Raw genomic sequence first — 55,509 nt, forward strand, 5'->3', positions numbered from 1 at the left:
CGGCAGGATCAGCCGCACGGGACGCAGAGGGTAATCCGCAGCGAGCGCGGTGCCGCCGCCCGCCAGTAAGAAAGTGGTGGCCAGCGCGAACGCGGCCAGGGTCTTGATCATGCTTGTTTCCTTGGAATCAATCGCTGGCAAGCGCGCTCAGCACGCGCTCGAATGTGATGGGCAATTCGCGGATGCGCACGCCCAACGCGTGCGCCACGGCGTTTCCGATGGCCGCTGCGGTGGGGCCCTGGGCGGCCTCACCCGCACCGACAGAAGGTTCGGACGGTCTTTCCACCAGGGCCACTTCGACGCGCGGTGCATCGGAGAAGCCAAGAATGGAGTAGTCCCCCCAGCTGCGGGTGGTCACCTCGGTGCGCGAGAAACGGACGGCCTCCTTGAGCGTCCAGCTGCAGCTTTGGACCACGCCGCCCTCGATCTGGTTGCGTACGCCGTCAGGGTTGACGACGAGGCCCACATCCACGGCCGCAGACACATCGAGCACCTGGATGGTCTCCGCCGCCCGGATGCGCAGCGCGACCGCGCACCACGCCCCGGTGTTTTTGTATCGGGCGTAGGCAAAGCCGTGCCCCACGCCCTCCTCGCGCTCGCCGCTCCACCAGGGCGCCGCACCGACGGCACGTCGGATCACCTCGTGGGCACGCGGATCGTTCAGGTGGTTCAAGCGCAGCGCGATCGGATCCTGGCCGGTGTCCGCTGCAATTTCGTCCAGGAAAGATTCGAGCGCGAAGATGTTGGTGTAGCCACCCAGCGCGCGGATGGCCGAGGTGCGCAGAGGCATCTCCAATAGCCGGTGCGCCGTGACGTTCACACGTCCGATGTCGTACAGCGGCACGGCGTTTCGGTCTGCACCGCCGCCGACGGATGCGGGCGGGTCCAGCGACACGGGCGCTGCGAAGCCATCTTCGAGCGCCGAGGCGGCCAGGAAGGACAGCGTGCCTGGTGCGGCACGGCCTGGACGCGCGGTGTAGCCGTTGGACCATATCGTTTGATCGAGCGCGAGCAGCGCGCCAGCGGGCGACACCACGGCTCGCAGTTCCACCAGGTGGGCCGGACCGAAGGGGCCGCAGCCGAGTTCATCGGCACGCGTCCAGAGGACGCGAACGGGTCGACCGCGCGCGGCGCGGGCGAGCAGGACGGCATCGAAGGCCACGTCGTCCGCGGGATTGTGGCCGTAGCAACCTGAGCCCTCTGCGTGGTGCACGACGATCCTTGGCAGCGCACGGCCGGCGAACTCGCGCTGCACGAACACCGCGAGTTCGGCCCTGACGTTGAAGATGCCCTGGCTGTGGGTCCACACCTCCAGGCAGTCATCGGTCCAGTGGGCGAGTGCGCAAGACGGGCCGATGGACGCGTGCGCGAGGAAGGGTCGGAGGTAGCCCGCTTCGAAGACCCGGGCGCCAGCGCGTCCGTCCAGGGCGTCATGGACGGGACCCAACTTCGCGACCGTGCGCGCCTCCGAAGGCGTTTGGCGAAGAAAGCCCGGCAGTGCGGCAGCATCGGGAAGCGATGCTGGCAGTTCCCACTGCGCGAGCACAGCGAGCCTGGCTGCCGCCCGGACCGCCGTCTCCTCGCGTTCGGCCAGAACTGCCAGGAAAGAGCCGTCGCGCACGAGCATCACGCCGGGCCAAGCGGAACGAAAAGATTCCTCGTCGACCGAGCGCAGGCGGGCGGCGGGATTGGGCACGCGCACCACGCGTCCGTGCAGCATCTGCGGGAGGACAAGGTCATGGATGAAGGCTGGCTGTCCGAACACCTTGCGCGCGAGGTCTGTGCGCGGCACCGAGCGGCCCACCAGCGTGAGCTGTGCGTGTTGCTTAGGAGTGGCGTCGGCAGACACGGCCTGTTCCAGCAGCGGGTGCATATCGAGCTCCCAGTAGCTGCTGTGATGGACGGAGGCGGTGCTGTGCACGCGCCCTTCCTGGACACGCACGGACTGTGCCTCCTCTCCGAAGCGCTCGCAAAACGCTGCCACCGCCAACGCGCGCAAGGTCGCGCAGGCTTGGCGGACCGCAGCGCCCGAATGCTGGACCGAGTAACTGCCGGAAGTCACGCCCTCGTCCGGGCTGTCGTCGGTGCTGACGGAAGCCATGTGCACTTGATCGATGCGCAGGTCCAATTCGTCTGCGGCGATCTGCTGAAGCGCTGTGGTGATGCCTTGGCCGATCTCGACCTTCCCGACCTTCAGCGTGACCAAGCCCTCCCGGTCGAAGGACAGCCACTGCTTCAGCTGCGGGTTGGCAGGAAGGCTGCCCGACGAGAAGCCTCTCGCCAGCGCGTTCATGCAACCGCCTCGCGCTGCGCCTGCAAGTCATCCTGCGCACGCATCACGGCCTGGACGATGCGCCCATGCGTGCCGCATCGGCACAGATGGCGGTCCAGCGCTGCGCGCACCTGCACCTCGGATGAGGGCCGTGGCTGCGCAATGAGCGCCGCCGCCGTCATGAGAATGCCGCTCAAGCAGTAGCCGCACTGTCCCGCTTGCAGCTCGAGGAAGGCTCGCTGAAGCACGTGGGGACGATCCGGCGATCCAAGACCTTGCAGCGTGGTCACGCGGGTCCCGTCCAAGGCCACTAGCGGTAGGTCGCAGGTCGTCGTCGGCTTGCCGTCGACCAGAACCGTACAGGCACCGCAGTGTCCCTCTGCACAGCCCAGGCGCACGTCGTGTAGCCTCAGATCGTTGCGAAGTGCATAGACCGCCTTAGCGCCCGGCTCGTCTGGCAGCTCATGTGCCTGCCCGTTCACGTGCAACTGCATGGCGCCGCGCTCAGAACGCCACGAGGTCGGCGCCCTTGAGCGCCAGCATGCTGCGAGCTTCCTCCGGCGTGGCGATGCTCAGCGACAAGCCTTCCAAGATGCCTCGGATGCGCCGTACATGGTCCGCGTTGCTTCGCGCCAGTTGCCCCGGGCCGTCCCAAAGGGAGTCTTCCAGGCCCACGCGCACGTTGCCGCCCATGGACAAGGCCATTGTGGCGACGGGCATCTGGGCGCGCCCGGCACCGAGTACGGACCACACGTAGTCGTCGCCGAAGAGCCGGTCCGCCGTGCGCTTCATGTGTGAGACGTCCTCCGAATGGGCGCCGATTCCCCCCAGCAGCCCGAACACCGACTGGATCAGCAGCGGACCCTTGAGGAGGCCTCGATCCTGGAAATGCGCGGCGGTATAGAGGTGGCCGATGTCGTAGCACTCGATCTCGAATCGAGTGCCGTGGTCGGCGCAGGACTCCAGGATGTACTGGATGTCGCGGAACGTGTTCTTGAACACCGTGCCGGCGGAGTTCTCGAGGTAAGGCCGTTCCCAGTCGTGCCGAAATTCCTTGAAGCGCCCCAGCATCGGGTATAGGCCGAAGTTCATCGAGCCCATGTTGAGCGACGCGAGTTCGGGCTTGAGCTGAAGGGCCGGTTGAAGCCGTTCTTCGACCGTCATGCTGGTCGACCCGCCGGTGGTCAGGTTGACGACGACGTCGCAGGCGCTTCGGATGGAGGGCAGAAACTCCCGGAACAGCGTGGGATCTTGAGCCGGCAGGCCCGATTCGGGATGGCGGGCGTGCAAATGCACGATGCTTGCTCCGGCTTGCGCGGCAGCGATGGATTCCTTGGCGATCTGCCCGGGAGTCACAGGCAAGTGCGGCGACATGCTGGGCGTGTGGATCGAGCCCGTCACGGCACAGGTGACGATGACTTTGCGAGCGTTGGCAATCATGGATTGTTCCGAAGATCTGGGAATGAAGATGGCTGAAAGCGGTTGCCGCGCGGACACGACGGCAGCCGATGGCGGCCGATAGCCGCCGCGACCGGCCCGTATGTTCAGTGGGTGATGGCGAGCGGCTGGGGGCGCGTCAAGCGCCAAGCCAGGCCGTGTCGCAAAGGCCTGATGCCGGGCGCCGACCACCTGCAACGGCGCCATGCCCGGTGGCGAGGCGTCGATCAGGGTCTCGCGGCCGCGGTTTTAGGCCGAGCCAGTCTGCAGGCACTTTGCCAACGCGCGCAGCACGGTTGCATTCCGGCGTGAGTTCCATGGCATCTGTCTCCTTTGCCAGCAATTATTCAAGCGCTGGGTTTCAAAGACAATGCGACAGAATCAAAATTCATTCTGTCGATTTCTCTACAGATTTCGCAAAGTCGACGAAGCTCCGCACCGTCGCGGGCGTATGGCGCTGTTTGTGGTAGTAGATGTTCCAGCGCGACCGAGGGGGAGACCACTCATCCAACAGAATGACGAGCGAGCCAGCGGTGATGAAAGGCGCGGCCAGCTGCTCGGCGACCAGCGCTATGCCAACACCTTGTAGCGAAGCAGACAGCGCGAGATTGCGCTCCGACACGACCAGCGGACCCTCGACGGCGACCGAGTGGCTGCGGCGGCCTTTGCGGAACTCCCATCGGCTCGCGCCACCGCTGCCATGCGGGCGCCAGTTGATACACCGGTGCATCAGCAGGTCCGTGGGTTTGTCGGGTGCGCCGCATGCCGCGACATAACCCGGCGTAGCGACGGCAACGTAGCGCATGGGCAGACCGACGGGGATCGCGACGACGTCGTTGTCCAACTCTTCCGTGAGTCGCATGCCTAGGTCGAAGCCCCGCTCCACGATGTTCACGGGCGCATCGTCCACGGTGATGTCGAGCACGATGTCCGGGTACGTCTGTTGAAACCTGCCGAACATTGGCTCTAGAAAGACCCGCGCGGCCAGCCGCGGCGCGTGAAGACGCAGCGTACCTTTAGGCGAGCCGCCCATGCTGCCGGCATTGGCCATGGCTGTGTCGATCTCGACGAAGGCCGGCTTAATGCGTGCCAGCAATCGCGCACCCGCGTCGGTGGCGGACAGGCTGCGCGTGGTGCGGTTGAGCAGGCGCGCGTTCACACGCTTCTCGAGCATTCGTATGACTTGGCTGAGCGCAGAAGGACTCAGGCGCAACTGCTGGGCGGCGCGGTGAAAGCTGCCCTGCTCGAGGACGGCGACAAATGCGCACAGTTCGAAGTATTCGTTTCCACGCATGCGATGGGTGCGATATGGCAATCAACCAACTCTACACATCGTGGACTGCGGCTGGTCAAGCCGGCGCTCGACACCGTGCACATCAGCTGGCCAAACGCATCTCGGCCGATCTGGATGATCTTGCCGTCACCGTGGCGTTGCAGCGCCTCCGCCAGCAGCGTATTGAGGCGATCGGATGCCCATGGCGCTGGCTCCAACGCCGCACCCATACCGCTGCATCGCGCCGCAGTTTGCACGCAACGTAACGCGGTACGCCAAGTAACGCGATGCGTCGCTCGCCTTCGATCATGCCCCGCCTTCAGCGAGCGGCTCATGAGGGGCACAGCCAATTCGAACGCAAGAATCGGAGTTGCGTCCAGAAGGGTCATGGGCAAAGTGTTGACCCAGCGCAAGCCGATCCGGGCACGCAACAGAACGACATTGAGGAAAACATGAGCATGAGCTTTGCTTCGCCACAACGCGCCGTACGCAGTGAAAGACACAGGACATCGCCAGTTCTGACTCGGCGATTGTTGGAGAAGGCCAACATAGAGGCATTGGTTGCGATAGATTCCCCGGACCTGAAGCTTCTTTCGGAAGCCGATCGGATGGCATCGCTCCGGGAGACGATGTCGGTTCGACCACCGGGTGATGTGTGGGTTTTTGGCTATGGATCGCTGATCTGGAATTCAGCAATCGCTTCGGCTGAGCGGCGGGTCGCCAGGGTCGACGGTTGGCACAGATCCTTTTGCCTTTCGATCACCGCGCTGCGGGCTACGGTTGATCGTCCTGGCCTGATGTTGGCTTTAGACCGCGGCGGCGCATGTCACGGCGCAGCCTATCGGCTCGCGGAAGAGGATGTTCAAGAAGAGCTGCGTTTGCTATGGCAAAGAGAAATGGTGTGCGGCGCATATGTGCCGCGTTGGGTCGAACTGAAGGATGAAGAAGGCGACGCCTTCGGTTGGGCGATCGCGTTCACCATTGATTCCGATCATCCGCACTACGTAGGCGATATCGACGAACCCACTACGGTGTTCAGACTGGCGACGGCTGCTGGCGGCCTGGGAAGCTCGGCTGACTACCTTTTCCGAACATGCGAAAGTTTGCATGTCAACGGTATCTACGACTCCAAGGTTGAGCGTCTCACGTCCCTGGTGATGGCTTCACGTGAAGTTGAACGCCTTGCGGCTCCGGCTTAGTGGCATGGCTACGCAGCGCGCTCATCCGCCGATCTGCTCTCCAGGTACTACGCAAAGGGCTCCAGCACTGATCTTGCTCAAGTTTTTTAGTTCCACCGACGCTGCAAACCCACCTGCGCACAAAGGCAAGATCGGGCCAGGCCGTTCCTCGCTCGTCATCGCTCGGAGTACTACCGCCGCTTCGAATTGCGGAAAAGTCTTCGATCGATGGGTTTTCGCATATTCATCACTGCAGGATTACGACGAGTTGCAGGCTCCTAGCCACGGCGCGCGTTCGAAAGCCGCGACGTGCTCCACGGTAAGCATGTACAGCTTTCAAGGATCCAGTTCAATTCTTGCGTCCTGAATTACCTTGCCCCAGCGCTCGCTTTCGGAGCGCATGAAGGCTTCCATCTCGGGTCCGGTCGACTGCAGCGGCTCGATGCCCGCCTCCTCGATCTTCTTGCGAACCGAAGCATCGGACACGGCCGCGAAGTAGGCCTCCCGCAGTCGAGCCACGGTGGCGGCCGGCGTCGCGCGTGGTGCGACCAGGCCTTGCCAGTAGAAGACCTCGAAGCCAGGGTACGTGTTCGCGATCGGCGCCACGGTCGGCAATGCCGCAATGGGCTTCAGTGAGGTGACGCCCAACGCCCTCAGTTTTCCGGATGCCAGATGACCCCGCGCGCTCGCATAGTCCATGAAAGCCATGCCGATCTGTCCACCCAGGAGATCGGGCAGCGCCGCGCCCGTGCCCTTGTACGGAACGTGCACGAGTTGGACGCCGGCCGTCCTCTCGAACATCGCGGCAGTGAGGTGCAAGGCATTGCCGTTGCCCGAACTCGCATAGCTGATGGTGCCGGGCGCCTTCTTTGCCGCGGCCACGAGTTCGCCCACCGTGGCGTACGGCAGCACGTTGGGATTGACGACGAGCAGGAACGGAAAGCGACCCGTGAGCGAGACCGGCGCAAAGTCGCGAGACGCGTCGTAGCTCAGCTTCTTGTAAAGGCTCGCGTTGGTCGCGAAGGTCGACAGGTCGCCCATCAGAAGCCGGCTGCCGTCCGGCTTGGCGCGCGCGACATCGAGCGCGGCAATCGACGTGGTGGCGCCAGGCTTGTTCTCTGCGATCACCGGTTGCCCGAGTTTCTCGCCCATCTTCTCGGTGATGGTCCGCGTGAAGAAGTCCACCGCCCCGCCGACCTGATAGGGGATCACGATGGTCACCGCACCCGTGGGTGCCGCCGGCTGCGCCAGCAACGCGGGCGACAAGCCGATCGAAAGCAGGCCGGCGCCCCATTTGATGGCGCTCCGTCGTTGGATAGTCATGCTGTTGTCTCCTGTTGAATCGAAAGAAAATCTAACCGCGCCTGCGGCCTCAAAGCATCGCGAGAACGCCGCCATCGATGACCAGATTGGCGCCGTTCACGAAAGCGCCCGCGTCGGACGCCAGGTAGACGGCCGCCGGGGCGATGTCGGCCGGCGTGCCCCAGCGCTGCAAGGGCACGCGTTCACGGATGAATTTCTCGTACGCAGGGTCGTCCTGGAGGGCGCGCGTCAATTCGGTCTGCGTCATCCCCGGGGAGATGGTGTTGCACGTCACGCCGCTCGGACCCAGTTCGAAGGCGAGCGCGCGCGTCAGGGCCGTGAGGGCTCCCTTGGCCGCGACGTAGGGTGTCGAAGGCACCTTGACGCTCTGCGTGGCGATCGACCCGATCATGATGATCCGCCCGTGCTTGCGTGCCACCATGTGTGGCGCAACGGCGCGCGTGAGGTGATACGCGCCGTCGAGATGAACGCTGAGCATTCGCCGCCATTCGGCGTAGCTGAGCTCGAGGAAGCCCTTGCGATTCTGCAGACCGGCGTTGTTGACCAGCACGTCGACCGCTCCGACCGTCTCCACCGCCTGTTGAACGGCGGCCACCACCGCCTCCTCGCAACTGACGTCGAAAGCCGCCAACGAGTGCGACAGGCCCCGGGCACTCAGGTCGCGAGATCGTTCCGCCAGGGCGGCCGCGTCGATGTCGTTGAGGATGACGTGGGCGCCCGCGCGCGCCAGCGCTTCGGCGATTCCCCAGCCGATGCCCCGGGCCGCTCCCGAGATGAGCGCGGTCTTGCCGTCGAGGCGGAACGTGCTGCCCGACGCCCTCTCATCGGACGGCGCAGCCGGCGTCTCCGGATGCGCGCGATCAAAAGTCACGGCTGCTCCCGTGGTACTTGGTCACGATGTGCTGGTAGATGCCGATCTCGACGTGAACCGGTGGCGGAAGCTGTTCAGCCAGTTCCAAAGCAACGCCGCCCAGCGCCGAAGCATCGATCGCTTCCAGGAAGATGACCCAGTCGCACCGTTCGTCGCGTGACGCACGGATGTCCTTCTCGGTATTGGGAAGAGACGAGACCGAGGCATCCTCCTCGAAGACGGTCGCGCCGACCAGGTTTGGTCGTAGCGCGAGTCGCTTTGCAGAGAGGTCTCGGATCGCGCGCCCACATGCTTCGCGCTCCGCTGCGCCCGCATTGATGCGCAGCGTCGCGACGAAGCCGCCATCGTCGCCATGACGTTCGACGACCGTATGGATGGTTCTGACCGTGTCGGAGAAGCGACCGACGATGGCCTGAGTGCGCGCTAGCGGGTTGTTCACCGAGTGCAGGTACTCCTCCTGCCCGAAGACGGCGGCGCTTCGCGCTTCGTAGGTCACGAAGTAGCGTCGAGTTCCTTCGAGCATTCGGAAGCGTCGAGCTCTCAGCACGCCCTGAATGCAGGAGCGCTCGAAGAGATGCTGCCGGTTGTACCAGTCGTTGAACTCGCCCTCGGCCGAGGGATCGATGTTGTTCCAGATCAGCATCGCCCCTTCAGTGGCCGCCAGCATCGTTTTCTCCTTGGATTCGTTCTTCGCAGCGGGGCATGCGCACGGACGCGTCCGAAGGCGCGTGGCGATCCACCCAATTCCATTGGGCTTCATCGAAGCCGTCGACACCCATGGCTTGCGAGACCCGGTGCACGATCTGCCAACTGCCGTCGGGCGACCGGACCAGCGAGTCCACGTATCTCAGGTAAGCAGTCTGCTTCTGCATGTCCCATGTCTGATGCCACGCCGTCACGTAGGTGAGGGCGCGAGCCACGGAGCCGTCGACGCGAATGCTGCTTTGCCCCAAGTGGTGCGCCGTGCGACGAAAGCGGGCCTGCCGCTCTTTCATGCCGGCAACGATGCGGGCACGACCCCGGATCGGTCCTCCCCTGCCGGGGCCTTGGTCCATGACACCGTCCTCGGCGAAGATCTGGCCGACCGCGTCGATGTCGTATTCGTCGAGGCGTTGGCAGTAGGCCGCAAGGACTTCGGCAATCGCCTGGCGGTCCGTGGTGACTCGAAGTTGTGCGTCCATGGTCAATCCAGCGACACGCCCAGTTGCCGGATGACGCCTGACCACACCTGCGTTTCCGACGCGATTCGCTCGCTCATCTGCTTCGGCGTGCTCGTCATGGGTGCGAGGGCCGCGCCCGTGAGCCACGTCAGCATCTGCGGCGTGCGCATTTCCTTGTCGAGCGCGTCGTTCAGGCGCTCGACGATCGGCTGGGGAATCCCCTTGGGCCCGACCAGGCCGATCCACAGCGGAGGGATGTCGAGCGCGACGCCAGCCTCCCGCAGCGTCGGCACATCGGGCAGAAGCGGGCTGCGCGCATTGCTGGCCAGCGCCAGCATCCGCATCTTGCCGGTCTTGATGTGCTGCTCGGAAAGTCCGACATCCATCATGGCCGAATCCACCTGGCCTCCCAGCATCGCCGCCGCCACCGGCGCCTGCCCCGTGAAGGGAACGTGCAGGGTGTCGATCTCGAGCTTAGCCTTCAACAGTTCCATGCTGAGCGTCAACGCCTGCCCCGGGCCCGTGGAGCCGTAGGTCAGGCGGCCGGGGTTCTTCTTGGCGAAGTCGACGTATTCCCGGACGGTGCCGATCTTCGTCTCGCTGCTGACCGCGAGGCCGTAGATGATCTCCGCTGCAATGCCGATGTGCGTGAAGCCGGTCTTCGGGTCGTAAGGGAGCGGCCGCTTGTAGAGGGACGGAAGGATCGAGTAAGGCGCGCTCAGCGTCACGTACAAGGTGTAGCCGTCCGGGCTGGCGTTCGCCACGTACTGCGAAGCGATGACCGTGTTGCCACCGGCCTTGTTCTCCACGAGCACCGACGCGCCGAGTCTCGTGCCCAGGCCCGGCGCGAGCTTGCGCGCCAGCGCATCGACGGAGCCGCCCGGGTTGAAGGGCACGACGAGCCGGATCGGCTTGCTCGGAAAGCTGTCGCCGTGGGCCGGCGCAGCGAGCGCGCCCAGCAAGGCGCAGAGGGTCAGGAGTATTCGTCGCTTCATGTTGTCTCCTCGTTGGCGGGCATTTGTCAGTAGATGCGTTTTTCGTCGGAGAAGGTCAGGAACGCTGCGTCCCGATCGATGGCCGCGGGCCAGTCGGCCAGGAGTGCGTCGTGCAGCGTCATGCGATCCCGGGCCAGCGCCGACCTCATCTCCACGACGACATCGAAGTGTTCGGCCGGCCGGTTCACGTCGTCGAAGGCCGTCGTTGCCAGGCCGCGCGTCGCGCCTTCGAGCACGACGTGGTGCGTGAGCGACGTGAGCGCGCCCGCGGGCCCTTGCGCGAGCAGCCGCCGCATCCAATCTCGGAGCATTGCCTCGCCGGCCACCGGCCCGAGGTCGGGATGCCACCGGCCGAAGATCATCAGCTTGCACCCGTCGCGGGTCGGACCCACGTGATGGGTCGACTTCGTGAACAGGACCACGGACGCGGCGACGTCGAGAAACAATGCCTCGTCGGGCCGCACCTGCTCGAGGTAACGTGAATCCTCCTGGAAGCCGGCCGTCACCCTGCTGTCCGGGCGCTGGCGCATCTGCGCCGCGCCGTCGAAGTGCCGCCGGTCGGCCGACCCGGCTGGATGCGAAAAATGGTTCTGCACGTAGTCGGCGTTGTATTCGGCATGACCGGCGCGCTGCAGCACCCGCGCATGCGTGCCGTGCCAGTGCTCGGCAAAGCGCGCCCAGCTCAGGTCGCTCCGACGCTTGAGCAGGGAGAATTTCGTGATCTCGTCCACGTCGTTCGCCTTCATGTCATGCGGCGAGACGCGCCGCTTCGATGGTCGGCAAGCTCATCGCGGAGGGTGGCTCCGGCACGACAGCCTTGGCTCGCGCGGCCGCATGCATCGCAGCCCTGAAGCCGAACGTGAGCGCCGGCCCGAGCGTCGTGCCCGGTCCCGGGTAGGTCCCGGCCATCACGGACGCCATGTCGTTTCCCACTGCGTACAGGCCGTCGACAGGCTTTTCCTGCGCGTCGAGCACGCGTGCATCGGCATCCGTCCTGAGACCGGCCGAGGTGGCGATCTCCGCCGGCCACACCTCCAGCGCGACGAAGGGCCCTTTCTCGATGGGCGCGAGGCACGGGTTGGCCGCCTCCGGATCGCCGTTGAATCGATTGAGTTCGGTATCGCCCTTTCCGAAGTCGAAGTCCTTGCCCTCGCGCGCCAGCCGGTTGTACCGCTCGACAGTCGCACGAAGGGCTTGCCCGTCGATGCCCAGCTGGGTCGCGAGCGCCTCGATGCTCGGCGCGACGACGATGTATCCGGAATCACTGAAGCGCTGCAGGCGCCGCGTGCCCGGGTGGATGTGGCCGAGCCCGTACTTCCGGATGAAGTCTGCCTCGCAGAGCAGGTAGGCCGGGATTGTCTTCGTCCTGGTGTGCGAGGCATACATCCCCTGCACGAAGTCGTGATACGAACTGGCTTCATTCACGAATCGCTCGCCCTTGCCGTTGACCGCGATCAGCCCCGGCTTCGCCCTGTCGAGCAGCAGGTGGGGAAAGAGGCCGCTCGTTCCGTCGGCGCGCCGCGTCACGGACACAGGCACCCAGAAGCCTCCCGGCGCATTCGCTCTTGCATCGACCTGACCGCCGTTGCGCATGCCGAGTTCGAGGCCGCCACCGGTGTTGCCCGGGCTGGCCATGGTGTGCATCGGTGTCGGGTTCGGCATCAGCGCCTGCCGCAAGCCGGCGTGGTGCCCGTAGCCGCCCGTGGCCACGACCACACCGTGACGTGCTTCGATTCTTCGCAGCTCTCCGGCCACCCTGACCACCACACCCGCCACCGTGTCGTCGCGCCGGATGAGATCCTGCACTTCGCCTTCGAACAGCACCGGAACCCCGTTCTGCCGGAGGCTGTGGAACAGCCGTGCGACCAGCGCGTTGCCCATCACCAGACGGGTCCCACGCGAATACGTCAGCCGGTCTTTGAGGTAGCGCAGCAGCAGCCCCCCGGCATGGAGAAAGTTGCCCATGCTCCGGAACCTGTGGATCAAGCGTGGCACGTCTTCCTTGCCCGCCATCATCCCGCCGAAGATCAGGAACTCGGGGATGGGCGGCCGCACGCGCCAGAAGTCCGGCCCCAGACGCCGCCCGTCGAAGCGTTCGGGATAGAGCGTCCGCCCATGGACGGCCGCGCCATCCATGTGGTGGTAGTCGGGGTGCTTTCCGCTGGGGTTGAAGCGGACCTCGCTCTTCTGCCGCAAGTAGTCGACCATGACAGGGCCCGTGGCGAGATAGGCGGTACGCAGCCCGCCACGGTCCCCGTCGCCAATCAGCTGGTCGAGGTAACGCGCGGCGTTCTTCGGGTCGTCGTACCAGCCGGCGTCTGCGCTCTGCCGGTTTCCGGGGATCCAGATCGTTCCTGCAGACGTCGCTGCCGTCCCCCCGACCTGGTCCGTGCGTTCGATGACGAGCGGCTTCAACCCTTCCAGCGCGGCCACCAGCGCCGTCGCCATGCCGCCAGCGCCGGCTCCCAGGATGATCAGGTCGAAGGGCGCGCCGGAAAGAGCTATTTCCACGGCTGCGCCGTTGTGGCCGGTCTCGGGCTCTGGAGCGATCTTTGGCATCTTCAAATCACATCATGCGATGAATCATGATTCGCATATTATGCGAAATACGTTTTCTCATCGATCGTGGTGGTTACCCTGATGCCCGAAACAGCGATCAGCGCGGCCGCGCGCGCCGCCACGCCTTGAAGTGGAGCGAACGCGCGATGCGACAATTCCACGCGGCAACAAGAACACGCGACATGTTGGACAGCAGCTTTGCAAAAGGACTGAGCGTCCTGGACGTCTTCAAGGAAGGGCGCATCAGCGTCCACCTCGATGAGGTGGTCGACATGCTGGGCACCTCCAAGGCCACGGCATACCGATACCTGGCCACGCTGTGCGAGGCCGGATTGCTCGCGGCGGCGCGCGGCGGCGTGTACATGCTCGGCCCGCGCATCATCGAGCTCGACCGGGCCATCCGCATCAGCGATCCGCTCCTGCGGGCCGGCAGCAAGGTCATGCGGGAGCTCAGCGACCGGCTCGAGATCAACATGCTCCTGGCCAGCTACTACCGCGACAGCATCATGTGCGTCGACATCGCATGGCCCGACCCCGCCATTCCCTCGCATCACGAGCGAGGCTTGCCCATGTCCCTGTTCCAGGGCGCGATGGCAAAGATCATCCTGGCGCACTTGTCGCAGTACCAGCTGCGCACGCTCGCGCTCCATCACCTCAACGAAATTCGCGAAGGCGGCATGGGCCAGAACTGGACGGAGTTTCGCGCGCACATGGCTGCGCTCGCGCGGCAGGGCTACTCGGTCACGTATTCGGAACTCTTTGAAGGGGCAGTCGGTGTCTCGGCGCCGATCCTGGACCCGGACCAGAAGATCCTGGGCAGCATCACGTTCGCATTGACCGATGAAAGATGGCGCGCTTCCAAGCAGGAGGACCTCTGCGCCGAGATCATGGAAGCGGCTGCGCGGGTCAACGCGTTGATCGCGATGGAGGCCGATGACAGCGTCGGCGATGCCGTGCCATCGCCCGCTCCTCCAATGGTCACATCAAGGCAAAGTCCGCCAGCTTCTGCACGCAAGACGCGGCGGACTCGCACCTGAAAGCTTTTTCAGCCATCGCGGTCCGTACGCGAGGCTCCCGGCGTGCCGGGCGCAAACTTCGCTATTCCGCGGAGGGGTGCTTCAGCGCGCAGATCACCTGGTCGGACAGCCGCTGGGAGCGCTTGCGCGACGTGTACAGCTGCGGGTAGCCAATCACCAGATGAACGAAGGTGATGTCCCGGTCCGGGTCGACCCAGAAGAGCTGGCCACCGAAGCCCGAGCCGCCGAAGGTGCGCGGTGAACTGAGCGTTCCCATGCTCGCCAGGAAAACGCCCGTGCCGCGGAGATAGAACGACAGGCCGATGTTGGCGGGAAACGGCGTTTCCGCCTGCGACTCGACGGCGGCCTTGTAGAGGCCGCTGACCTTGTCGCCGGTCTGGATCGTCATGGCCGCATCGACGATGGCCGGCGACAGGACCTGACGGCCTTCGACGACGCCGCCGCAGCGGAACATCTCCGCGAACCTGAAGATGTCATGGGCAGTGGACGACGCACCACCGGCCAGAAACTCGGTCGTTGCCGAGATTTCGGAGATCTGCTCGATGTCGCGCTGCGGGATGGTGCCTTCGGAATCCAACAGCATGTTGATGGGCGCGAGGCGCTTCGCAAGATCGCCGCGTCCCGCGAGCGTCAATGCGGTGTCGGCCATTCCGGTGGGTGCGAAGACCTCGTCGGCCAAGATGCGCGTCAACGAGCGCTGCCCACCGTCGGCGCGGCGTATGACCTCCCCGAGGATTGCATGCGCCGCGCCGGCATGGTAGTTGACGACGCCTGCCGGCGCGATGTCGGGATGCATCGCGCAGATCTTGGCGACGTAGCGTTCGTTGCCGTCTCGCCAGTCTTCCACGGGGTGCTGCATCGGCAGTCCTGCCTGGTGGCTCAGGGCGTCCCGAATCGTGACCGCGCCTTTGCCGTGCTGCGCGAACTCGGGGACGACCTCGGCGATCCGCGTGGTGAGGCTCAGCTGTCCCCGGTCGATGAAGCGAAAGACCGCCGCCGCTGTCAATTGCTTGGTCAGCGACATCACGGGGATGACGTCGTCGGTGCGCAAGGCGCGATCTTCCTTTCGGTTGGCAAAGCCGATGGCACGGTGCAGGATGATTCTTCCTCGCCGTGCGAGCAGCAGCACGGAGCCATCCGAGATTCCGCCGTCGATCTCGCGCTGCACCGACGCAAGCATCGATTCCAGCTTGTCGTCGTCGAACCCCATTTCCTTCGGTGTCGCTTCCAGTCTGCTCATTCGTCGTCCTTTGGATTAAGCCATGCTCGCCACGATGCTGCATGTCGACTCGACTCTAGGTGTTCACCACGCTCGCGCCCATGTCGTCTTCGCGATGCTCACATCCGTGATGGGTTATCGCTCGCATGGCGCACGCGCATCACTCCGGTCCCACGCACCGCGACCGGATCGAGGCGGCGCACTGCCGGAACAATTGACGCAGCCAGATGTGCGTGCGGTCGCGGTGCCAACGCGCATGCCAGATGAGGCGCACGTCGAACGCAGGTGTGGAGAACGGCAAGGGCAGCACTTGGCAGCGCCTGCTCACGACGCCATCCAGCGCCATGCGCTGGGGCACGATGGCCAGCAGATCCGAGCTGGCCACGAGCGCAGCGGACGTCGACAGGTTGGCCACGCGCGCGACGACGTTCCTCGACACGCCCCGCAGCGCGAGCGCGTCGTCCACCAGCGCCTCGATCGCCGGAAACGGCACTGGATCCGCCCCCCAGACGACGTGGCCCTGCTCGATGAACTGTTCGAACGAGAGGCGGCCCTGGATCTGCGGGTGCGCCCGGCTGGCCAGGCACACGATGCGCTGCGGATAGAGCAGCATCTGGTGCAGATCGTCGGTCTTGCTTTGCGTGAACCCCATCGAGAACTCGAGCTGGCCGTCACGCAGGAATTCGGGGGCTCGCCGGATGTCTCCTGACATGACCGTGAAGCGGAGATTCCGGGCGCTTTGCCGCACCGTTGCCAGCAGCTCCGGCATCACGACGGACGCCACGCCCTCGGTCGCCATGATCCGAAAGTGGCCGCTGGCCAAGGCGGGGTCGAACGAGCCATCCTCGGTTCCGTGATCCAGCAACTCCAGCGCGACGCGGGCTTTCTCCGCCAGGTGCAGCGCGCGCGCGGTGGGCCGCATGCCCGACGTCGTGCGGACCAGGATCGGGTCCTTGAACACCTTGCGCAACCTCGCCAGCGCCGTGCTCATGGCAGGCTGCGAAATGCCCATCCGGTCGGCGGCCCGGGTGACGTGCTCCTCGGACACCAACATCACCAGGTAAGACAGCAGCTGCAGGTTGATCCGGCTCGCCTCGTTCGCAGTGCCAAGCGGCGGCGCGGCTTGCTGGCTGCCCTTCATGTCATGTATCGGCCGCCATCGACGTGGATCGTCTGGCCCGTCAGGTACTCGGTGTCGAGGATCATGCGCAGCGCAGGCCACAGTTCCGCGGCGCGTCCGAGGCGCCCGAACGGCAGGCTGCCGGTGTCGGCTGGCGCCATGCCCCGGACCATGTCGCTCTCGACCATCGCCGGTGCGATGGCATTCGCCGTGATCCGATGAGCGCGCAGATATGTCGCGTAGTAGTGCATCAAGCCCTCCATCCCCGCCTTCGACGCGGCATAGGCTGCCGACAGGCGCCCGCCGGAGCGCGCAGCGCCCGACGAGACGAAGACGAGACGGCCACCGTCGGCCTTCATGTGCGGCCATGCGGCCTGCGACACGAGGAAGGCGCTGGTCAAGTTCGACCGCAGGACATGTTCGAAGGTCGCTTCGTCCAGCGCATCCAGATCGACGACCGAGCCGATGCCTGCGTTGTTGACGACACAGTCCAGCCCGCCGAATTGCGCGACCATGGCGTCGACCATGTCCTGTACCTGGCGCGCGTCCGTCACGTCGGCCTGGAGCGCGATGACCTTGCCGCCGCCGAGGCTTAGCTGCGCAGCCAGCGCTTCCGCCGCTGCCGTATCGAAGCGGTAATTGATGGCCACATCATGCCCCTGTCGCGCAGCCTCGATCGCCAGCGCGCGACCGAGCCCACGGCCTGCGCCGGTGATCAAGATCCTCTTCGGTTCGGTCGCCAGCGGACTCATTCCAGTTCGATCCGGCTCTCGGCCGCGATGCGCTTGAAGGTCGCGATGTCGGCCTGGGTCCGCTGCGTGACTTGGTCGGGTGGCAGATATTGCGGGCGCAAGCCGATGTCGGCGGTGCGCGCAGCAACCGCCGGGTCCTGTGCGACCAGCTTCACCGCACTCTCGAGCTTGCGCCGCACGGCCGGCGGCGTGCCCGCTGGCGCATACACGGCATGCCACCAGGTGCTGACATAGCCCGCAATGCCGAGTTCCTCGACCGTCGGGACGTTGGAAAACCGGGGATCGCGCTCCTTGCCCGTGGTCGCGAAGGCGCGCAACTGCCCGGACTCGACGAATGGCTTGATCTCCGTTTGAAGGGTGCAGTCGACGACACGTCCGAGCACGGCCTGGATGCCGGGCGCGTTGCCGCGGAAAGGCACATGGTGGATCTTGATGCCGGCCATGGTCGCCAGCAACTCGGTGCTGAAATGGTTTCCGCCTCCGTTGCCGGAGTTGGCGAACGTCAACTGGCCCGGCTTGCTCTTGGCGTAGGCGACCATGCTCTTGAAATCGTTGAAAGGCACCTGCGCATTGCAGACCACCGCCGTCGCGAACCAGAAGGTCTGGCCCAGGGCCTCGAAATCCTTGAGGGGGTCGTAGCTCACGTTCTGCCCGATCGCCGGATAAAGCGCCTGGGTGATGGACGTGCCGTAGAGCAAGGTATAGCCGTCCGGCGTGGCGCGCGCGACCTCGGCGGCTCCGATGCGCCCTCCGGCGCCGACCTTGTTCTCGACGACGACGGGCTTGCCGACCGTTTCCGCCAGCTTCTGGGCGAAGGCGCGTGCGGCGGTGTCGGCACTGCTGCCGGCCGACGCCGGCACCACCATGCGGATCGGCCGGGCGGGGTAGTCGTCGGTGCCTGCCGCGCTGGCGCTCCCGCTCCATGAAGCCAATGCAGCCGATGCAGCCAGCGCAGCCAGGCTCAAGAACAGTGAGCCTGCGCGCCGGCGCATGTGGATGGGTGCGCGGCGCCCCAGGCTTCGTGCAGGGTGTCTCGTGTCGTGATGCATAAGGAGTTTGAGGTCTGTGGCTCGCACCGTTGCGAGCCTTGTCGATTCTTCCGGCCGGCTCACCAGACGACCATCCCCCGCGGCTGATGTCCACATGCTGCAACCTTGATGAAGACTTGGAGATGTGGTCAACGACATGCGTTGCGGGACACGCGGTCTGTGTGCGCGCCCGTCAGCGCACGCGCTCGAACTCGATCGCGATGCGTGTGCCATCGGGCCGACGGAACTCCTCGAACATCCGGTTGCCCTCGACCCGCAGACGAAGCTCGGCCGTGGTCCGCACGTTGCCGATCCAATTCGGGAACGTCGCCCCCTCGACCACGTTGCCCGAGAAGTCGCCTTGCCTGTCCACGGTGTAGCGCCCGAACATGCCGATGCTGCCGCTCATCGCGCGACGGTTCTCCTCGTCGGTCCCCTGGCCCCGGACGCCGGACGCGAATCGCGGCACGTTGCCGTCGGTCAGCACTTCAACGTAGTGCATGTCGGTGGTAAACACCAGCATGCCTTGCGGACGGGTGCCATAGGCCGGTTTCGCCGCGCCGTCGGGATCGACGACGGCGCGCACCATGCGCCAGGTTCCGGCCACCTTGTTCGGAGCGGCCTGAGGCGACTGCGCCGTCGCGCAGGCTCCGAGCGTCCCCAAGACGAGGCCGGCGAGCGTCATCTCGGCAAGCAGCCGACCGATGCCGGACGAGAACCCGGCGATGTGCCATTTATGTTTCATGCGATTGCTGAAGTGGAGTGTTGGATAGCCGCCAGCGTAGGCCGCATGCCGCCGTTCATTGACGAGGCCGCATCGAACGTTCTGGTGAAAATGCCCCATCAATCCGAACCCGTCCGCCGCTGCAGAGAGACATGCACATGCCCCGTCCATCCTTCAACGACTTGAATGCCTTCGTGCTGGTGGCGACCCGCCGCAGCTTTCGGCGGGCCGCCGACGAACTCGGCATGGCGCCGTCGTCCCTGAGCCACGCCATGAGGTCGCTGGAGAGCAACCTCGGCGTGCGCCTGTTGAACCGCACGACGCGCAGCGTCGCCCTCACCGAGGCCGGCGATCGCCTTCTCGCGCGCCTGTCGCCGATGCTGGAGGACGTCGAGGCCGCGCTGGCGGAGGCCTCCGCGACGCGGGATGTGCCGGCCGGAACGGTGCGCATCAACGCGCCCGAGACGGCGGCCCTGATGCTGACGCGCCATGTGATTCCCTGTGTGCTGGATCGCTTTCCGGAAGTCAACGTGGACCTCGTCACCGAGGGCCGGTTCGTGGACATCGTCGAAGCCGGCTTCGATGCCGGCGTGCGGCTGGGCGAGACGGTGCCGCAAGACATGGTTGCGGTGCGGTTCGGAGAGGGCATGCAATTCCTCACGGTCGCGTCCCCGACTTACCTGAAGCGGGTGCGACGTCCGAAGGCACCGGAAGACTTGCTGAGCCAGGCCTGCATCCGCCATCGCATGCCGAGCGGCAAGCTGTACCGCTGGGAGTTCGAGCGCAGCGGTGAGAAGACCGCGCTCGACGTTCCTGGCCGGCTCACCTTCAACAGCATCGCCTTGATGGTGGAAGCAGCCCTCGAGCACCGTGGGATCGCCTACGTGCCAAAAGCCGCCGTCGCGCCGTTCCTGCAAAGTGGGCGCCTGGTGCCCGTCCTGGAGGATTGGTGCCCGCCCGGGCCGGGGTTGTTTCTCTACTACCCGGGACATCGGCAGATTCCGTCGGCGCTGCAGGCATTCATCCAGGTCTTGCGCGCGCGGCTTCCTTGAGGCCGGGCAGTCAGGCGGCCGTCGACACCGGTGCAGTCCGATGCTCACGCGGCGATGCGCCGAAGCGGCGCGAGTACTCGCGCGAGAACTGGGTCGAACTCTCATAACCCACCGAGAACGCAACCGACGAGACACTGTGCTGCGGGTCCAACAGCAGCTCGCGCGCACGCATGAGCCTCAGCTCTTTCTGGTATCCAAGGGGCGTCATGCCGGTGACGGCCTTGAAGTGTGCGTGAAACGACGATGCGCCGAGCCCGGCGATGTCGGCAAGCGAAGCGATGGAACAGTCGCGCTCCCCACCCTGCCGCATGAAGGCGATGGCTCTTCCGATGCGGCTGGCCCGGCTGTCGCCCGACAGAAGCGTGCGCAAGACCGCACCTTGCGGTGAGATCAGAAACCTCAGATGGATCTCTTTCGAGACGAGCGGCGCCAGGATGCCGGACTCGACCGGCGTCTGCGCGAGCCCGAGCAGTCTCTTGAATGCATCGCACAACGCGGGGCCGGCCACCAGCGACTCGATGGCGCTCTCGCCATGCGCACCATCGGCGCGATAGTCGAGCTGCGTGGCCAGCTGGGCGAGCAACTCCAGGTCGAAAGGCAGTATCGCCGCCAGGTAGGGCCGCGTCGCCGAGGCCTCGATGATCCGGGTCACTGCAGGAAGGTGATGGCTGACCAGCATGGCATCGCCAGGGCGCAGCAGCAGGCGGCGCCTGCCCACGACGACCTCCTTGGCGCCCTGCACCACCAGCCCGCACAGGGGCCCATGAAACACGCAGTCGAAGGGACCGCGGTGGGTCACGCGACGCAGTCGCAGGCCGGCGAGGTTCGTTTCCATCCACGCCGCGCCGGGCGGGGCGCCGCGAAGAATGCCGTCGACGGCTTTGGCCAGGGACTCCATCACGTGCTCACAACAATTGCTCGAGCCGCATCGGCAGGGTGCGAAGGCGCCGCCCCGTGGCGTGGAAGATGGCATTCGCGATTGCTGCCGCAGCGCCGACCATCGAGATCTCGCCGATGCCCTTGACGCCCGCGGCATTGGCCTCGAAATCCGGCTCGTCGATGAAGCTCACGTCGATCTCGCCGATGTCGGCGTTCACCGGCACGAGGTATTCGGCCAGATCTGCATTGAGCCAACCGCCGTACCGCGCATCGACCTCGCTGGTCTCGCGCAACGCCGCCCCCAGTGCCCAGACCACCCCACCCTGGACTTGACTCCTGGCGGTTCGCGGACTCACGACGCGACCGCAATCCGCCACCGACACGATGCGTGGCACCCGGATTCGACCCGTGAACGTCTCGATGCGGACCTCGACGAAATGCGCGATGTGGCTGAGCGCGGTGAACTCGGGATAGGTGCCATGAAGCCCCGCGACGGCGAATCCCCCGGTCTTGAGCCTTTCGACGTGCTCGGGCCCCTGGCCTGGCGCCGCCATCGTCACCTGGACTTCGAGGAAGGGTCGTCGGATGCGTGCCAGCTGCGCGTGCATGTTGCCCGGAACGTCACGCCCCGCCAGGAGCTCGTCGAACGCAGCCACCATTCGCTGTGCCGCGGCCGCGGCGACGGGCACTGAGCTGGCCGTTCCCCATTGGCCTGCAGTTCCATGCTGGGGTGCCGCTCGCGTGTCTCCAACGACGATCGTCAAACGGCTGGGATCGATCCGAAGACCTGCGATCAGCACCTGCGCGATGGCCGTGCGCATGCCCTGCCCCATCTCGTGCCCCGCGCTCGCGTAGTGGGTGCTGCCGTTGGCCCCGATGCGAAGTGTCGCAATGGCCGGGTGCATGGCGGCCTGGTAGACGCCCGCGGCGACGCCCCATCCGACGGCATTGCCATCGGCGTCCTTCATCGATCCGGGCGCCGGCTGGCGCCTCGACCAGCCGAACCTTTGCGCGCCCCGCGTGAGGCATTCGTTCAGAAGACGTTTCGTGAATCGCTTTCCCGTCGAGTGATCGATGCGGGTGTCGTTGGCCAGGCGCAACGCAACCGGGTCGCGACCGAGCGCATGGGCCAGTTCATCGATGGCGCTTTCGAACGCGAAGGCCGCAGGATGCTCGAAAGGAGCGCGCATCTGCGAGGGACCCTGCGTGTCGAGGCGCAGGTCGCCCGACGTTCCGCGGTAGTTGGCGATGCCGTAGACCTTGGAAGACCCGGCGTGGTACCAATCGGCCGGGTAACGTCCCCGCCGCGAGTTCTGCTGAAGGGTGTCGTAGTGCGCCGACACCAGCCGCCCGGATGCGTCGGCACCCAATCGGACGTGATGCTTCACGTGCGGCCGGAATCGCGTGTTGTGGAAGACCTGGTTGCGCGGCATCACCAGTTTGACCGGCCGACCCGTCAGCCGTGCGGCCTGGGCGACGATGGCGGTCTGACGCTGCACTTCGCCCTTCTGGCCAAAGCCGCCACCCACCTGCGGACTCACGACGTCGACGTTCGCCGGATCGATCTGCATCAGGTGGGCCACGTCGAACTTGATGCGAGCCGCGTTCTGCGTGCCTTCGTAGATCGTGAGCCGGCCGCCCGACCAGACCGCCGTCGTCGACAGCAACTCCATCGGGTTGTGATGGTTGGCCGTCGTCACGTAGGTCTGATCGATGGTCGTCGCCGCTGCCGAGAATGCAGCATCCGCGTCGCCGAAGGTCGGCGCCTTGGCATCCTCCCGCGGGCTGCCGGGGCGATCGAAGGACACCGTGAAAGCCTCGGCGGCGAACACGGCCCTGACGGCCTCGGCGCCTTCGATGGCCGCCTCCAGCGTCTCGGCGACGACGAGTGCGACGGGCTGCCCGCGGTACGCGATCGCGTTCTGCAACATCGGAGGCGCTGCACTGTTCGCCCCTCCCTGGGGCATCGGCGTGTCTTGCGGCGTCAGCACCCTTACCACGCCCGGCACCGCCAGGGCGGTGCGAACGTCGATGGACGTCAGCGTGCCCTTCGCGATCGTGGCCGGGACGGTCATCGCATGCAGGAGTCCGGGCAACGGCACATCGCCGGCGTACTCGGTTCGGCCGCAGACCTTGTCCAGGGCATCGAAGCGCGCGATGTCGGGGAACGGTGCCGCGCTCATGCCCGGCTCCTTGCGGCAGCGATCATCAGCGCTTCCGCGACGACCCGCGCGCCCAGATCGGGTTTGAACGCGTTGTGGTGCCCGACCCTGGCATCCTGGAAGGCTGCGCGGCTCGCTTCCCGGACTCGCTCCGGCGAAAGGGTCTCTCCGCGCAAGAGGGCCTCGGACTGTCGCGCTCGCCAGGGCACAGTGCCGACGCCGCCCAACGCGACGCGCGCTTCCCGCACCGTCGGCCCTTCCATGTCGAGGGCCACCGCGGCGGATGCCAGGGCAAAGGCATAGGACTCTCTGTCGCGGATCTTGTGGTACGTCGACGCCTGTCCCATCCTCGTCTTCGGGACGATCACCGCCGTGATCACCTCGCCTGCGTCCAGCGTGAACTCACGCTCCGGCGTGCTGCCCGGCAGCCGGTAGAGTGCCGCCACCTGCATCGTGCGAACGCCGTTCGGCCCGCGCACTTCGACCAGCGCGTCGAGCGCGATCAGGGCGACCGGCCAATCGCCTGCCGCCGCCGCCGTGCACGCACCACTGGTGCCAAGCACTGCCTGCCCGCGGTCCATGCCTTCGATGGCGGCGCAACCGGCTCCCGGCTGCCGCTTGTTGCATGGATAGACGCCCGGGCCCGCGCGAAAGTAGAGGCATCGGGTTCTTTGCAAGAGGTTTCCGCCCACGGTCGCCATGTTTCGCAGTTGCTGCGAAGCGGCTTTCAGCAGGCTCTCGGCCAACACCGGGTAGTCGCGCCGTACTTCGCGCACACGCGCAACGTCCGCCATCGACACCATGGCACCGAAGCGGAGCGCATTGCCGTCCGTGGTGATCGTGTCGAGTCCGCGAACGGCCGTGAGGTCGATCAGTCGAGTCGGCTTCTCGACGCCGAGCTTCATGAGGTCGTAGAGCGTCGTGCCGCCCGCCACGTAGCGAGCATTGCCACCGGATGCGGAGAACGCGCTCACCGCCATGTCGACGCTGGTGGCCCGCATGTACCGAAAGGCTTGCATCTTCAGTCCCTCCGCCGGTCGGTGGCCACCGCTTCGATGGCTGCGACGATCCCGAGGTACGCCCCGCACCGGCACAAGTTTCCACTCATGAATTCGCGAATGGATGCACGGTCCAACGCCTGTCCATCCTGCATGCAGGCGATCGCGGACATGATCTGACCCGGCGTGCAGTAGCCGCACTGCAGTGCGTCGTGGTCGATGAAGGCACGCTGCATCGGGTGGAGGCTGTTGCCGGACCCGACGCCCTCGATGGTCCTGACGTTCGCGCCGTCCGCCTTGGCGGCTATCGTCAAGCAGGAGACGACTGCGCGGCCGTTCAGATGCACCGTGCATGCGCCGCACTGCCCGTGGTCGCAGCCCTTCTTGGTCCCGCTGAGCTTCAGTCGCTCGCGCAGCAGATCCAGCAAGGAGGCACGCGAGTCGATGGTCACGGAGACGGCTTCTCCGTTCACGCGCAACGCCAGTCGCACGGCGTCGCCGGTCTCCCGCACGGGCGCGGGTAGGACAGGCCGGGCTCCGATGCCGACAGGGAACATCGTCGTGGCGGCACCGGTTCCCAGCACCGTTCGGCGCGTGATCTTGGCCATGTCTTCAGGGTGTCCAGGGGTTTTCATATCCGTCCGTTCGAGACGTCCAATCTAGCCAAAAGCACCCCGGAGAGCCTGCCCAACACTCCAAGACATCTGCCTGATCCTCCAAGCGTAGGCAAAGCGGCGCCGACGAAGGTGCGGCATGCGTCAGGGCGGCCTGCCGTCGGCGACAACGACGCCCGGCGGCAACACGTGGCCACGCAGAATTCCGACAGCGCACTGCGCGGCCACCCAGTTCGTGCGCTTCAGGCTCTCGACGGTGGAACCTGCCGCGTGCGACGTCGCCACCACATTGGGCAAGGCCAGGAGTTCGCGGGTCGTTTGCGCGAGTCGCGGGTCTGCTTCGCTCATGAATACGTCCAGACCTGCACCGGCGAGCCTCCCGGCCCTCAAAGCGGTCAAGAGCGCCTCGTCGTCCACCAGGCCACCTCGCGCCGTGTTGATCAGGATCGCTCCGGGTTTCATCGCCTCCAATGCATCCTTGTCGACGATGAAACGTGTCCGCTCGGTCAACGGCAGGTGCAGGCTCACGAAGTCGCACTCTGCCAGCAGGCGTTCCAGTGGCACCAGTTCGACCCCGCGTGCGGCCCAGGAAGAAGCGCCCGCGCTCGGGCTGACGGCGAGCAGCCTGCTTTCGAAGCCCGACAAGCGCGCGACGACGCCACTGCCGATGCGACCCAGCCCGACGATGCCCACGGTCTTGCGAAAGAGGTCGGAGCCTACCGGGATGGACCAGTCAGCCCTTTCCAACCGAAGCCGGCATTCGCGATGCCGACGCGATACCGCCAGCATCAGGCCGATCACGTGATCGGCCACCGCCGCGTCGTTGCCCCCTGCCGCGATCGTGGCCACCTTGCCCAGCGAGCGAACGGCGGCCAGGTCCACCCGATCATGGCCCACACCTCGGCGACACACCGCGCGCAGCCGCGGAAGCCGTACCAGCAGCGACCTCGTGACGCGCGCATGTCCGACGATCCATGCGTCACAGTCCTTCAGGGCGTCAGCGAGTTCGTCCTCGCCGAGCGCGTCGTCGCCTTGGCCCTGCGGCAGGTCGAGTACGTGAACGCGACATCCGTTCCGCGTGATGTACCCGATGGCCTCGTCATCGACGTTGCGCTGGCTGATGGCGACGGTGAAGTCGGCGTCGATCATGCCGCCAACGGGCCGGGGTCTCCCTGTCGGCCGCCTGCGCGGTCCGCCGAGGCGCTCATCTCCAGATCGAGAAGACGCACGTACTGCTGGCCGCCGTGCATGTCCCGCTCCACCATGCCCCCCTGGGGTTTGGAGCGCGCATAGGACACTTTCACCACGCGCAAATTCGGCACGCTGAACACCTTGACCAGCGCTGCGTCGACCCCCAGTCTTTCGCCGATCAGCACAGGGTCGAAGACGGACGCGCCCGCATAGCGGTCGAACGATTCCTGGTCCCCGAAGGAGAAATCCATGGTGATCCAGAACGGCCCGGCATTCTTGGACCTCACGCTGTGGCAGACCTCGCCGAGCTTAGGCATGGCATGCCTCCTTTGTGCTGACGTATTCCATGCGAACTAGTTCCAGGGCATCGCCGACATGGACCACATGGTTGAGCTTGAAGTCGTAGACCGGACCGCGCTCGGTTTCCGAGGGGGAGAACGGAAACCCATAGCTCGGCAGTTCGACTTCGGGCCGGATCGGCATGTGGAAGAACCAAGGGTTGCAGGTCTTCGCGATCTGCGTGGCAAGTTCCTGGGTCTGGGCAGTGGCCACGAACATGAGCCCGATTTCTCTCGGCGGCGGTCCGCCGTCATCGACGGGCAGGCCGGTCACCGCATTCCATCCATAGGGCCGCAGCGAAATGTCGAAATCGGACAGCTGCAGCTCCAAGGCCGTCACGACTCTCTCGCACAGCGCCTTGTGCATACGTTCGATGAACGCTTCCACCTCGGTGCAGACAGCCCGGTCCTGGATTCCGACGAGCATGATGGTCTGGAAGCCGCCACGGCCGGCCCCCTCGAGCTTCATGGTGTACGGCCTCTCGTGAAACTGCGACCCCGTCACACGCACGATCCGCTCGTCGACCGCCTCGTACAGGGCTTGCGTCACGTCGAGCACGCCTCCGGGCTCGGTCAGCAGGAATGGATCGCTGTTCTCGTAGAGCATGTGCGCAGACACCGTGAACGGCGTACACCGGCTGACGCTCCCGAGCGGCTCCACCTCGAACGCTTCCTTGCCGACACGGACCAGCACGCCGCCCTCGCGTGAGTGGGTCGTGCACAGGCCGCCGCATTCGGAAATCTTCCCTGCATGCCACGAGGCCGCCTTACCGGCGCCGCGCAGGAGCGGCAGCGCTGCGATAACCGCGGTATCTGTCGTTCTGCCGCCCAGCACGATGTCGGCCCCAGCCTCCAGGGCCTTCATGTAGGGCTCCGGCCCCATGAGTGCAACGATGTGGTCGCATTGCTCGAACAGGTCGGCGCCCGTGCCTTGCAACGGCGCCAGGGGCGTGACATTTCCGCCGCTGGCCAATGTCGCCATCAGGTCGGCGCGCTGCTCCGAATACAGGACCGCGATCTTGAGGGCGAGACCGTGCTCGTGCGCCAGCTCGATCACGATGTCGCGCGTCCAGTCCAAGGCCATGTCGCAGCCGGACGTGCCGCAGGAGCCGATCAGCAACGGGATGTGCGCTTTCGCCTGGGCCAGCATCAGCACGCGCAGGTCTGCCTTGATCGCACCCTTGGAGTACTTGCACCTGCCGCTCGACAGGTACGCCGGCCCGCTGTCGGTCGAGCCCGCGTCGCAGGCAATCCCGTGCGCGCCGGCCGCGATGCCGGCTTCGAGATGTTCGCTGCGGATGCCGGCGCCGAGCGAGCCGGTCGGCACGATGATGTTGACGGTGTCTTGGAGTCGTTGTGTCATGGCTCTTCCGATCGTGTGGTGTTGTCGACAAGCGGGCTACCGGGTTACCGGGTTGATGGGTGCGAGGGCTGTGAAGGCTGCGACGGATCCGGGAAGAACCACACCGCGTCGCGCGGGATGTGCAGCGCGTGACATCCCTCCTGAGGGCGTTGCGCGCTAAAGGCACGCAAGCGTTGGCCGCCGCAGACGTACACCGCCTCCCACTTTCCCCCCAGGTAAACGGCCGTCTCGAGGCTGGCTTGGACGACGTTGTCATCGCTGGCGGGCGGGCCACTTCCCACGGCTTCCACGCGGATCACCGCAACGCCGGTGCTTGCAGACGGTTCCTCGGCTCGCGCGCCCCGCGCCTTGAGCGACTGGTCGCCGAATGCCAGCACGATTTCCCCAAGCCCCGAGTCCGCGATGATCGTGCGAAGGTGGTTGTTCGCGCCCATGAATTCCGCTGCGAACAGGCTGGCCGGTTGCCCGTACAGCTCTTCGGGCGAGCCGCTCTGGGCGATTTGTCCGGCGTCCATCAGGACGATGCGGTCTGCGATCGCCATCGCTTCCACCTGGTCGTGCGTCACGAAGATGGCGCTGAGGCCGCGCGACTTGATCAGCGAGCGAATCCAGATGCGCGCGTCCTCTCGCAGCTTGGCATCGAGGTTCGACAAGGGCTCATCGAGCAGCAAGACCGGAGGGCTGTAGGCCATCGAGCGTGCCAACGCCACCCGCTGCTGCTGGCCGCCGGACAACTGGTGCGGGTAGCGGCCCGCCATGCCGTCCAGGCCGATGCCTGCGAGGACCTCGTCGACCCCGGTGCGAATCTGCGCCTCGCTCATCCTGCGCAAGCGCAGCGCATACGCCACGTTCTCGAACACGGTCTTGTGCGGCCACAGCGCGTAGGACTGGAAGACCAGCCCCAGGTTGCGCCGTTCGCTGGGCAGATCGATCCCGCGCGGACTGTCGTAGACCGTGACGCCGTCGATCACGATGCGGCCACTGGTGGGATGCTCCAGCCCCGCGATGGAGCGCAGCAAGGTGGTCTTGCCGCAGCCCGACGGACCCAGCAGCACGACGATCTCGCCCTCCTCGAAAGAAGTGGAGACACCCTGGAGGATCGGCGTCTTGCCGAGCGTGACCCTCAGGCCCTCGATTTCAAGCTTTGGCATGGGAGGCCTTTTCGAAGCGCTGGAGCAGCAACACGCCGAGTCCGATCATGACGATGTTGACCGTGGACAAGGCTGCGATCGTGTCGATGGCACCCGTGTCCCAGAGAGAGACCATCAGGGAGCCGAGCACCTCGGTCCCGGGCGCGAGCAGGTACACGGCTGTCGAGTACTCCTTGACGTAGGTGATGAAGATCAGAGCCCAGGCACTGAACAGGCCCGCCCGCACCAATGGAACCGTGACGTGCAGGCTGACGCGGCCCGCGGACGCGCCGGCCACCCGTGCAGCCTCTTCCAGCTCGGGGGATATCTGCAGCAGCGAGCCGCTGATCAGCCGGATGCCGTAGCCGAGCCAGACGAGGGTGTAGGCGATCCAGATCGACAGCAGCGTCGAGCGCAGCGGACTGATCAGCGGAACGAAGAGGAACAGCCAGAAGATCGCGAGTCCGGCGACCAGCCCCGGCAACGCCCGAGGCAGCAGAACGAGGTAGTCGATCACTGCAGCCCAGCGGGAACGCCAGCGGTGCACCGCCAAGTTGAGCACGGTGTACACGGCGACCGACAAGGCTGCACCGAGCGTGGCGATCAAGGCGGTGTTGACGATGCCGCGCCTGAGATTCGGAAACTCGAAGATCGCCGCGAAATGCTGCGCGGTGAAGTTTCCGGCGAGCGGCACGCCTTCGCCCCAGGTCCTGAGCACGCTCCGAAGAATGACGGCACCGACCGGCAGCACGACGCTGACGGCGAGCCACGCCACGATCGCGCCGAAAGCCACCCAGCGCCACGGCCCCAGCGACAGCGGCTTGCGGGCAGCCGCCTTTCCCTTGACGGACACGAAGCGATCCGCGTCGTTCATCATCTTGCGTTGGAGGTAGACCATGGGCAAGGTCAGCGCGACGATCAGCATCGCGACCGCGGCGAGCAGGTGGTAGGCCGGCGTACCGAACAGGTTGGTCAGCTTGAAGAGGTAGGTGGCCAGCACCGAGATGCCCTCCGGCTCTCCCAGCACGAGCGGCAGGCCGAACAGCTCGATGCCCAGGAAGAGCAGCAGCAGCGTGCAGAAGAGCATGGTCGGCAGGACCATCGGCAGGCTGACGTCGAGGGCCACGCGCCAAGGATTCGAGCCCGACACGCGGGCGGCCTCTTCGATGTCGGAGCCCACGCCCTTCAAGGCCGTCGAGACGTACAGGTACACGTGCGGCACGTGGGTCAGCCCGGCGATGACGATGATCGCGGGCTTGGAATACAAGGTCCACGGCACCACCCCGAACACGGACTTCGCGAGCAGGCTCACGAATCCGACGGGGCCGGCGCCGACCACGTAGCCGAACGCGAGCACCAGCGACGAGATGAACATGGGTGCGAGCACCAGCGGTTCGATCCAACGCCCCCCGGGCACGTCCGTCCGGGTCAGGAGGAATGCGAGCGCGCTGCCCAATGGCACGGCGATGAGCGTCATTCCCACGGAGATCTGGACCGAGTTCCACAACGATGCATAGAAGTCGTCGTCCGTGAGGACGAACTTGAAGGCATCGAGCGACAGCCTCGCGTTCGGCTTGAAGAACGCATCGCTCTGCACGCTTTGCCACGCGATCAGGAAGATCGGGGCCAGGACGAAGAGCGCCGTCGCCAGGACGAGCGCCACACGCATGCGGGTGGGCATCCGCTATTTCGCCTGCAAGGCGGCTTTCCACTGGCGCAGGAAATCGATGCGCCAGGCCGGATCGAAGACGATCAGCCGCTCCGGGCCCGGCGTCAGGGCCTTCGCGTTCTTGCACTCGGGCGCCCGTCGCAGCGCAGGGTTGTTTTGCACGTCGGCGCGGATGCTCCCGATGGACTTGTCCGCCATCTGCTGCTGGCCTTCCTTGCTCAGAACGAAGTCCAGGAACACCTTGGCCGCGTTGGGGTGCTTGCCGCGCTTCGACAGCACCACGGTCCGCGTCAAATACAGCGTGTAGTCGCAGGGGAGGATCATGCCGATCGACGGATCGGTCTTCATCCGCTCCGCCACGTTGGCGGCGGCCAGGTTGTAAGCCAGCGCGATCTCGCCCGAAGCGACCCGCTCCACCATCGTGCCGTTGGAGTTGAACAGCTTGACGCCGCTCTGTCCCAGCGCCTTGAAGAGCGGCCACGCCGTTTCGGGGTACGAACGCGAGTCTTCGCCGAGGAAGCCGATGCCGGCAGCGTTGCGCTCGGCGTCGTAGGTGCCGACCTTGCCTCGGTAGGTCTCGCGCTTGTCGATCAGCAAGCGCGTGAGATCCTGACGAGTCGCCGGCACGTCGCCGGCCGGCACCATCCGCTTGTTGTAGATGGTCACGATGGGCTCGTAGGTGACGGCGAAGGCTGCGTTCTTCCAGATCGCGAAGTCGGGCACGTTGCGCGCCTCGGGCGAGACATACTCGGCCGCGATTCCATCGTGGAACAGCTTCACCGCCGTGTCCGAACCGGCCCAGCCGATGTCGCCGGTGCCCTGCCCCGCGGCGGCCTCGCTCGTGAAGCGCGTGTAGATCTCGTTGCTGCTCTGGTCCACGAAGTCGACCTTGATCTTGGGATACCGCGCCTGGAAGGCCTGCAGCAGGCCGGCCACGGACTTGGAGTCCGTGGACGAGTAGACGGTGACGACGCCCTCGCGTTCGGCGGCCTCCACCAGCTTGGCATATTCCTTGGGGTAGCCGGTGGGCACGGTTTGCGCGCTTGCAAAGTGGGCCAGCACGGGCGCAAGCAGCGCGATGACAAAGATGCGAAAGGCCATGGTTCGTCTCCTCATGGTTCCAGGGTTAGAGGCGAAGCGCGCAGTGTTGCCGCGCCACTCGTCAAACATCCGGCTCTCCGGCCGGCTCGGGAATGCGATAGAAGCGCGTGGCCGTCCGGCTGAACAGTTCTGCCTGCTCATCGTCGGAGCAGCCAGCCGCCATCCGTTTGAACGCATTCCATAGCGCGTGAAACGAAATGCCCATCTTCTCGACCGGGAAGTTGCTCTCGAACATGCAGCGGCGTGGGCCGAAGAGTTCGATGCAGGTCTCGACGTACGGACGCCACAGGCGGGCCAGCTCCGCGGACGTGGGCGGCCTTTGCGCCGTTCGAAAGTCGAAGGCTCCCAGGCGATTCATGATGCCGCCCAGCTTGACGTGGACGTTGTCGCACGCAGCAACGTCCCGCATGTTGCTGCGCCAAGCCTGGAAGACTTCTCGCTGGTGTACTTCTGCCGTGTCGAATCCAAGGGGGCCTCCGCAGTGGCACAGCGCGATCGGCAACTCGGGCACGGCCCGCGCGAGCGCCACCAGGTCACCGAGCTGGTGGTGAAAGAGGAACGCGTCGAGCGACAGGCCCATGGCTCCCAGGCAGCGCGCGCCTGCTTGGAACGGGCTGCTCGTGTAGATGCCCGGTCCCGTCGATGTGGCGTTGTTGCGCACGCCGGGCCTGTCGCTCCACCCGGCGCTGTGACGCACGCCCCGGAAGCGGCCGGAGCCCGCGATCGTGCAGGCCTCCAGGACTTCGTACACCCCGGCCCCCAGCGTCAGGTCCGCCTGCCCCACGACGACTGCGCAGACCCGCGTCGATCCGTAGCTCCCGCTGTCGGCCATGGCGCCCATGCCAGCGGCGAACTCGACCTCGCCGACCGGCCGAAGCTGTGCCGGCCCGGATGCCCGGTACATGGTGCGGCACTCGACGAACACCGAGGCCGTGACGTGATGACCGCTCGACGCGTCGGCCATGTAGTCGTCGACCAGGTAGCGGTGACTCTTCCCGCCGAGCCTGGGATCGGCCGCGCCCCTCACGTCCCACAGGTGGTGATGTGCGTCCACGATGGGCAGTGCGGGCAGCATCGCGACTTCGTGCGGCTGGCGCGCCAGGTAGTCGGGGCGGTCGGCCTCGATGCCGCCGAAGCGGTAGGTCCTGGGTCCGTCGGATGTCACGGCGGTCGTCATTCGGACACCTTGATGTTCCGTTCGACGATGATCGAGCGGTACCTGCGCAGGTCCGACAGGTAGGTCGCCTGGGCCTGCGCTGCGTCGTTTCCGACGAGCTGGTAGCCCGCCAATTCGAGCGTCTTCTTCACTTCGGGTGCGTTCAACGCGCGGACCGCTTCCTTGTGGATGCGATTCATCACGATCGGATCGACGCCGCCGGGCGCGAACATGGCGATCCAGGAGGTGTTGTCGACACCGTCGACACCCTGCTCTTTCAGGGTGGCCGCGGCAGGCAGGCCGGTAAGCCGCTGATCTCCCATGACTCCGATGACCTTGATGCGTCCTGTCTTTTCAAGGGTCATGGCCGCCGACGCGGCGAGAAACGCCACGTCGATCTCTCCTGCGCTGAGTGCCGTGTAAAGCTGGTCCGACCCCTTGTAGGGCACGTGCAGAAAGGAAGTCGTGGTCGTGGCCTTGAAGAGTTCGAATTCGAGATGCGCGATGGAACCGACACCCTGCGAGCCGTAGGTCAGGCTGCTGCCGGCCGGCCTCGACGCGGCCAGTTGGAGCAGCTCCTTGACGCCCTTGACGGGCAGCTTGGCATTCACGGCCAGCACCATGCGACCGGCCGCGATGACCGTGACGGCGGCGATGTCCGCCCGCGGGTCATACGAGAGCTTGTACAGAGAGGGCGCGATCACGATGTTCGAGGACGCGATGCCCACGGTATAGCCGTCCTTCGCAGCACGCGCGAGCCTCGTGGCGCCCAGCACGCCGCCGGCGCCAGGCACGTTCTGGATCACCACGGGCTGCTTCAACGACATCGCCATGGCGGGTGCGATCGCACGTGCGACGGTATCGATGGGCGCCCCCGGCGAAGACGGGACGATGAGCTCGATCGCCTTGTGCGGAAAGGGATCTGCCTTGCTGTTCGTGACGAGGAAGGAGATCGCCGACGCGACGAGCAGCGTCGACAGAAACTTGCGGATTCCGTCTCCGCGAACTGCCTCGAGCCTGGATGAATGGGAGCGCATGGGCACGCACTGTATGGACTTGCGTGCGACCGCGGTTCAACTTCGAACAGCCACAGCTTCAATCACCGGTTCAAGCGGCACGCGCGTCGGCACCGGCCAATTCGTCGGCCAGCGCAACGGATGCGGCGGCCCGGCAATGCGCAAGGAAGACACGCGCGGCACCGGAGAGTCCATCCTCGTCGGGCCGCACGCCGATCAGCAGTTGCCTGACCGCCCATGGCTCGTCGAGCGCCAGCACGTCGATGGGCACGACGCGCCGGTTGCTGCGGGCAGCCTTGAGCGGGCAGATCCCGATGCCCAGACCCGCACCCACCATGCGGCACAGCGCATCGCTGGTGTGGACGTGCAGACGAATCCGCAAGGCGCCCTCGCTCGCGGCGATCATCGTTTGAACGATCGTGCTGCGCCGCGCCAGCGCGATGAATTCATGCTCCAGCAGATCGGCAAAGTGCACGTGGCCACGGCCCGCAAGGGGATGCGTGATCGGCACGACCAGCGCCAATGCATCGCGGTAGTAGTCGTAAATCTTGAGCAGCGCATGGTTCGCCGAGGCCAGGAAGATTCCGACGTCGGCACGGCCTTCGAGGACCGCCTCGACCACGTCCGCCGAGGTCGCGTCGCTCAGTTCGATCGCAACCCCGGGATGCAGGTTGAAGAACTCCTTGAGATCGGACGGGAGGAAGTGCGCTATCGCCGAGCCCATCGATGCGATTCTCACCACGCCGGCGACCCCTTGTGCGAGTTGTCGCTGCTCGCTCTGCATCTTGTCGACTGCGAAGATGATCTCCCGGGCATGCTGGAGCATCGATCGGCCGGCCGCCGTCAGCGTCATGCCTCTCGCATGCCGCTGGAACAGGTGATTGCCCGTCGACAATTCGAGGTCGCGCACGCGCTTGCTGACCGCTGCAACGGTGAGATGGCACTTCTCGGCGGCGGCGGACATGCTGCCCCCCTCGGCCACGCCGACGAAGATGCGCATCGTCGACAGTTCGAGCTGTTTCAAGGCCCGCCCTCCTGCGCCTGCGCGCGGATCGTCGCCACGCGTCGCCCGTGCCCGTTCTCGGCGGCTAGGGAAAACCGGAGCGCCGAACATGGCGCAACAACAGCTTGTTTCAAGTTATGTCTCCGCGGTGGCAACGGCGCCAGCCGAGCTGTCCGCAGACGCCATTATGTGATTATGATGTCATGCCCGCAACGGGGCAACGCGTGGCTCCTCGATCCAGACCATGAGCATTCCTCTCAGCCGCCACCAGGGCGAACTGTTGCATCGCCAGCTGTTCTTGGCGCTGCGCGAGCAGATCCGGCGCGGCGTCTACCCGCCCGATTCGACGATCCCGCCGGAAGACCAGCTCTGCAATCTGTTCGGCGTCTCGCGCATCACGGTGCGCAGGGCCGTCAGCGACCTGGTCGACGCCGGCCTGCTCGAAAAACGCCTCGGCAAAGGGACCTTCGTGCTTGCGCAGGCGGGTCGCGCTTCGAAACGCACATCGCTCAATTTCGTCGAATCGCTTCTTCAGCGTTCCCGGCAAACCAAGGTGAAGGTGCTGGAATTCGCGCCCCGAGTCCCGCCTTCGGACATCAGCGGTCTGCTGGCTCTGGATGGAAGAACGGAGGCGCTCTTCATCAGCCGTGTGCGTTCCGTGCGAACGGTACCGTTGATGGTGATCGAGGCCTGGTTGACCGCCAGGCATGCCGTGCACGTGACGCCGGAGCGGCTGCGCCGGCAAGGCCTTTCAGAGACCTTGATCGCCCACGGCGTCAACTACGCCAGGGTGTCGCAGACCATCACGGCGGTGTCCGCCGATCCGCAGATCGCCTCGATTCTTGACGTCGACGTCGGCTCGCCGCTGTTGCGACTGGTCCGCGTCATCGAGGAAGGGCCGAACGCACCCGTCATGCATCTGGCGGCCTACATGACCTCCGAGCGCACCTCCATCGTCGCGGAATTCAAAGGGACCGTGCTGGAGTCCCGGGAAGGCGGCCGGCTCATGCACCACGTGCCTACGACGCCCTAGAAGACCGCTGAGGTCCACGCCGCCAGATCCGCATATCGTGGTCAAGCGTCACGCAGCGGCTTCACCTGTTGCTTGAGCATGAACCGATCACGTGTCCGCACGTACCAGCCCGGGCTTTCCATGCGTCCCACCAGATCGAGCCGCGAGGCATCGATCCGGCAGCGATCCACGTCGGTGATCGCCTCGTCGATGATGTGCGCCGCCAGCACGTTCACCAGGATGAGGTGGTTGGCCGTGCCGAGGGGGATGATCTCGCGCACGCGGCACTCGAAGGACGCGGGGCTGGCCGCAATGCGCGGCGGCGCGACGTGTGTCGACGCGACCGTGGCTAGGCCGGCCTCCTCCAGCTCGTCGATCTCCGACTCGAAGGCGGTCGCGGTGATGTTCATGGACACCACGTTCGATTCGGAGACCAGGTTGATCACGAGCTCGCCGTTGGCGCGGAGGTTGTTCACCGTGTCCTTCGGGCCATGGATGCCCTCGCCGATCCCGAGGCATGCGACAGGCGGCTCGCCGGAAAAGACGTTGAAGAACGAGAAGGGAGCCGCGTTGAGGTGGCCGTGGTCGCTGCGCGTGGTGACCCAGGCGATGGGGCGCGGTACCACGGTGGACGACAGCAGCTTGTAGCTCAGCTTGCCGCCGAGGTTGGCTAAATCGAAGTACATGGTGTCAGCCCTGCAGGTACACCACGTGGCTGTGCGTGTACTCGTAGAGTCCATGCTTGCCATCGGCCCCGCCAATGCCTGACCTGCGCACCCCGGCGTGGAAGCCTTGCATGGCCTCGAAGTTCTCGCGGTTCACGTAGGTTTCGCCGAACTGCAGCTCCCTCGTGGCTTGCAAGGCCTTGCCGAGGCTGCCCGTGTAGATCGACGAGGTCAATCCGTACTCGCTGGCGTTGGCCAGGGCGATGGCTTCGTCGAGGCCGTCGACCACCTGGATCGGCAGCACGGGACCGAAGATCTCGTCGCGCATCACGTCCATGTCGGAGCGACAGTCGGCCAGGACGGTGGGCAGGTAATGAAAGCCATGCTCGACGTCGGCGATCGCGCCGCCGGTGACCACACGTGCGCCCTGCTGGCGCGCTCGATCGACCATGTGGGCGACCTTGTCAAGTCCGCCGCGGTTGATCAAGGGGCCCATGTCGAGGTCGCGTTGTGCCAGCGGGTCGCCGAAGCGGACCTCCCGCATGAGGCCGGCGACCTTGTCGACGAAGCGCTCAGCGACAGCATGCTCCACGTACACGCGCTCGGCACAGTTGCAGACCTGGCCGCTGTTGATCACGCGCGAGTCGCGGATCGCTCGCGCCGCCAGGTCCAGGTCTGCGTCGGCCAGCACGATGGCAGGCGCCTTGCCACCGAGCTCCAGGTTGACCTTCGTGATGTGGTCCGCCGCAGCCGACATGATGGCGCTGCCCGTGCGCACGCTGCCGGTGAAGCTCACCATGTCGACACCGCCATGGCCCGACAGCCGGGCGCCGACGCTGCCAGCACCATTCACCACGTTGAACACGCCGGCGGGCAGTTCGGCGGCAGCGACGATGCGGGCGAACTCATGGCAGTTGTTCGGCGTTTCTTCGCTGGGCTTGATGACGATGGCGTTGCCGGTCACCAGGGCCGGTGCCATCTTGCGCGCGATCAGGAAGAACGGAAAGTTCCAGGGCAGGATGCCAGCCACCACGCCCAGCGGCTTGCGCAGCATGAGGATGGTTTCATCCGGCCGGTCGCTCGTGATCACCTCGCCTTCGATGCGGCGCGCCCACTCGGCCATGTAGTCGAGGTAGTCGGCGGTGAAGGACACCTCGACCTCGGCCAGCTTGCCCTGCTCTTTGGAAATGACGCGCGCCAGCAGCGAAGTGTAATTTCGAATCCCCTGCGCGATGCGGCGCAGGAAGCCCGCGCGTTCGACCGCCGGGCGCCGGGCCCACGCGCGTTGCGCCCGGCGGGCCGCGTCGATGGCCTGGTCGATGTGTCCGTCTTCCGCCACGGCCACGCGCGAGACGGCTGCGTTCGTGGCCGGGTTGAAGACCTCCAGATGGGTCTGTGAAGCGACGAAGCGGCCGTCGATGAAGTTGTCGCTGACACGCAAGGGTTTGGTTGTGCTCATGGCTCGTGGAGTGAGGGACGGAAGAAATCGGAAGGCGTCAGCACAGGCGCGGGTTGCGCTCCTTGTAGACGCTGCGCTGGTGCCAGTACGGGTATGCCGCATCGCGCGCGCTGGCCTCGTCGAGCCGCGCGACGTCTTCGGCACTCAGCACGAAGTCCGATGCCGAGAGGTTCTCGCGTAGCTGCGCCTCGTTGCGCGCGCCGATGACGAGGCTGCACACCGTGGGCCGGCGCAGCAGCCAGTTCAGCGCGATCTGCGACACGGGCCGCGCATGTGCATGGGCCAGCGAGTGCAGCAGGTCGATCAGGTCGAAGAACTGCTCCTGCGGCATCACGATGGCACGCGAGCCCAGCGACGCGATGCGGCTGCCTGCGGGCGCCGGCTGGTTGCGGCCGATCTTGCCGCTCAGCATGCCGGCCGAGAGCGGGCTCCACACGATGGTGCCCACGCCCTGGTCCAGGCCCAGCGGCAGCAGCTCCCACTCCACGTCGCGTGCGAGCAGCGAGTAGTAGACCTGGTGGGCAACGTACTTCGGCCAGCCATGTACGCCGGCCAAGGCCATGGCTTTCATGAGTTGCCAACCGGAGTAGTTGGAACAGCCCACGTAGCGGACCTTGCCGGCGCGCACCAGCTCGTCGACGGCGTTCAGCGTTTCCTCCAGGGGCGTCAGCATGTCGAAGCCATGCAGCTGCCACAGGTCGATGGTCTCCACGCCCAAGCGACGCAGGCTGTCGTCGCAGGCCTGCACGAGGTGCTTGCGCGTCGCGCCGACGTCGTCGGGGGCGTCGGTCATGCGAAACCCTGCCTTGGTCGCGATCAGCATGCGGTCGCGCCGGCCCTGGACGGTCTGCCCGAGGATCTCCTCGGACAGCCCCTTGGAGTACACGTCCGCGGTGTCGAAGAGCGTGACGCCCGCATCGAGCGCGATGTCGACCAGGCGCCGTGCCTGCTCGACATCGGTCTCGCCCCATGCCTTGTAGAAGTCGCCCCCGCCGCCGAAGGTGGCGGTGCCGAGGCTGATGGCGGACACCTTGAGGTCCGAGGTGCCCACGAAACGGTAATCCATGCGATCGCCTTGACTCTGGTTGGGGGTCCGCTCAGTTGGGCTTGATGTCGAGCTTCTCGATGATGGGCTTCCATCGCTGATGCTCGCTCTCGATGAAGCTCTTGAACTCGGCGGGCTTCAATGGGAACACGGTGCCGCCCGCGTCCACGATGGCGTCCGCCACCTCCTTGTTCGCCATGACACGCGTCATCGCGGCACTCAGCGTGTCCACCGTCGCGCGGGGCGTGGCGGCGGGTGCGAAGAGGCCGATCCAGGAGCTGACCTGCGCACCGGCGAAGCCGGATTCGGCGAGCGTGGGCACCCCCGGCAGAGCGGCAAGACGCGTCGGCCCCGTCACGGCCAGGGCGGTGAGCTTGCCGGCCTTGACATGCGTCGCGGTCGACGATGCGTAATCGAAGGCGAGGTCGATGTTGCCGCCCAGCAGGTCGGTGATCGCCGGGGCACTGCCCTTGTAGGGCACGTGGACAAGCGCCGATCTGCTTTGCGCCTGCAACAACTCGGCCGCCAAGTGCGCCACCGAGCCGGCGCCCGCCGACCCGTAGGTCAACTTGCCGGGCTGCGCGCGGGCACTTTGGATCATCCCCGCGAAGGTCTTGAACGGCGAACCGCCCTTGGCCACGACCACCAACGGCAGGGCCATGGTCCCATGCACCGGCGTGAACGCCTCGAGCGGCTTGTAGGGGAGCGTGTCCTTGTAGACGTAGCTGTTGACCACGATGTTGGCCAGCGTGCCGACGAGCAGGGTGTAGCCGTCGGGCGCAGCCTTGGCCACGAGCCCCGCGCCGATCGACGCGCCCGCACCGGGGCGGTTGTCGACCACCACCGGTTGTTTGAGCTCTTCACCGAGCTTTTTCGCCACGAGGCGCGCGCTGACGTCGGTGACGCCACCGGCCGGAAACGGAACGATCAGCGTCACCGGCCGATTGGGATAGCCCTGCGCAAACGCGGCACCGGCACCGAAGGCGAGCAGCGCGATGGCCGAGCGGCAGGCCCGATGGCCCGGGTTGTCCTTCATCTTCATTCTGTCTCCTGGGTTTGGTTCAACTACCGGCAAAGAGGCTCTGCAGCGATGCCGCTTCATGCCGCGACATGACCGGCTTGCGCGTGTGCCTCGTGCTCCAGCACGAGATCCCACACGGCCTGTCCGATCGGCCGGTCGCGCTCTTCGAGGATGTGGGCCACCAGGCTGGCGCAGCGGCCCGTGAGCATCAGGCCGCGCCCCAGCAACGGGTCGAGCTGCATGTCGGCGATGGCTGCGCCCATGGCGCCTGCGCCGTTGGCGACGAAGCGGCGACCCTTGTTCTCGCTGAGCACGTCCGCGACAGCATCCATCAAGCGCCAGTGCAGGCCGTAGAAGCCGTTGTCGCGCGACAGCTGCCGGATGACGCTCGTGCGCGGGTCGCCGTCGACGTGGGTGCCGCTGCCGATGCCGAGCACCGGCTTCTTCGCCGCCTTCGCAGCTTCGATGTAGCCCGCGGCCAACTGGCGGACCTCCGCATCGCTGGCCGTGGCGTCGAGCTGCCTGCAGGCGTCGATCAGCGACTGCGCGATGTTCTGGGTCGGCCCCAGGTACACGCTGCCGCCACCCAGCATGCCCGCTGCCACCGCACCCTGCAGTGCCTCCGGTGCGCCCAGGTAGGTCAGTCGCGCCGAGAGCACGCTGGGCGTGACCCCATGGCCGGCCGCCATCACGAGAATCATGTTGATCATGACCTTCTCCTGTGCCGTCGGCCGTCGCCCCACGGCCGTCAGCAGGATCATGTCGACGAAGTCGCACTTGCCCAGGATCTCGGTGCTGAAGTCCTGGCCTCTGATGACGACGGCGTCCGCCGTGGCATACCCGATGTCGGTGGTGTGCATGGTGATCAAGTTTTCGGGGAAATATTGAGAACGGCATCCAGCGCCATGACGCCGCGGCCCTGCGGCATCACCGCCATCGGGTTGATCTCGACCTCTTCGATGCGGGGTGAGCGCATGACCATGTCGCTCACGGCGACCAACGCATCCACCAAGGCATCCACGTCCATCGCCGGCCTGCCGCGGAAGCCGGCGAGCAGGCGCATGCAACGCGTTTCTTCGAGCATTTCGCGGGCGCGACGGCGGTCGAGCGGCAGCAGCCGACGGCTGACGTCCTTGAACAGCTCGATGGCGATCCCACCCAGGCCCACGGTGCAGACGTGGCCGAACGCCGGGTCCCTGTGCACGCCGACCACGACTTCGACGAAAGGGCCGGTCGACATCTGTTCGACCAACACGCCATCGAGCACATGACCAGGTGCTGCGGCGCGCACGGCGGCCAGCATCTCCGTGTGCGCCCGCCGGGCCGCGTCAGCCGAATCGATGCCGAGACGAACGCCTCCCACATCGGATTTGTGCGTGATCGTCGGGCTGACGATCTTCATGGCGACCGCCGGCGCACTTATTTCGGCGAAGGCGCGCGCCGCATCGTCCGCGCTGGCGGCGAACCGGGACTGCGGCACGGGCACACCCCAGGTGCGGAGCACGGCCTTGGCCTCGTGCTCGCGCACCGGCCCCGCGACGTCGGGCAGGCCGCGCGCGTCGTCGCCGCCGGCCGCTGCAGGCCCAGACAGCGCCTGGGGGATCCAGCCGGCATCGCGGCGCGCCTTCCATGCCCCGTATTCGACATAGCGGCGCACCGCATCGACCGCACCGGCGACGGAGCGCGCAGGCACCATGCCGTTGTCGACCAGCGTCGGGTAGCCTTGGCCGAGCTTGTCGCTCATCCAGACCATCACGATCGGCTTGTCGGTCTCCCGTTGCACCCGGGCAGCGCTTTCGGCGGCCGTGGTGGTGACCTCGCCATAGTCGAAGGGAATGGGATAGATGACCGCGCCGACCTGCGCGTCGTCCACGACCGCCTTGAGCGATGCGTATCCGATCTCGGCGTTCGTCAGCACCACGGCCGTGGTGTCCACCGGATTGGAGATGGCCGCGTAGTCGGGCAACTGCGTTCGCAGCGTTGCGAGCGTCGTCTCCTCGAATTCGGCCAGCGTCAAGCCCGCCGTGCCGACCTTGTCGGCGGCCAGCGCTGCCGTGCCACCGGAGTAGCAGAAGACGGCGACCTTCTCCTTGCCGGTCGGCTGGCCGCGCGCCAGCAGGGCCGCGGTATCGATCAACTCGCCGACCTCGTCCACCTCGATCACGCCCAGTTCACGGAACACCGCGCTGTTCACCTCGGCCGAGCCGCTGATCGCGGCGGTGTGCGACTGCGCCGCCTTGACGCCATAGTCGGACTTGCCGATCTTCATCGCCACCACGGGCTTGCCGTGCCGCGCCGCGTGCTGGCACGCGGCCAGGAAGCGCGGGCCGTTGCGCACGCCTTCGAGCGTCGTGACGATCACCTTGATGTCGTCCGCGGTGGCCATGTAGTGGATGAAGTCGCTCACCTCCAGGTCTACTTCGTTGCCGCCCGAGAACCACAGGCCGGTGCCGATGCCGCGCGCCATCGCCTGGATCACGGTGCGGCCCATGCCACCACCCTGGGTGGCGAGCCCGATCGGGCCGGGCTTCTGGTCAAACCGGTACGCCGGCGAGAAGGTCATGCCCAGGCGGGCGTTGATGTTGTTCAAGCCGGGGCAATTCGGGCCGTAGATGCGCATGCCGCTGGATCGGGCGATCTCCAGCATCCGGGCCTCGGCGCGGCGGCCTTCTTCGCCGACCTCGCCGAAGCCGGAGGTCAGGACCATCGCGAACTTCACGCGCTGGTCCGCGCATTGCTGCAGCACCGGCAACACGTGGTCGGCCTTGACCGCGACCAGGGCGAGGTCCAGGTCCTCCCGGATATCGCTGATCGTCCGGACGCAGGCGCGGCCATTGATCTCGGGACGCACCGGGTTCACGAGATGCAGGCGGCCACGGAAGCTCGAATGCGTGACGAGGTTTTCCAGCGTGTTGCCGCCCACGCTCTGTGCCCGTTCCGAGGCGCCCACCAGCGCGATCGAGCGCGGCAGGACCAGGTGCGACAGATCGCTGAAATCAGTGGACGAATTCATGCGGTGCCTCCGTGGCCGTCGGGACGGCGGTTCATGAGATAGGTCACGGTCGACTCGATCACGGTTTCGTTCCTCTGGTTGATGATCGAGCGGCGAAAGATGGTCATGCCGCGCTCCGGCTTGCGCGTGGGGCGCGCTTCGATGACTTCGATGCGCAGATGGATGGTGTCGCCGATGAAAGTCGGCTTGAGGAACTGAAGCCTGTTCTCCACCACCGAGACGGCGGTGTTCTCGATCAATTGATGCACGAGCGTGCGCGTCGCCAGACCGATGCCGACCGACGCCACCAGCATGCCGTGCGCGAGCCGCTGGCCGAAGACGCTGTTGCGGGCGAACTCGCAATCCACGTGCAGGCGGTTGAAGTCGCCGGTCAGGCTCGCGAAGCCGACGACGTCGGCTTCGGTGATGCTGCGTGCGGGCGTGTCGAAGCACGTGCCGACCGGGAGGTCGTCCCAGTACAGGCGCGCATTCGAAAGCGCTTCGATGTCCCGCAAAGCCGGAGCCGCGCCGGCGCTCACGAGGAGAACCTTCCACCGGTGGCGAACACCGTCGTGCCGGTGATGTACCGGGCTTGCTCGGAAGCGAGGAACACGATCGTGCTCGCGATGTCCTCCGGCTGCCCGAGAAAGCCCACGGGGATCCTGGCGACGGCGGCCTCCTTGAGCTGCGCGTAGCTCCTGTGGCTCTTGATGCCCTCGGTCTCGACGAAGCCGGGCGCGAGCGCGTTCACCGTGATGCCGTTGCGCGCCTGCTCGAGCGAGAGCGACCGGGTGAATCCCACGATGGCCAGCTTGGAGGCGCTGTAGCTGGTCTGCCCCGGGTTGCCGAAGATGGAACGCGAACTCAGGTTGATGACGCGTCCCCACCTGCGCGCCTTCATGTGCGGGAGCACGGCGCGGCAGCAATGGAACGTGCCCTTCATATTCACGTCCATCACCCGATCCCAATCGCTCTCTTGCATCTTGAGCAAGGTCACGTCGCGCGAGATGCCCGCGTTGTTCACCAGCACGTCGACGCCGCCGAGCGTGGACTGGACGGAAGTCACCATGGCCTCCACGTGCGCGCTCTGGGTGATGTCGCACGCGAAGGCCGCGCTGCGCCCGCCCGTGGCGCGGATCTCACCGGCGACGCCGTCGGCCGCATCGCCGTCCATGTCGACCACAGCGACGGCTGCGCCCTCCGCCGCGAAGGTGAGAGCCGTGACGCGGCCGATGCCTCGGCCCGCGCCAGAGATCAAGACCACGCGGTCCTTCAATCCAAAGTCCATTCGAATGCTCCAAACAAAATCGTTAATCCGACTGATCGTAATTGTCATACGGTATATCGGATTCAGTCAAACGCTTTTCGCAGTTCCGCGAAGGGGCTTTGCCCGGAGGCGCCGTGCATACTGCCTGTTACCATCCGCCACGTACGAAATTTCGGATTTCATATGCCCTCACATGTCCCTGCAGCCGCTCGAGCGCTCGCGCTGTTCGAAGTCTTCGCACGCGAGAAGCGCGAGATGACCAATGTCGAACTGGCCCAGCAACTCGAGCTCCCCGTCAGCAGTTGCTCGGACCTGGTGAGCACGCTGATCGACATCGGCTATCTCGCGCGATCGGTGAAGAATCGGCGGCTCTATCCCACGGGCCGACTGTTCGCGATGGCCACGGAGATCGATGAAAACGTCGGCGTGACGGCGCGCCTGGCCCAGGCGTGTGAAGAGTTGCGGAACAAGACCAGCGAAAGTGCGTTGTGCGGATCGCTGCACAAGGGTGTCGTCACGGTGCGCGCCTTCGCCGCCGGGCACGAGGCCCTGCGCTACTCCTCGGCGCGCGGCGACAGGCTCAGCCTGCACGTGTCGGCCATGGGGAAGGCCATCCTCGCGCACATGACGGTGGACGACGTCGAGCGCGAACTCACGCGCATGCCGTGGCCGCAGATGGCCTCGAACACTTTGACGCACCCTGCCGACCTGATCGCGCAGGTCGCTTCATTCCGCGCTCAGGGGTGGGCACTCGTCGAGAACGAAGGCAGCGAGGGATTGGCGTCGATGTCTGTCGCTGGGCGCGTCAATGGCGAGTTGTTTGCGATCGCTGTCGCTGGAGCCCAATCCCGACTGAAGATGTACCAGGCCAGCTACTTGAACGCATTGATCAAGGTGGCCGAAAAGTTGTTCGATGAAACCACGCCTTCTGTGGATGTGACCTAGAAATCTCGCATTTCGAGCTTCGACCCTCCTGACGCTGTCCGGTGTGGACGGCCTGAGCAACCGCGTACCTTCGCGCCGGCAACGCACATGACGCCCGAGGCTTTGTAAAGACGTGCCGCGACATCCACGTCACACCGCGCTTGGCGCAGAAGGCCAAACGCGCAGGAGGCTGCTCGCCGGACCATCCGGCGGGTAGCAAATTACGTGAGGCAACGGGTCAGCGCAAGTAGCAAATCCGATGAGTCAATGCGTGTTGGAGTTCTTAGTCATCGCTAGTTTGATCAAAGTACGGCGTGGGAGCGAGCAAAACTAGGGGCAAGACTTGGCCGTATTAGGACCGCGCTAGGCTGATTCAAGCGTCGATGTCGACGATGGATTCCATCGCTTGAAGTTGCGTACGTCCTGACCGTTCAGAAACGCACAGCGCACCTGCAAGAGATTGTTCGCTCCCCGGCGTGTCCAGCGCATGTGACCATTGCGCTTCATCCGTTGCCCGACGACATGGTCCACAGCCGATTCGGCCCAGCTGATGAAATCGGCAAGCCTCGACTGCGTCGTAATCCATAGTTCGCCGACAAGGTTTGATTGCGCCGCAGGTAGGCGATGAGTCTCCCAAGGGCGTTATTGCGCTTGCCCACCCAGCCCTTGTTTCTGCGCAACCCTTCCAGCCGCTGTAAGCATCTGTCCGCTTGACCGTGCCACAGCAGCCACATTACTCCAGACGCTCACCGCTGGAGGCGCTCGCGCTCATCCAGGTCTACGCCGCGCAGTCCTTGCAGAGCCAAGTGCACATGCTCAAATCGCATACCGATGTGGAACCAGTCCAGAATGCGTTCGCTTCGCTCACCCAATCGACCGGCAGCATAGACGTCTTCGCCGCCGTCGCACAATACCGTCGCAGGTGCCTCTCGACCAATACCGACCGATACGAGGAACGCTTCCTGCCGCAGACCCTTCAGCACAGGTTCAAAGCCGATCGAGTACGCATGCGCGTGCGTGCGCCGGCTCGCTGGACGAACCACTTTCGAGGCAATCACCGAGATCCAACTCCTGCCTTCCACGCGGGGAAGGCCACGCACGTAGCCGGCGTCTACCTGCAGGGCATGCACTGCATCTTTTGCATCGGCAATGACTTCGCCGTCGTGAAAGTTCTCTTCCAAGATCCTATCGATCCGGCGCTCCATCTCAGACTCGAGCTTAGCCCCGATGCGCTGCACGTTCGAGCGAATGCTGGAGCCCGGGAGCTCTGTCGCACCGGTAAAGCTATGAGCAAGGACTGGCGCGCGAGCCGATACGACATCACGCTGGCATAGCGCTTCTGAAGCCAGACCCATTGAGGACTTGGATCTGAGAACGCCAACAGAGGCTGCCGGACATGCCCGTCGATCGAAGCCCGGCGCCGATTTCGCCAGGCGGGCCGCGCGCATTCGCGCGCGAGCCTCCCACGAGGCCGGCGGCGCGGCAAGGAACGGTCGAATGCGCTCGTGTCCTCGGCAGCGAGCGAGGTCAGGGCCAGCGCGTGGCCCTCACAACAGTCGTGCTGGTTCCCCTCGCTCGGTCAGCAGTGCGACGGCTTTCTTGTCGAACGACACAAAGACTTCGCCGCCGAGCCAATTGCCCTCATAGGCAATGACTCCATCTGCGAAGTCCCCGCCCGCTTCCAGTGATGCCAGGCCCGACTCAACCGCGGGCCTGTTCATTTGCACGTTAGCCGTTTCCAGCAGCGCGCGAATCGCAGCAGCCACATCCGCGGGCTGGAAGCCGTAGACCCTGCGAAGTACCCATACGAACTCACACAAGGACGGCAGTGCGATCGCTATGAGTTTCGCATCGATCAAGAGCTTGGCGGCGATGCTCGCTTGCGCAGCGTCGTCGCGCACCACGGCTCGAACAAGAACGTTGGTATCGACTGTGACCTTCACTCCTTGCCCGCCCAGCCTCGCGCAGTCGCTTCGTTGATTTCGTCAATCGTGGCGACTTTGTTTGTCCGACCGGCGAGCAGTCCAAGGAAGCCCTCGATCGTTCCAGTCGGCCGCGCTGCCTTAAGGATGCCCCGGCCATCCGGGAGCAGATCCAACTCGATCTTTTCGCCTGGCTTGATGCCCAAGTGGTGCAGCACTTCCTTGCGGAACGTGACCTGGCCCCGGGCGGTGACGGTCAATGTGGTCATGACGATGGACTCCAGCGTGACATGCTGGGGATGGTAATGGATAAATGCATTACCGTCAAAACATCCCCCTCCCATATCGTCGACAGCCGCGCCCCGTGCAATCGACGCAGCAAACCACGCCAGATTCTCGAGCACCGATATGCTTGCTAAAGCGATGCGCGGCCGTGAGGGAGAGCGGGCCAAAGTGGAGCCCCCACTTTGGCCCGCTCTCCTGTCCACGTTCCTGTAAGCGCAGTTCGGCCGGCGGGGCGCATGCTTCGGTTGGGCGGCGCTGCACCTGTTCATTGGGCTGCCGCTGAACTGGTGTTGCCCGAAACGACCAGGGCGTCGGACGCTCGAGGAGCATCCCAGGTCGAATCCGACACCGATGCGCACGCGACCAGCCCGCTCAAGGCATCGTGCTGCTGGCCGTGGTTTTCGCAATACCTAGTTCATCAGCACCGCGATGGCTGCCCACCTGCTGCAACTACTGATGGCCGCAGGCGCCAGCCTTACAGCGGCGGTCGCCTTCGGCGCTTTGGTTGGACCGGCGCAGGTCGGCGCGCGAATCCTGGAGTTCAGTGTGCTTCGCAAGATTCATCCGCTGCTCTCGGCCCGACTCGCGGGTTTCTGGACGCTGTGCATCCCCGGCGCGAGCATGGCGGCCGCACGCACAACAGGAGACACCTATGCAACACGGTTGCAGCGCCGGATCGCGGCGGCTTTTTTTAATGCCTTCGATGGGTTCAGAGACTGGCGCTTCTGGGCGCGGCGCTCGCGATCGGGCGTGAGCGTGGCGGTGGCCAATGCCATCTACAACGCGACTGGCGTCCGCGTGCGCGATTACCCGGTGACGCTCGACAAACTGATCGAGCGCATACCTTCGCTGGCTGACAATTGAGCCGACAAACCAGCCCCGTCAATTCATTCGTCCATGACGGTGACACCAGCAAGCCCTTGCCCAATACCGGCGGTCGCGAAGGTGACTTTGTCTTAGCTACGCCATCCACTCGGTAAACAACAAGCGTGGAGATCAAGACTCCAGCTGTTGAAGTTGCTCGTTGTCGCCAGTTTGGTCGGCGCTTACGCTAGTACCGGTGAGTTCGCGTGTACCAAATGCTGCGGCTTTCTAGAACGCTGCAGCTTAGCGGGCCGGTTGAACTTGACGAGCCGTTAAGGTTCTCGCACCGGCGTAGGATGCTTGACGCAACGGGCTCCCAGGAGGTGCCGCGAACTTCGTAGACGCTGACTCAGCGATCGAGCCAGATGCGCGCGGTAGACGTAAGCGGCCAGCCGTCCCATCTTGATTTCGTTGAGCACGCAAGGCTCCACTACTCCACTTAACTTCTTGGTGGAGAAATGGACACTTCAGTTGCTCTTAGCGGCGAGCGTCGGCGTCGACGCAAGCACAGCGCCGAGTTCAAGGCGCACGTCGTGGCGGCGTGTAGCAAGCCGGGCGTGTCGTCGGCGTCGGTGGCGATGGCCAATGGCATCAACGCGAATCTGGTGCGCCGTTGGGTTAAGGACGCAGAGGCCGAGCGGGAAGATGTGAAGGAGATCGGCGCAACGAACCCGGTCAAGCGGCCGGTAACCAAATTCGTGCCGCTGCCGCTGCCACTGCCGTCGCCTGCGCCGGTGAGCGACATCCGAGTCGAGCTGCAGCGAGGCACAACCAAGATCGTCGTGATCTGGCCGGCGACTGCGGCGGCGCAGTGCGCGGCATGGATGCGAGAGCTGCTGCAATGATCCGGATCGACGCGATGTGGCTGGCGGTCGAGCCGATCGACATGCGAGCCGGAGCGGAGCGACTGTTGACGAGCGTCGTGCAGGTCTTCGGCGCCGCGCAGGCTCACCACGGCTACGTGTTCGCCAATGCTCGTGCCACTCGCATCAAGCTGCTCGTGCACGATGGCTTTGGGCTGTGGTGTGCAGCGCGGCGTCTTAACGAGTGCCGGTTCGCGTGGCCAGCCTCTGGCTCAAAGGCAGTGCCTGCGTTGACACAGGCCCAGTTCGACGCGCTCGTCGTGGGCCTGCCTTGGCAGCGGCTGCAGCAGATGCAACTCATCATGCGCACGTAGACGAGCGCGCCGGGTCATACCGACGCGATCAATTGGCGCTTCGTCGTGTTCAGGTACGGCGAAGCGCTGGTTTCGCTCAGGATTGAAGGCGCAGTTGGCGAACTGCGCCCGGTCGACACCGTCGCAGGCATCTGGTTTGGCGCACCCAACTGCGCGGGCAATCCGATCCTTCCAGGTGTTTCCGTGACCGTGGCGGGCACGGTCCCGGTCGTGGGCTACAAGGATGGCAACGGCCGCTACATTGCCTACATGCCAAAGACCAAGAGCATCGGAACGTACCCGATCTACTCGCAGCGCACGTCGGCCGGCAACTGCGAGCCCGTTCAACCGGCGTCCCACCCTGGCTACCCAGCCGAGGCCATCCCGATGGATTCGTACTACGTGGCACCGTTTCGGGTCGAATAGGGCATCGTCAAGCATGCCTGACGTTCGCCGCGGCGGGACGTTTTAGAGAGCCTTCCACGCCCGCTGTGAGAAGGATTCCCTACGGAACCGCGGCGTCGACGCGTGCCCCAGGGAATCCCGGGACGCGGAACAGCGACTCGACGGAGCGAGTGGACTGCATTCGGGGGCCCGTCGAGTGGGCGCTCGAGTCGGCCCAACCATTGCCGACACGTTCTCCAGCGCGGTTATCCAGCGCGGTGCAATCCCGCTGAGGCCAGACGGCTTCGGGCCAAGAGCCGCCATCACCCTCGGCTCCAGCAGGCTCTTTCTCCTGGCAGGCCATTCCCAGCCGGCGCACGTCGTTTCAGCCTCGGAGCACAGCGTCAAGCCGTGTTCCGAGAAGCCGCGCCCGTCGCTGCTGTTTCGTTCAGCGACTGCGCAAACAGGATTTGCGCGGCCGCGCGCGCTTCAACAAGTTCAACGTGCCGTTGCTGAACGAGTTGGACCTCGACATCACTCGAGTAGACAGCCGTGAGCCATGAATGCTCTGCTTCCTCGACGGTACGCTCTGCTGCTCTCCACAGATCCATGGTGGAACTCAAAACTGACAAGGCGCGCTCCTCAAAAGCGTGAGAAGGCCCGCGTGAGCAAGGCCGTCCGAACAGGACACGGACGCGGCCGAGGCGCAGGTGTGCAGATCAGCGTGCGCCCAACCGCCAGCGATGTCAACCGATCGTCGACAGGCGAACATCGTCGTTGACGGCTCGGGCGCGAGCGGCTCGTCTGGCAGGGCGTTGCACGATTGCACGGTCCAATGGTCCGCTCCGCCCCGTTGCCCTTGCACAGCCATCAGCACGGGGCAGCGAGATGGAACCGACGCCGCAGGTGAGCGTGTCAGCCGCTGCCCACTCGGTGAGCGGTCGCACGGCCAGGCGCGCAGACGTCCTGGCAGGACCCCTCGCGCGCGGCGTGCTGCGTCCCGAGCGCGACCTGCGCGCTGCCACCGATCGGGCTGCGCGCTACCGGTTGCCAACGCCTTCTCGGACGCGGCCATGCCGTCATGGCCAGCAAAGCCCGGGCTGGACTATGCAGGGTTTCCCGCCCGGCGACGGGTCACTTCGCCGCTCAGCGCCGCGCCGCATCGGCCGCGTTTTCACGCAATCCACGCGTGGAGCGCGCGAAGCCCCGCACGTGCTGCAGCAAGGCACTGGCAGGCTACGATGGGAACTACGATGTCGCCTGGTCGACGTCTTGACGCGGCACACGTGTCGTTCCCCGCACTGTCAGTCAAAGGAGTCAGCGACATGATCACGCTGTATGGGTTTGGGCGGATCTTTGCAGAGGGTCGCGGACACACGAAAGACCTACGTGTGCAATGGGCGCTGGAAGAACTCGGCCTCGAGTACCAGGTCCACGCCCTGGACCACACGGCCGGCGAGCTCAGCGGCGAAGCCTACAGCCGGATCAGCCCGTTCCATCAGGCCCCTCTGATCGACGACAACGGGTTCATCGTCGCCGAGTCCGCCCAGATTGTTTTGTATCTGGCCGAGAAGGCGGGCAAGTTGGCGCCCGGCGACCTCCACACTCGCACGCGCCTGGGCCAATGGTGCTTTGCGGCGGTGTCCACGGTCGCAACACCGCTCATGGCCCTGGACCTCATACAGATGTTCGACCCTGACCATGCGGCCGCACACCTCGACGCAGAAACACGCAAGATCGCGCAGCGATTTCTAGCCGACGTAGAGCGGCAACTGGACCGCAGCCCGTGGATCGCCACGGACGAATTCACGGTCGCGGACGTCATGATGGCGGGCGTGCTCCGCGACGTTCGAGGAACCGAACCGACGCATGGCCGAGCCCGGGACCGCCGAGAACGCCACATCGACCGCGCCGGCCCCGTGGCATTCCGAACCCTGTCGACCCCAACCGCGTGGCGTGCGCCACACGCGACATGCACGCACGCCATGTTTGCCAAGGGGTCGGCCGGCGTCGCCCAGGGCTCGTTTCGCGTCTTCGGCGTCCTTCGCTTCGCGACCTCGTGCGCAACGACGAGCAGGCGGTCGCGTGGCTGCCGCGCGTCGGCGCAGCAGATGACGCCGTGAGTTGCTTGAGCGTCGGCTTGGGACATACCCCGACCTTGGGCCGTCCAATGACGAGATGGGGCTCACTGGCTGCCCCACTCCAAACAAGGCGCAGGCGCGCACGGCGATCACGTGGTCCCCGAAGACCAGGTTTCCCAGGCTGTCGTTCGCGCTCGGGCCACAATGCATGAAAGCGAAGGGATCGAGCGCCCACCGCGACCACAGCGCGTGCCATCCATGAGTCTCAAAGAACAACCCGCGACCGTCGCGACCTCGACGGGCTTTTCAGGGAGAAGTGCCTGGCAGCCCTTGGGCGCGCTGGTCGGCATCTACGTCAGGTCTGCAAACGATTCGACGCCACGACCGGTGCCTTCTGCGCGAGCCGTGGCCGAATTCGGTCTCGCGGACGACCGTCACGCGTCTTTTCAGTCGCCGCGGCAGCTGCTGCTGGCCAGCGTTGCCGCCTATCGAGAGTGGGCCCTGCCCCCGATGTCGCTGCGCGAGAACCTGCTCGTCGATCTATCGGTCGGGCGACTCGATCCGGGCGACCTGCTGCGCGTCGGCGATGACATGGTTCTGTGGCTGACATTCCCTTGCGAACCTTGCGGCCTGCTCGAGCGTCGATGCCCGGGAACAGTCAAGACCATCGGCGAGAACCGCGGCATGCTGGCTCGGGTCGTGCGCGGGGGCGTCATGCATCAAGACGACGCCATCGCCGCCCGCCAGGCCAACGCGCCAGCGCTCAGCGCAGATTGGCAGGACCGGGTGCGCCATGTCGCGCAGGCGGTTCCCGAGGGGTTGTTCATCAGCCATCGTCAACTCGGGCAGATGGCAGGCGTTCCCACGGCGTACTGCAGGGCGTTTCCTCGGGTCTTGTCGCGTCTGCCTGCGTCGGTAGTCAGCAGGGTGCGAAGCGAAGCCAGCATGAAGGGAGTTCCACGGTGGTCCGGCGCCGGCCTCTTCGACATCAGCGAACCAGTGACGAGTCAAGGCAGCGACAGGTTTGATCACCAAGCGCGGTGTCTGCGGCCGTGCGCACCCGGCCCCGGTGACGATGCCTCTGATCAGTAAAAATCCTACGTCAGAGGTGCGAGGGAATGCGAATGCTTCTTGCATGCCGCCGGAACATGTTCATGTCCTTCAACTCGCCTGTGACCACGCCCATGAACGGTTCATTGCCCTCGCGGCGGCGCTACTGGTCAAGGTCGAGGCCGCGCTGGCGGGCCGCGGTTCTTGGCCTGATCCGCAGGAATACGAGATCGCCGAGGCGCAGGGGCGAAAGCCCGGCGTTGCGATCCGCAGCTACCTGCAGGCCGTCGGCGTGCCAGCGAGACCGACGATGTCACGTGAGATCGCGTGGACCGTATTCAGCGCCTCTCGGCAGACGAGCGGAAATGGCAACCCACGCCTGAAGACTGGCTCAAATCGCAGGATGGAACGAGCTGAGGCATAGAGACAAGCGAGCAGGATGCTCGAACAAGACTCGGCGCCGTGGCTCCAACCGTGACCAGATTCTTTCGCAAGCAATGCGGCGGCGAGTCGGTGTTCGGCGCACACCAGCGATCGATGGACTCGTCGATACCGGAGAGGGTGCGCGGCGGCCCTCCCCGAGTGCGCCATCGCCTGCTCCTCAACGTGGCCTCAGGATTGAACGTTGAAGCCCTCGACAGGGTCGGGGTGCAGCAACGCTTCCTGCATCAAGAGCGCCCCTGGTTCACGGCGAGCGCCACGATCGCGGCCCCGGCAGCGACGATCAGGACGTCCTCGATCAGGCCACTGCGCGTCTGACCCATCGTTGCCATGGCGCGCTTGCGGCCACTCAACGTGGCATACGCCATGGGCACGGCGACCGCAATCGCCGCCGCGGCGCCGGCATCCTCGCGACCGCGAGGGGCCAGCGCGGCGCCAGCGATGCCGGCGCTCATCACACGCGCCAGCAAGCCCAGAAACACGGTCCGGTCCGGTGCACTCTTCATCTTGTCGCCCAGCAGTTCGCCCACGCCCATGGCCAACGCCCCGTACTTCAACGGGGATCGGTCGAGGAGGACAAGTTCGCCCGGCGTCCGGCGGCCAGCCAATCGAGCCACCGCGATGGCGGCCATGGGTGTCATAGACCTCGCGCTTGCGACCGCACCGATCAAGACAGAGGACAGCAATCCGGAAAGCTTCATTGAGGCGTTCTCGCAACAATCGTTGGAACAGATTTCCCCAATCTACGGGCACCTGCCCGCGGCCAACCCCCCGACCCTCCGTAGGACAGTCTCTGGCGCTCGAGCGTTGACGCGCACAATCAGCGGCCTATACTTTACCTTTGAGTAAAATAAATTCGTTCTCGATGCCGCCCGCCGTCAAGCGCTCCTCTCGACCCCATGTGCCTGCACAGGTCGCGCTCGACGCCGTTTTCGGGGCACTGTCGCACCGTGTGCGTCGCGAAACCCTCGATGCGCTGGGCGCCGGTGCGCAGTCGCTCACAACGCTCGCCGCGCCCCATGCCATGACCCTCGCGGCCTTCATGAAGCATGTCCGCATGCTCGAGGACGCCGGACTGATCGCCTGCACAAAGCAAGGCCGCAGCAGGATATGCGCGCTGGTCGAGCAGCCGCTGGACCCGGCCGCAGCCTGGATCGACGAGCGACGGCGCATGTGGAACGACCGGCTGGACGCGCTCGGGCGGCATCTCTATCACCAGGCACAGATCGGCGACAGCCGCCCACGACCCTCGCCTGCATCACCTGCTCGCAAAGCGCCGGTAGCCCGTCGCGCTCCTGCCCGCGCAGACCGTGTCGTCACGAAGAGAACGACGAAAGGAAAGAAGCCATGAACGCCTCATCCACTGCATCCGACGACGACGGCGCCGTCGTTCATGCCACGCAGGTCTTCGAGCGCCGCTTCGATGCCGCGCCGGCGCTCGTGTTCGCGGCCTGGGCCGATGCCAAACAGCGCGCCAAATGGCATTTTCCCGGCAAAGACCAATTCCAGCGCCTGGGCTTCGAGCAGGATTTCCGGGTTGGCGGCCAGCTGCGATCGAGTTTCGGCGCTGCACAGGGGCCCGTGCTGCGCGAGGAAGGCTGGTTCCTCGACATCGTGGACGCGCGCCGCATCGTGAGCGCCGGAACCATGCATGCAGACGAGGCGCGCATCTCGTCGACGCTGTGCACCGTGGAACTGTGGCCGAATGGTCGCGGTACGCGCGTGAAGCTCACCGACCAATCGGCGTTCCTCGCTGGCCGCGAGACGCCGAGCGACCGCAAGGCCGGTTGGGGCGAGGTCATGGAGCGGCTCGAGCAGTTTCTGCGCGCACGGCACGGTGCATCGAAGGGTGCCTGATGCCACTGATGCCACTGATGCCACCTCCGGCCCGGCCCGATGCGGCATGCACCCGGCGCCGCCTGTTGTTGGGTGCCTCGGCGTTGCTCGCCACGCTCGGCGACCGTACGCACGCGCAGGCGCAGGCGCCGTCGGGCGTCGCGGCACCCGCACTGGTACTGCGCGACGACGATGCCGCGCTCGTGCCGTTCAACCATCGCGCGGGCGACGACGAACTGGCCGACCTGAAGCGCCGCCTCGCACAGACCCGCTGGCCGGAGGCAGAGACGCTGCCAGGTTGGGCGCAGGGCGTCCCGCTCGCCAGCATGCAGGCGCTCGTGCGCCACTGGCAGGGCGATGCATCATCCGGTGGCTATGACTGGCGCCGTTGCGAGGCCGCGATGGCGGCCTGGCCGCAGTTCAAGACACGCATCGATGGCCTTGGCGTCCACTTCATGCACGTGCGCTCGCGCCATCCGAACGCC

56 protein-coding genes and 1 pseudogene (1 of these 57 only partly in view) are annotated in these 55,509 nt (G+C 65.5%); 15 read left to right on the plus strand and 42 right to left on the minus strand.

Annotated elements, in window-relative coordinates; all coding sequences use genetic code 11:
- Positions 1-127: 127 nt before the first annotated feature.
- The 4 genes from B0W80_RS12785 to B0W80_RS12800 form a co-directional block, all read right to left on the minus strand.
- On the minus strand, positions 128-2,293 hold the full coding sequence (locus tag B0W80_RS12785; RefSeq protein ID WP_076999525.1) for a molybdopterin cofactor-binding domain-containing protein: 2,166 nt from the start codon (positions 2,291-2,293) through the stop codon (positions 128-130).
- A complete protein-coding gene (locus tag B0W80_RS12790) occupies positions 2,290-2,766 on the minus strand; it encodes a (2Fe-2S)-binding protein (protein WP_076999526.1) in 477 nt (158 codons plus the stop codon). Before B0W80_RS12790 ends, B0W80_RS12785 begins: the two co-directional genes overlap by 4 nt.
- A 10-nt stretch (positions 2,767-2,776) precedes the next feature.
- Positions 2,777-3,712, minus strand: a complete 936-nt coding sequence (locus B0W80_RS12795; RefSeq protein ID WP_076999527.1) for a 3-keto-5-aminohexanoate cleavage protein — start codon at positions 3,710-3,712, stop codon at positions 2,777-2,779.
- Between the two features lie 385 nt (positions 3,713-4,097).
- Entirely contained in the window at positions 4,098-5,003 is a 906-nt protein-coding gene (locus tag B0W80_RS12800) for a LysR family transcriptional regulator (RefSeq protein WP_076999528.1), read from the minus strand.
- A 437-nt stretch (positions 5,004-5,440) separates the two neighbouring features.
- Here B0W80_RS12800 and B0W80_RS12805 point away from each other — a divergent pair, with 437 nt between their 5' ends.
- A complete protein-coding gene (locus tag B0W80_RS12805) occupies positions 5,441-6,181 on the plus strand; it encodes a gamma-glutamylcyclotransferase (RefSeq protein ID WP_076999604.1) in 741 nt (246 codons plus the stop codon).
- Between the two features lie 315 nt (positions 6,182-6,496).
- Here the strand turns inward: B0W80_RS12805 and B0W80_RS12810 are convergent, their stop codons facing one another.
- Genes B0W80_RS12810 through B0W80_RS12840 form a run of 7 tightly spaced genes read right to left on the minus strand, consistent with a single transcriptional unit; the run spans position 6,497 to position 13,068 of the window.
- Positions 6,497-7,558, minus strand: coding sequence for a tripartite tricarboxylate transporter substrate binding protein (locus B0W80_RS12810; protein WP_218668896.1), 1,062 nt, complete (start codon positions 7,556-7,558; stop codon positions 6,497-6,499).
- The gene (locus B0W80_RS12815; RefSeq protein WP_076999530.1) at positions 7,533-8,354 is read right to left on the minus strand and encodes an SDR family NAD(P)-dependent oxidoreductase; all 822 of its coding nucleotides are present in this window, start codon (positions 8,352-8,354) and stop codon (positions 7,533-7,535) included. Before B0W80_RS12815 ends, B0W80_RS12810 begins: the two co-directional genes overlap by 26 nt.
- The gene (locus B0W80_RS12820) at positions 8,344-9,021 is read right to left on the minus strand and encodes a DUF4286 family protein (RefSeq protein ID WP_076999531.1); all 678 of its coding nucleotides are present in this window, start codon (positions 9,019-9,021) and stop codon (positions 8,344-8,346) included. The genes B0W80_RS12815 and B0W80_RS12820 overlap by 11 nt, the downstream gene beginning before the upstream one ends.
- Positions 9,005-9,535: a nuclear transport factor 2 family protein gene (locus B0W80_RS12825; protein ID WP_076999532.1), complete on the minus strand. Its 531-nt coding sequence runs from the start codon at positions 9,533-9,535 to the stop codon at positions 9,005-9,007. The genes B0W80_RS12820 and B0W80_RS12825 overlap by 17 nt, the downstream gene beginning before the upstream one ends.
- A gap of 2 nt (positions 9,536-9,537) precedes the next feature.
- Positions 9,538-10,509, minus strand: a complete 972-nt coding sequence (locus B0W80_RS12830; protein WP_076999533.1) for a tripartite tricarboxylate transporter substrate binding protein — start codon at positions 10,507-10,509, stop codon at positions 9,538-9,540.
- Between the two features lie 26 nt (positions 10,510-10,535).
- Positions 10,536-11,255, minus strand: a complete 720-nt coding sequence (locus B0W80_RS12835) for an EthD domain-containing protein (protein WP_076999534.1) — start codon at positions 11,253-11,255, stop codon at positions 10,536-10,538.
- Position 11,256: 1 nt separating this feature from the next.
- Positions 11,257-13,068: an FAD-binding protein gene (locus B0W80_RS12840; RefSeq protein ID WP_083745363.1), complete on the minus strand. Its 1,812-nt coding sequence runs from the start codon at positions 13,066-13,068 to the stop codon at positions 11,257-11,259.
- 182 nt (positions 13,069-13,250) lie between these two features.
- Between B0W80_RS12840 and B0W80_RS12845 the strand changes: the two genes are divergently transcribed.
- Entirely contained in the window at positions 13,251-14,105 is an 855-nt protein-coding gene (locus tag B0W80_RS12845) for an IclR family transcriptional regulator (RefSeq protein WP_076999535.1), read from the plus strand.
- A 61-nt stretch (positions 14,106-14,166) separates the two neighbouring features.
- On the opposite strand, the gene B0W80_RS12850 is transcribed toward B0W80_RS12845, so the two are convergent.
- The 5 genes from B0W80_RS12850 to B0W80_RS12870 form a co-directional block, all read right to left on the minus strand.
- Complete coding sequence (locus B0W80_RS12850) at positions 14,167-15,273, minus strand: serine hydrolase (protein WP_179106897.1); 1,107 nt, start codon at positions 15,271-15,273, stop codon at positions 14,167-14,169.
- 211 nt (positions 15,274-15,484) lie between these two features.
- Positions 15,485-16,465, minus strand: a complete 981-nt coding sequence (locus tag B0W80_RS12855; protein WP_076999537.1) for a LysR family transcriptional regulator — start codon at positions 16,463-16,465, stop codon at positions 15,485-15,487.
- Positions 16,462-17,196 carry an SDR family NAD(P)-dependent oxidoreductase gene (locus tag B0W80_RS12860; protein ID WP_076999538.1) on the minus strand — a complete coding sequence of 245 codons (735 nt, stop codon included), beginning with the start codon at positions 17,194-17,196 and terminating at the stop codon, positions 16,462-16,464. Before B0W80_RS12860 ends, B0W80_RS12855 begins: the two co-directional genes overlap by 4 nt.
- Complete coding sequence (locus B0W80_RS12865; RefSeq protein ID WP_179106898.1) at positions 17,193-18,161, minus strand: tripartite tricarboxylate transporter substrate binding protein; 969 nt, start codon at positions 18,159-18,161, stop codon at positions 17,193-17,195. Before B0W80_RS12865 ends, B0W80_RS12860 begins: the two co-directional genes overlap by 4 nt.
- Before the next feature lie 256 nt (positions 18,162-18,417).
- Positions 18,418-18,969 carry a lipocalin-like domain-containing protein gene (locus B0W80_RS12870; protein ID WP_218668897.1) on the minus strand — a complete coding sequence of 184 codons (552 nt, stop codon included), beginning with the start codon at positions 18,967-18,969 and terminating at the stop codon, positions 18,418-18,420.
- 161 nt (positions 18,970-19,130) lie between these two features.
- Here B0W80_RS12870 and B0W80_RS12875 point away from each other — a divergent pair, with 161 nt between their 5' ends.
- Complete coding sequence (locus tag B0W80_RS12875) at positions 19,131-20,000, plus strand: LysR family transcriptional regulator (RefSeq protein WP_306171858.1); 870 nt, start codon at positions 19,131-19,133, stop codon at positions 19,998-20,000.
- A 10-nt stretch (positions 20,001-20,010) separates the two neighbouring features.
- Here B0W80_RS12875 and B0W80_RS12880 read toward each other — a convergent pair whose 3' ends face one another.
- From B0W80_RS12880 to B0W80_RS12940, 13 genes are all read right to left on the minus strand, one after another.
- Positions 20,011-20,835, minus strand: coding sequence for an AraC family transcriptional regulator (locus tag B0W80_RS12880; RefSeq protein WP_218668898.1), 825 nt, complete (start codon positions 20,833-20,835; stop codon positions 20,011-20,013).
- 70 nt (positions 20,836-20,905) lie between these two features.
- The gene (locus B0W80_RS12885; protein ID WP_076999541.1) at positions 20,906-23,062 is read right to left on the minus strand and encodes a xanthine dehydrogenase family protein molybdopterin-binding subunit; all 2,157 of its coding nucleotides are present in this window, start codon (positions 23,060-23,062) and stop codon (positions 20,906-20,908) included.
- On the minus strand, positions 23,059-24,060 hold the full coding sequence (locus B0W80_RS12890; protein WP_076999542.1) for a xanthine dehydrogenase family protein subunit M: 1,002 nt from the start codon (positions 24,058-24,060) through the stop codon (positions 23,059-23,061). Before B0W80_RS12890 ends, B0W80_RS12885 begins: the two co-directional genes overlap by 4 nt.
- Before the next feature lie 2 nt (positions 24,061-24,062).
- Positions 24,063-24,647 carry a (2Fe-2S)-binding protein gene (locus B0W80_RS12895; RefSeq protein ID WP_256856560.1) on the minus strand — a complete coding sequence of 195 codons (585 nt, stop codon included), beginning with the start codon at positions 24,645-24,647 and terminating at the stop codon, positions 24,063-24,065.
- Between the two features lie 150 nt (positions 24,648-24,797).
- A complete protein-coding gene (locus tag B0W80_RS12900; protein ID WP_076999544.1) occupies positions 24,798-25,802 on the minus strand; it encodes a phosphoglycerate dehydrogenase in 1,005 nt (334 codons plus the stop codon).
- A complete protein-coding gene (locus tag B0W80_RS12905; RefSeq protein ID WP_076999545.1) occupies positions 25,799-26,161 on the minus strand; it encodes a DUF4387 domain-containing protein in 363 nt (120 codons plus the stop codon). Before B0W80_RS12905 ends, B0W80_RS12900 begins: the two co-directional genes overlap by 4 nt.
- Positions 26,154-27,509: an acyclic terpene utilization AtuA family protein gene (locus B0W80_RS12910; protein ID WP_256856561.1), complete on the minus strand. Its 1,356-nt coding sequence runs from the start codon at positions 27,507-27,509 to the stop codon at positions 26,154-26,156. Before B0W80_RS12910 ends, B0W80_RS12905 begins: the two co-directional genes overlap by 8 nt.
- 80 nt (positions 27,510-27,589) lie before the next feature.
- Positions 27,590-28,696, minus strand: coding sequence for an ABC transporter ATP-binding protein (locus tag B0W80_RS12915; RefSeq protein WP_076999547.1), 1,107 nt, complete (start codon positions 28,694-28,696; stop codon positions 27,590-27,592).
- On the minus strand, positions 28,683-30,356 hold the full coding sequence (locus tag B0W80_RS12920) for an iron ABC transporter permease (RefSeq protein WP_076999548.1): 1,674 nt from the start codon (positions 30,354-30,356) through the stop codon (positions 28,683-28,685). Before B0W80_RS12920 ends, B0W80_RS12915 begins: the two co-directional genes overlap by 14 nt.
- 3 nt (positions 30,357-30,359) lie before the next feature.
- Positions 30,360-31,445, minus strand: coding sequence for an ABC transporter substrate-binding protein (locus B0W80_RS12925; protein ID WP_076999549.1), 1,086 nt, complete (start codon positions 31,443-31,445; stop codon positions 30,360-30,362).
- A gap of 61 nt (positions 31,446-31,506) precedes the next feature.
- A complete protein-coding gene (locus B0W80_RS12930; protein ID WP_083745353.1) occupies positions 31,507-32,622 on the minus strand; it encodes an amidohydrolase in 1,116 nt (371 codons plus the stop codon).
- Positions 32,619-33,638, minus strand: coding sequence for a tripartite tricarboxylate transporter substrate binding protein (locus B0W80_RS12935; RefSeq protein ID WP_076999550.1), 1,020 nt, complete (start codon positions 33,636-33,638; stop codon positions 32,619-32,621). The genes B0W80_RS12930 and B0W80_RS12935 overlap by 4 nt, the downstream gene beginning before the upstream one ends.
- A 70-nt stretch (positions 33,639-33,708) precedes the next feature.
- Positions 33,709-34,617 carry a LysR substrate-binding domain-containing protein gene (locus B0W80_RS12940; RefSeq protein ID WP_076999609.1) on the minus strand — a complete coding sequence of 303 codons (909 nt, stop codon included), beginning with the start codon at positions 34,615-34,617 and terminating at the stop codon, positions 33,709-33,711.
- Positions 34,618-34,864: 247 nt separating this feature from the next.
- Here B0W80_RS12940 and B0W80_RS12945 point away from each other — a divergent pair, with 247 nt between their 5' ends.
- On the plus strand, positions 34,865-35,653 hold the full coding sequence (locus B0W80_RS12945) for a GntR family transcriptional regulator (protein ID WP_076999551.1): 789 nt from the start codon (positions 34,865-34,867) through the stop codon (positions 35,651-35,653).
- Positions 35,654-35,694: 41 nt separating this feature from the next.
- On the opposite strand, the gene B0W80_RS12950 is transcribed toward B0W80_RS12945, so the two are convergent.
- Genes B0W80_RS12950 through B0W80_RS12985 form a run of 8 tightly spaced genes read right to left on the minus strand, consistent with a single transcriptional unit; the run spans position 35,695 to position 44,102 of the window.
- Positions 35,695-36,318, minus strand: a complete 624-nt coding sequence (locus tag B0W80_RS12950) for a flavin reductase family protein (RefSeq protein ID WP_076999552.1) — start codon at positions 36,316-36,318, stop codon at positions 35,695-35,697.
- Between the two features lie 4 nt (positions 36,319-36,322).
- Positions 36,323-37,756, minus strand: a complete 1,434-nt coding sequence (aldA, locus tag B0W80_RS12955; protein WP_076999553.1) for an aldehyde dehydrogenase — start codon at positions 37,754-37,756, stop codon at positions 36,323-36,325.
- 37 nt (positions 37,757-37,793) lie between these two features.
- Positions 37,794-38,822: an aldo/keto reductase gene (locus B0W80_RS12960; protein WP_076999554.1), complete on the minus strand. Its 1,029-nt coding sequence runs from the start codon at positions 38,820-38,822 to the stop codon at positions 37,794-37,796.
- A 31-nt stretch (positions 38,823-38,853) separates the two neighbouring features.
- On the minus strand, positions 38,854-39,843 hold the full coding sequence (locus B0W80_RS12965) for a tripartite tricarboxylate transporter substrate binding protein (protein WP_076999555.1): 990 nt from the start codon (positions 39,841-39,843) through the stop codon (positions 38,854-38,856).
- A gap of 56 nt (positions 39,844-39,899) precedes the next feature.
- Complete coding sequence (locus B0W80_RS12970; protein WP_076999610.1) at positions 39,900-40,682, minus strand: citryl-CoA lyase; 783 nt, start codon at positions 40,680-40,682, stop codon at positions 39,900-39,902.
- A gap of 5 nt (positions 40,683-40,687) precedes the next feature.
- Positions 40,688-42,835: an acetate--CoA ligase family protein gene (locus B0W80_RS12975; protein WP_076999556.1), complete on the minus strand. Its 2,148-nt coding sequence runs from the start codon at positions 42,833-42,835 to the stop codon at positions 40,688-40,690.
- On the minus strand, positions 42,832-43,353 hold the full coding sequence (locus tag B0W80_RS12980) for a MaoC/PaaZ C-terminal domain-containing protein (RefSeq protein WP_076999557.1): 522 nt from the start codon (positions 43,351-43,353) through the stop codon (positions 42,832-42,834). The genes B0W80_RS12975 and B0W80_RS12980 overlap by 4 nt, the downstream gene beginning before the upstream one ends.
- Entirely contained in the window at positions 43,350-44,102 is a 753-nt protein-coding gene (locus B0W80_RS12985) for an SDR family NAD(P)-dependent oxidoreductase (RefSeq protein ID WP_076999558.1), read from the minus strand. Before B0W80_RS12985 ends, B0W80_RS12980 begins: the two co-directional genes overlap by 4 nt.
- 162 nt (positions 44,103-44,264) lie before the next feature.
- Between B0W80_RS12985 and B0W80_RS12990 the strand changes: the two genes are divergently transcribed.
- A complete protein-coding gene (locus B0W80_RS12990) occupies positions 44,265-45,026 on the plus strand; it encodes an IclR family transcriptional regulator (RefSeq protein WP_076999559.1) in 762 nt (253 codons plus the stop codon).
- Between the two features lie 725 nt (positions 45,027-45,751).
- Here the strand turns inward: B0W80_RS12990 and B0W80_RS12995 are convergent.
- From B0W80_RS12995 to B0W80_RS13005, 3 genes are all read right to left on the minus strand, one after another.
- On the minus strand, positions 45,752-46,186 hold the full coding sequence (locus B0W80_RS12995; protein ID WP_143684596.1) for a hypothetical protein: 435 nt from the start codon (positions 46,184-46,186) through the stop codon (positions 45,752-45,754).
- Positions 46,187-46,552: 366 nt separating this feature from the next.
- Complete coding sequence (locus B0W80_RS13000; RefSeq protein ID WP_076999561.1) at positions 46,553-46,948, minus strand: type II toxin-antitoxin system VapC family toxin; 396 nt, start codon at positions 46,946-46,948, stop codon at positions 46,553-46,555.
- Positions 46,945-47,196 carry an AbrB/MazE/SpoVT family DNA-binding domain-containing protein gene (locus B0W80_RS13005; protein ID WP_076999562.1) on the minus strand — a complete coding sequence of 84 codons (252 nt, stop codon included), beginning with the start codon at positions 47,194-47,196 and terminating at the stop codon, positions 46,945-46,947. Before B0W80_RS13005 ends, B0W80_RS13000 begins: the two co-directional genes overlap by 4 nt.
- A gap of 235 nt (positions 47,197-47,431) precedes the next feature.
- Between B0W80_RS13005 and B0W80_RS36485 the strand changes: the two are divergent.
- The 4 genes and pseudogenes from B0W80_RS36485 to B0W80_RS13025 all read left to right on the plus strand — a co-directional run.
- Positions 47,432-47,800 (plus strand): annotated as a pseudogene (locus B0W80_RS36485) (MFS transporter); the annotation flags it as partial.
- A 734-nt stretch (positions 47,801-48,534) separates the two neighbouring features.
- Positions 48,535-48,921, plus strand: a complete 387-nt coding sequence (locus tag B0W80_RS13015; protein WP_076999564.1) for a transposase — start codon at positions 48,535-48,537, stop codon at positions 48,919-48,921.
- The gene (gene tnpB, locus B0W80_RS13020; RefSeq protein WP_076999565.1) at positions 48,918-49,253 is read left to right on the plus strand and encodes an IS66 family insertion sequence element accessory protein TnpB; all 336 of its coding nucleotides are present in this window, start codon (positions 48,918-48,920) and stop codon (positions 49,251-49,253) included. Before B0W80_RS13015 ends, tnpB begins: the two co-directional genes overlap by 4 nt.
- Positions 49,254-49,298: 45 nt before the next feature.
- The gene (locus B0W80_RS13025) at positions 49,299-49,658 is read left to right on the plus strand and encodes a hypothetical protein (RefSeq protein WP_076999566.1); all 360 of its coding nucleotides are present in this window, start codon (positions 49,299-49,301) and stop codon (positions 49,656-49,658) included.
- A gap of 362 nt (positions 49,659-50,020) precedes the next feature.
- Here the strand turns inward: B0W80_RS13025 and B0W80_RS34890 are convergent, their stop codons facing one another.
- On the minus strand, positions 50,021-50,248 hold the full coding sequence (locus B0W80_RS34890; RefSeq protein ID WP_143684597.1) for a hypothetical protein: 228 nt from the start codon (positions 50,246-50,248) through the stop codon (positions 50,021-50,023).
- 693 nt (positions 50,249-50,941) lie between these two features.
- Here B0W80_RS34890 and B0W80_RS13030 point away from each other — a divergent pair.
- From B0W80_RS13030 to B0W80_RS34895, 3 genes are all read left to right on the plus strand, one after another.
- Positions 50,942-51,739, plus strand: a complete 798-nt coding sequence (locus tag B0W80_RS13030; protein ID WP_076999567.1) for a glutathione S-transferase family protein — start codon at positions 50,942-50,944, stop codon at positions 51,737-51,739.
- 216 nt (positions 51,740-51,955) lie between these two features.
- Entirely contained in the window at positions 51,956-52,789 is an 834-nt protein-coding gene (locus tag B0W80_RS13035; protein WP_143684598.1) for an MOSC domain-containing protein, read from the plus strand.
- A 43-nt stretch (positions 52,790-52,832) separates the two neighbouring features.
- On the plus strand, positions 52,833-53,171 hold the full coding sequence (locus tag B0W80_RS34895) for a hypothetical protein (protein WP_143684599.1): 339 nt from the start codon (positions 52,833-52,835) through the stop codon (positions 53,169-53,171).
- 244 nt (positions 53,172-53,415) lie between these two features.
- Here the strand turns inward: B0W80_RS34895 and B0W80_RS13040 are convergent, their stop codons facing one another.
- Complete coding sequence (locus B0W80_RS13040) at positions 53,416-53,820, minus strand: hypothetical protein (protein ID WP_256856562.1); 405 nt, start codon at positions 53,818-53,820, stop codon at positions 53,416-53,418.
- 233 nt (positions 53,821-54,053) lie between these two features.
- Between B0W80_RS13040 and B0W80_RS13045 the strand changes: the two genes are divergently transcribed.
- The 3 genes in view from B0W80_RS13045 to B0W80_RS13055 are tightly spaced (each overlapping or abutting the next) and all read left to right on the plus strand, a layout consistent with a single transcriptional unit that may run on beyond the window.
- The gene (locus B0W80_RS13045) at positions 54,054-54,539 is read left to right on the plus strand and encodes a helix-turn-helix transcriptional regulator (protein WP_076999570.1); all 486 of its coding nucleotides are present in this window, start codon (positions 54,054-54,056) and stop codon (positions 54,537-54,539) included.
- Positions 54,536-55,045, plus strand: a complete 510-nt coding sequence (locus B0W80_RS13050; protein ID WP_076999571.1) for an SRPBCC domain-containing protein — start codon at positions 54,536-54,538, stop codon at positions 55,043-55,045. The genes B0W80_RS13045 and B0W80_RS13050 overlap by 4 nt, the downstream gene beginning before the upstream one ends.
- On the plus strand, positions 55,045-55,509 hold the 5' end (the start) of the coding sequence (locus tag B0W80_RS13055) for an epoxide hydrolase family protein (RefSeq protein WP_218668899.1). The gene runs 699 nt beyond the window's last position; only the first 465 of its 1,164 coding nucleotides appear in the window; the start codon lies at positions 55,045-55,047; its stop codon lies off the right edge, out of view. Before B0W80_RS13050 ends, B0W80_RS13055 begins: the two co-directional genes overlap by 1 nt.

Source organism: Variovorax sp. KK3 (genome assembly GCF_001984055.1).
Lineage (GTDB): Bacteria > Pseudomonadota > Gammaproteobacteria > Burkholderiales > Burkholderiaceae_C > Variovorax.

Bases quoted from the DNA above. Each gene is read 5' to 3' on its own strand.
- B0W80_RS12890 (WP_076999542.1), bottom strand. From the start codon at position 24,060: ATGCAAGCCTTTCGGTACATGCGGGCCACCAGCGTCGACATGGCGGTG.
- B0W80_RS12965 (WP_076999555.1), bottom strand. From the start codon at position 39,843: ATGAAGATGAAGGACAACCCGGGCCATCGGGCCTGCCGCTCGGCCATC.
- B0W80_RS12915 (WP_076999547.1), bottom strand. From the start codon at position 28,696: ATGCCAAAGCTTGAAATCGAGGGCCTGAGGGTCACGCTCGGCAAGACG.
- B0W80_RS12790 (WP_076999526.1), bottom strand. From the start codon at position 2,766: ATGCAGTTGCACGTGAACGGGCAGGCACATGAGCTGCCAGACGAGCCG.
- B0W80_RS12930 (WP_083745353.1), bottom strand. From the start codon at position 32,622: ATGACGACCGCCGTGACATCCGACGGACCCAGGACCTACCGCTTCGGC.
- B0W80_RS12885 (WP_076999541.1), bottom strand. From the start codon at position 23,062: ATGAGCGCGGCACCGTTCCCCGACATCGCGCGCTTCGATGCCCTGGAC.
- B0W80_RS13035 (WP_143684598.1), top strand. From the start codon at position 51,956: ATGAGTCTCAAAGAACAACCCGCGACCGTCGCGACCTCGACGGGCTTT.
- B0W80_RS12835 (WP_076999534.1), bottom strand. From the start codon at position 11,255: ATGAAGGCGAACGACGTGGACGAGATCACGAAATTCTCCCTGCTCAAG.
- B0W80_RS12985 (WP_076999558.1), bottom strand. From the start codon at position 44,102: ATGGACTTTGGATTGAAGGACCGCGTGGTCTTGATCTCTGGCGCGGGC.
- tnpB (WP_076999565.1), top strand. From the start codon at position 48,918: ATGATCCGGATCGACGCGATGTGGCTGGCGGTCGAGCCGATCGACATG.
- B0W80_RS12945 (WP_076999551.1), top strand. From the start codon at position 34,865: ATGAGCATTCCTCTCAGCCGCCACCAGGGCGAACTGTTGCATCGCCAG.
- B0W80_RS13040 (WP_256856562.1), bottom strand. From the start codon at position 53,820: ATGGCCGCCATCGCGGTGGCTCGATTGGCTGGCCGCCGGACGCCGGGC.
- B0W80_RS12975 (WP_076999556.1), bottom strand. From the start codon at position 42,835: ATGAATTCGTCCACTGATTTCAGCGATCTGTCGCACCTGGTCCTGCCG.
- B0W80_RS13030 (WP_076999567.1), top strand. From the start codon at position 50,942: ATGATCACGCTGTATGGGTTTGGGCGGATCTTTGCAGAGGGTCGCGGA.
- B0W80_RS12960 (WP_076999554.1), bottom strand. From the start codon at position 38,822: ATGGATTACCGTTTCGTGGGCACCTCGGACCTCAAGGTGTCCGCCATC.
- B0W80_RS12820 (WP_076999531.1), bottom strand. From the start codon at position 9,021: ATGCTGGCGGCCACTGAAGGGGCGATGCTGATCTGGAACAACATCGAT.
- B0W80_RS12870 (WP_218668897.1), bottom strand. From the start codon at position 18,969: ATGAAACATAAATGGCACATCGCCGGGTTCTCGTCCGGCATCGGTCGG.
- B0W80_RS12920 (WP_076999548.1), bottom strand. From the start codon at position 30,356: ATGCCCACCCGCATGCGTGTGGCGCTCGTCCTGGCGACGGCGCTCTTC.
- B0W80_RS13015 (WP_076999564.1), top strand. From the start codon at position 48,535: ATGGACACTTCAGTTGCTCTTAGCGGCGAGCGTCGGCGTCGACGCAAG.
- B0W80_RS12800 (WP_076999528.1), bottom strand. From the start codon at position 5,003: ATGCGTGGAAACGAATACTTCGAACTGTGCGCATTTGTCGCCGTCCTC.
- B0W80_RS12860 (WP_076999538.1), bottom strand. From the start codon at position 17,196: ATGAGTCCGCTGGCGACCGAACCGAAGAGGATCTTGATCACCGGCGCA.
- B0W80_RS13045 (WP_076999570.1), top strand. From the start codon at position 54,054: ATGCCGCCCGCCGTCAAGCGCTCCTCTCGACCCCATGTGCCTGCACAG.
- B0W80_RS12950 (WP_076999552.1), bottom strand. From the start codon at position 36,318: ATGTACTTCGATTTAGCCAACCTCGGCGGCAAGCTGAGCTACAAGCTG.
- B0W80_RS12845 (WP_076999535.1), top strand. From the start codon at position 13,251: ATGTTGGACAGCAGCTTTGCAAAAGGACTGAGCGTCCTGGACGTCTTC.
- B0W80_RS12935 (WP_076999550.1), bottom strand. From the start codon at position 33,638: ATGCGCTCCCATTCATCCAGGCTCGAGGCAGTTCGCGGAGACGGAATC.
- B0W80_RS12825 (WP_076999532.1), bottom strand. From the start codon at position 9,535: ATGGACGCACAACTTCGAGTCACCACGGACCGCCAGGCGATTGCCGAA.
- aldA (WP_076999553.1), bottom strand. From the start codon at position 37,756: ATGAGCACAACCAAACCCTTGCGTGTCAGCGACAACTTCATCGACGGC.
- B0W80_RS12970 (WP_076999610.1), bottom strand. From the start codon at position 40,682: ATGCACACCACCGACATCGGGTATGCCACGGCGGACGCCGTCGTCATC.
- B0W80_RS12895 (WP_256856560.1), bottom strand. From the start codon at position 24,647: ATGGCCAAGATCACGCGCCGAACGGTGCTGGGAACCGGTGCCGCCACG.
- B0W80_RS12905 (WP_076999545.1), bottom strand. From the start codon at position 26,161: ATGCCTAAGCTCGGCGAGGTCTGCCACAGCGTGAGGTCCAAGAATGCC.
- B0W80_RS34895 (WP_143684599.1), top strand. From the start codon at position 52,833: ATGCCGCCGGAACATGTTCATGTCCTTCAACTCGCCTGTGACCACGCC.
- B0W80_RS13005 (WP_076999562.1), bottom strand. From the start codon at position 47,196: ATGACCACATTGACCGTCACCGCCCGGGGCCAGGTCACGTTCCGCAAG.
- B0W80_RS12880 (WP_218668898.1), bottom strand. From the start codon at position 20,835: ATGGAAACGAACCTCGCCGGCCTGCGACTGCGTCGCGTGACCCACCGC.
- B0W80_RS12805 (WP_076999604.1), top strand. From the start codon at position 5,441: ATGAGCTTTGCTTCGCCACAACGCGCCGTACGCAGTGAAAGACACAGG.
- B0W80_RS12855 (WP_076999537.1), bottom strand. From the start codon at position 16,465: ATGAAGGGCAGCCAGCAAGCCGCGCCGCCGCTTGGCACTGCGAACGAG.
- B0W80_RS12925 (WP_076999549.1), bottom strand. From the start codon at position 31,445: ATGGCCTTTCGCATCTTTGTCATCGCGCTGCTTGCGCCCGTGCTGGCC.
- B0W80_RS12990 (WP_076999559.1), top strand. From the start codon at position 44,265: ATGCCCTCACATGTCCCTGCAGCCGCTCGAGCGCTCGCGCTGTTCGAA.
- B0W80_RS12840 (WP_083745363.1), bottom strand. From the start codon at position 13,068: ATGCCAAAGATCGCTCCAGAGCCCGAGACCGGCCACAACGGCGCAGCC.
- B0W80_RS12785 (WP_076999525.1), bottom strand. From the start codon at position 2,293: ATGAACGCGCTGGCGAGAGGCTTCTCGTCGGGCAGCCTTCCTGCCAAC.
- B0W80_RS12900 (WP_076999544.1), bottom strand. From the start codon at position 25,802: ATGATCGACGCCGACTTCACCGTCGCCATCAGCCAGCGCAACGTCGAT.
- B0W80_RS12810 (WP_218668896.1), bottom strand. From the start codon at position 7,558: ATGGCGGCGTTCTCGCGATGCTTTGAGGCCGCAGGCGCGGTTAGATTT.
- B0W80_RS13050 (WP_076999571.1), top strand. From the start codon at position 54,536: ATGAACGCCTCATCCACTGCATCCGACGACGACGGCGCCGTCGTTCAT.
- B0W80_RS12830 (WP_076999533.1), bottom strand. From the start codon at position 10,509: ATGAAGCGACGAATACTCCTGACCCTCTGCGCCTTGCTGGGCGCGCTC.
- B0W80_RS12795 (WP_076999527.1), bottom strand. From the start codon at position 3,712: ATGATTGCCAACGCTCGCAAAGTCATCGTCACCTGTGCCGTGACGGGC.
- B0W80_RS12940 (WP_076999609.1), bottom strand. From the start codon at position 34,617: ATGCGCATCTTCGTCGGCGTGGCCGAGGGGGGCAGCATGTCCGCCGCC.